The sequence below is a fragment of the Chryseobacterium sp. Bi04 genome (genome assembly GCF_918698085.1).
Lineage (GTDB): Bacteria > Bacteroidota > Bacteroidia > Flavobacteriales > Weeksellaceae > Chryseobacterium.
In genome coordinates this window covers 1-57,671 of record NZ_CAKKLP010000015.1, presented here as the reverse complement: position 1 = coordinate 57,671, position 57,671 = coordinate 1, and the positions used below count along the sequence as shown (strand labels likewise).

Here is a 57,671-nt window from a genome sequence, read left to right as displayed (position 1 = left end):
TCAAATGGCTTATAACTTACTCTTTTATCAAAAATTCCCATATTAAATGTCTTTATAATTAAATAATTCAGATGTATGTGGATAACGTTCAGAAAACATTTAACTTTTTGTTTTTGTGTTGTTTGTGAATTAAACTTATTCACAAACTATGTTTGTGTTTCTGATCAGAATCTAACTACAAAGTTCGAAAAAAAGAACTGATTTTGAAAGGGGTAAATACTAATTGACTGACTTTTAGCTGTAAAAGTTTTCCACATTTACATGAAACCAGCACGGATAATAGGCTAAGCAGCAATATTGAGGATAAATGGATGGAAAACTAAAGTTACGATTAAACAATTTGTTGTAAAGTGCTTTTAATAAAGGTGTATTTTGTTAAACAAAAAAATATTTGAATAAATTTTTATTCTTGTAACAATTTGAAATTATCATCTACTTATTGGATATAAAACATACATCACTTAATGTTAGTAATTCAGGATTTACATAAGTCATACGATACAGGAAAAAGCAAGCTTCATGTCCTTAAAGGGATCAATCTGAATATTTCAGAAGGTGAGTTTGTATCTATTATGGGAAGTTCCGGTTCCGGAAAATCTACACTTCTTAATATTATTGGTATTCTGGATGAAAAGGATTCAGGAATATATGATCTTGATGGAGTACCCATTGAGCATTTATCTGAAATAAAAGCGGCCGAATACAGAAGTAAATTCTTGGGTTTTGTTTTCCAGTCCTTCAATTTGATCAGTTATAAGACTGCTTTGGAGAATGTAGCTCTTCCTTTGTATTATCAGAATGTACCCAGAAAAGAGCGTAATCAGAAAGCAATGGAGTATTTGGAGAAAGTAGGGTTGGCGCAGTGGGCTAATCACCTTCCCAATGAACTTTCAGGAGGACAGAAACAGAGAGTTGCTATTGCCAGAGCCCTTATTACCAATCCCAAAGTAGTATTGGCGGATGAACCTACGGGAGCATTGGATTCAAAGACTACTCATGATATTATGAAGCTTCTTCAGGATATTAACAATGAAGGAAAGACAATCATTGTGGTGACTCATGAACCTGATGTGGCTGCCCAAACGAAACGAAACGTAATACTGAAAGATGGTATTATTGAAAGTGATGAATTTATTAAGCAGCTTGTACTGTAGATAAGTTAATTTGAGAATTTGAAAATGAGATAATTTGAAAATTTAACAATCGTAAATTTTCAATCTTTTAATACTAATAAAAAATGTTTGATCTAGATCGTTGGCAGGAAATATTCAGTTCTATCCGCAGTAACGTACTTCGGACGGTACTTTCCGGATTTACTGTGGCCTTGGGGTTATTTATTTTCATTGTATTGTTTGGAATCGGGAAAGGACTTCAAAACGCTTTCTCTGAAGGGTTTGCAGGAGATGCCAAAAACCTGATTACGATTTATACAGGAAAAACCACTTTAGCCTATAAGGGATTACAGTCGGACAGGAATGTTACCATGAATAATGACGACTATGATTTTCTAATCAATACAGATAAGGAAAAAGTAGGTGCTTCCACAGCCAGATATGCAGCCAATTTAATGGTAAAATATGGGAAGGAAAGCGGACTTTATCAGATACATGGGGCAGAACCCGGAGAACAGATTATTGAAAACAGAAAGATTATCGATGGTCGCTATATTAATTCCTTTGACCTTCAAAGAAAACAGAATGTAGCAGTCATTGGAAGAATGGTTCAAAGAGATTTAATTAAAAATGGAAGCTCAGTAGGAAAAGAGCTGGATATTAATGGAACCATGTTTAAAGTAGTGGGTGTTTTTTCCGATGATGGAGGAGACCGGGATGAAAGACACATCACTGTGCCAATAACAACCCTGCAACAAATGAAAAAAGGTTCTGATACTGTAAATACAGCCTTTATTACCTATAGTGATAAGCTCACTCCCGAGCAGGCTATTAAATATGGAGATGAACTGAAAGATAAATTAAAATCGAGAAAAAATGTCTCTCCTGATGATGAAAACGGAGTCCGTATCTGGAATAATGCCAAGAATATGAATGATACATTCACATTTATGGCGGTTCTTACGGCTATTGTAGGATTTATCGGGATGGGAACCTTACTGGCGGGAATTATCGGGATCAGTAATATCATGGTGTACATCGTAAAAGAGAGAACTAAAGAAATAGGCGTGCGGAAAGCCATTGGTGCCAAGCCTGGAGGTATTGTCGGGTTGATTGTACAGGAAAGCGTTGTTATTACAGTGGTTTCAGGTTTTGTAGGAGTGGCAGTAGGGGTTTTGACGTTAAACCTGCTTGGAGACAGCCTTGAAGAGTTCTTTATCAAAAGTCCGAGTGTAGGATGGGGAACGATAGTAATGGCATTTGTAGCATTGGTCTTTTCCGGATTGATTGCCGGATTTGTTCCTGCATACAGAGCTTCAAGGATTAAACCGATAGAAGCATTAAGAACAGAATAACAGCAATTTGAAATAGGGTAATGATGAACGGTTGTACCTTTTACCCTTTTACAAATAGTAATAATTTATAACTAAGAAGAAGTGAATATCATATTTAAAAAAGACACTTGGCAGGAGATCTATTATTCATTGAGGAATAATAAGCTTCGGACATTTCTTACCATGATTGGAGTAGGATGGGGGATGTTTTTGTATGTAAGTCTTCTTGGAGCAGCCAAAGGAATGGAGAATGGTTTTGATAAATTATTTTCAGGGTTTGCTACCAACTCTATTTTCCTGTGGGCGCAGAAAACGTCTATTCCTTATGAGGGATTTCCTAAGGGAAGAGAGGTGCATCTCAATTTATCCGATATGGATATGCTGAAAAGAAAACTCACAGAGATTGATTATATATCACCTCAGAATTCCAGAGGGAGCTTTACCGGAACACCCGGGGAGTCGATGTCGAGAAATGGTAAAAGCAGTACCTATTCTCTTACCGGAGATTATTCTGTAGGGAATAAAATTTCAGAGAAGAAACTTATTTTCGGAAGATATATCAATGATGCAGACGTTTCAGGAAATAAAAATGTAGTGGTTATCGGAGAAGAAATCTATAAAAATTTTTTTGAGGCTAAGAAGAAAGAAAACCCGATTGGAAAATCCATTAATATAAAAGGAATATTCTTTAATGTAATAGGTGTTTTCAGAGTGAAAAAAGGAGGAGGTTTTGAAAATGATCAAACGGCTTTTATTCCACTTTCTACTTATACCAAAATGTATAATGCCGGAGAACAGATTGATATGTTCGCTATTGTCAGTAAGCCCAATGCAAACGTAAATGACGTGGAGGAGCATGCAAAGCAGGTTTTAAAATCTAAGAATAAAGTTTCTCCTGAAGATACCAATGCTTTTGGAAGTTTCAACTTAGGAAAGGAATTTAAAAAACTGACAGGTTTTCTTACGGGAATGCAGCTTTTAACAATTATCGTGGGAACATTGACGATTCTTGCCGGGGTAATTGCTATTTCAAATATCCTGCTGATCACGGTAAAAGAAAGAACAAAAGAAATAGGGATCAGAAGAGCATTAGGAGCAAAGCCGGCTGAAGTAAGGAATCAGATTTTGTTGGAAAGTGTTGTAATTACACTCTCGTCCGGGCTTCTGGGTTTTATGTTTGGGATCTTTGTGCTGATGATTTTAAATGCGGTTACACAAGGACAGGATTCTTTTCCTTTCTATAACCCAACGGTAAATTACGGAAATGTATTTGCAGCCATGGCAGTCATGGTGATTTTAGGATTGATTATCGGAATGATACCGGCACAGAGAGCGGTAAAGATCAGACCAATTGAAGCATTACGATCAGAATAATAAAATAATTAGAAAAATAGATAATTTGAAGATTTGAAATTGCAGTAATCTGGCCATAAGCATACAGGATTCATTTTTTAATTTCTAAATCATTCAATTTTAAAGTAAAAAATAAACTATACATATGAAAAAGAAATTCACTTGGAAAAAAGCCATTTATATTGTGTTAGGGCTTTTATTTGCAGTGGCATTGTTCTCCGGGATTGGCTATCTTGTAAAATCAAACTCTAAAGAGAGTGAGGCCTTTCTGACCCGTAAACCTTCTGTCCAGAATATGGATGATAAAGTGATGGCTACCGGAAAAATTACTCCAAAAGAAGAAATTGAAATTAAACCCAATATTGCCGGGATTATCGATAAAATTTTAGTGAAAGAAGGAGATAAAGTGGAAGCAGGACAGTTAATTGCTACCGTGAGAATTGTTCCTAGTATTTCTGAAGTAAATGCAGCACAGCAGGAAGTTCAGAATGCACAGCTTCAGATCGGTAACTCTCAGCTGAATGTAAGTAATATGCAGAAGCAATTTGATATGCAGGAGAAACTGTATAAACAAGGAGTTGCTTCCAAGCAGGAATATCTTAATTCCCAGCAGCAATTGTTTTCTCAGCAGCAGTCTCTTAAAAATGCTCAACAACAGCTTAATACCGCTCAAAAAAGACTGCAGATTGCCAAAACGGGTGCTACCCCTGAACTTCAGGGACAAGGATTGGCTACGACGCAGATCCGTTCCAAAACTTCAGGAACTGTTCTTGAGGTTCCTGTAAAAGTAGGAAGCCAGGTAATTGAAGCCAATAACTTTAATGCAGGAACAACTATCTGTTCTGTAGCAGATTTGAACTCTCTGATCTTTAAAGGGGAAATTGACGAAGCTCAGGCAGGAAAACTAAAAGAAGGAATGGATATGAATATCGTAATCGGTGCATTACAGAATAAAACATTTCCAGGAAAGCTGACCATGATTGCTCCCAAAGGAAAAGATAATGCGGGAACGATTAAATTTCCGGTAGAAGGAGATGTAACAAATCCTAATAATGAATACATCAGAGCCGGTTTCTCTGCTAACGGAGAAATTGTATTGAGTTCTCAGAAAAATGCTTTGCTATTGGACGAATCTTTAGTTCAGTATGAAAAGAAACAAGGGAAAGATGTTCCTTTTGTAGAAGTAAAGCAAAAAGACGGAAAGTTTAAAAAGACCTACTTAAAACTTGGAGCAAGTGATGGAATTAACGTTCAGGTTCTTCCTGGATCCAATATTACAAAAGATTCCGAAGTAAAAGTTTGGAATCCATCAGACAAGGATAAAGAAGAATTAAAATCAAAACAGAAATAATAAACTAACACTATACATTTAGCTGTTAAATCCCGGAGACTTCTTCGGGATTTTTTTATTCCTTCTGGTATAAGCAGTTGATGTAATAAAATGGATCAGGTTATAAACTTGGGGAGTAAGCAAATTGGGTTAAATCTAAAACCTCTTGTTTGGATGACATTCAAAAATCTATGCATAACATAAAATATGTGTTTTTATATTTGACTTGAAAATAGGATGGAAATAACCTTTTATTTCACACAAAGGAATAATCATTCGGATGCTCTATTTTAAGAAAGCAAAGAAAGACGGCTTTGTCGCTGAATAAGCGATATAAAAAGTTAGCTTCATCAAAATCGATTTCTAATCGATTCATTCTTGGCTCACTTAAAATCAAGCATAATAAAAATAGAACTTTGCGTCAAAGAGAAGCTGCATTGATGTACGTTTATGCTCCCCCCCCAACTTTTGCACCTGATCCAATAAAAGCAATATTTAGATTGGAGGAGTAAAGAAACAGTATTAATATATTTGAATTTAATGTAAAAAAAATATTAACGCAACATTATTGCATTAATGTTTTTTTGTTTTAACTTTGCATAAGCAATAAGCAATAAGCAATAAGCAATAAGCAATAAGCAATAAGCAATAAGCATATGGAAAGTAAAAAATTTGATGTCATCATCATAGGAGGAAGCTATGCCGGATTATCAGCAGGAATGGCCTTGGGCAGATCGTTAAGAAATGTTTTAATCATGGATAATGAAAAACCTTGTAACAGGCAGACCCCACATTCACATAACTTTATTACACACGACGGAAAAACTCCTAAAGAAATTTCAGATGCCGCAAGAGAGCAGGTGAAAGCATATCATACTGTAGAATTCTATAATGGGACTGTTGTGAAAATAACCAGGGAAGTTGATGGTTTTAAAGTAGAAACATCTTATAATGGGGTTTTCCGGGCTAAAAAACTTATTCTGGCTTCCGGAGTGAACGACCTAATGCCTGATATTTCAGGATTTGCTGAATGTTGGGGAATCTCCGTAATACACTGTCCATATTGTCATGGTTATGAAGTAAAAGATGAGGTGACAGGAATTCTTGCAGATGGGGAGATGGCTTTTGAATTTTCAAAACTGGTTTTTAACCTGACTAAAAAGCTAACCTTATTTACCAATGGGAAAACTAAGCTCACCCCGGAGCAGGTTGCCAAATTGAACCGGAATGGAATCATCATCAATGAAGATGAAGTTCAAAGTATAGAACATGAAAACGGATATATTCAGAACATAATTTTTAAAAACGGAAAAATGGTTCCGCTAAAAGCTTTATATGCTAAAATACCTTTTGAACAAAATCTGAATGTCTCGGCTGATTTGGGGGTTGAATTAACGGAGCAGGGATTTATAAAGGCAGATTTTATGCAGAAAACAAATGTTCCCGGAGTTTTTGCCTGTGGAGATAATGTTACCATGATGCGGTCTGTAGCCAATGCTGTTGCGCAGGGGAATTTTGCAGGAGCTGTTGCCAATAAAGAGCTTTCGGAAGAAGAATTTTAATAAGTTCCATACAGCATGTGGATCTTATCCAGGGTGAAGATTAAAAATAATTCTGGCTGCTGCTTTATGGATGAAAAATCGTTGAATAGTTGAATGCCTGTTTCTCAAATACAATTACAACAGAGGGTGTAGTTTGGAAAAGCTCGTAATCAGATTAAAAATTATGGTCATCAGTTTATGGCAGAAAGGTTATAATTATACATTACCGGTAAGGTTTTACAACACTTAGGGGCTAAAAATCATATAATTTGATGCTGAAACCTCAAGGGAAATTCCGTACATTTGGGGTGAAAAATTTCAAAAACTAAAAGTAAAATGGATATTATTTTTGACCTGATTGAAAAGGAAAGACAAAGACAAGCCCATGGATTAGAGCTTATCGCATCAGAAAATTTTGTTTCTGAAAACGTGATGAAAGCAATGGGAAGTGTACTGACAAATAAATATGCTGAAGGATATCCCGGAAAAAGATATTACGGGGGATGTGAAGTGGTAGATGAGGTTGAAACATTAGCCATCAACAGAGCAAAAGAACTTTTCGGAGTAGATTATGTGAATGTTCAGCCACATTCCGGTTCTCAGGCCAATGCAGCCATTTATCTTGCTGTTTTGAAAGCTGGAGATAAAATTATGGGAATGGACCTTTCAATGGGAGGACACCTTACTCATGGTTCTGCAGTGAATTTTTCAGGAATTCAATATGAAGTGGTTTCTTACGGTGTAGAAAAAGAAACAGGGCTTATTGATTACAACCAAATGAGGGAAGTAGCTTTAAGAGAAAGACCAAAAATGATGATTGCAGGTTTCTCAGCATATTCAAGAGATCTTGATTATGTTAAATTCAGAGAGATTGCAGATGAAATTGGAGCAACACTTTGGGCAGATATAGCACATCCTGCTGGTTTAGTAGCTAAAGGATTATTAAACTCGCCATTTGAGCATTGCCACGTAGTAACTACTACTACACACAAAACATTAAGAGGTCCAAGAGGAGGTATGATCATGATGGGGAAAGATTTTGAAAATACTTATGGTCACAAAACTCCAAAAGGAGAAACTAAAATGATGAGCCAGGTATTGGATGGAGCTGTATTCCCGGGAATACAGGGAGGGCCGCTGGAACATGTGATTGCCGGTAAAGCAGTCGCTTTCGGAGAAGCTATAGATGGACAGTTTGAGACATATGCAAAGCAAGTTAAAGCTAATGCCCAGGCATTATCCAAAGCAATGATCGACAGAGGGTTTGATATTGTAAGCGGAGGCACAGATAATCACCTGATGCTTGTAGATCTTAGAAACAAGGGAGTAAATGGTAAAGAAACTGAAAAAGCATTAGTACTTGCTGATATTACTTGTAACAAAAATATGGTTCCTTTTGATGACAAATCACCATTTACAACATCTGGTATCAGACTAGGAACAGCAGCAATTACAACAAGAGGACTTAAGGAAAACGATATGGATACCATTGCCGGATTTATTTCTGATGTGGTAGACAATATTAAAAATGAAGAGGTTCTTACATCTGTAAGAAAGAAGGTTAATGAATTAATGGAAGGAAAAGCTCTATTCAATTATTAATATAACAGAAAAAATATAATACAAAGAATGAGCGGGCGCTCATTCTTTTTTTTGCAGATATGGAAAAGAAATCTTTTACTTTTGATGAAATTAAGATGAAATTGGTGAACTATTGTGTTTATCAGGACCGATGTCATGCCGAAGTAGAGCAGAAAATGAGAGAATTTCTGCTTATTGAGGAAGCAAAGGAGGAAATTTTATTGTATCTTATGAAAGAAAATTATCTGAACGAAGAAAGGTTTACACGTAGTTATATCCGCGGTAAGTTTTATATCAAGCACTGGGGGAAAAATAAAATCAAAATGCATCTTAAACAGAAACAGATCTCTGAAAAACTGATCAATATGTGTTTTGACGAAATTTATGAAGATGATTACATGAAAACCATCACAAGAATCTATGAAGATTATTTCTCTAAACAGACGGGACTTAAGGAATATCAGAGAAAATCAAAAACTATAAAATATTTAATGAGCAGAGGTTTTGAATATGAGAAAATAAATGATATTTTTGAATAAACATAAATTAAACAACAAACACACAAATTGAAAAAGAATAAGATCTTGCTTTCACCTCCACACTTAGGAGGCAGCGAGTTACAGTATATACAGACTGCATTAGATACAAACGGAGTTTCTCAGTACGGTTCAAACATAGATGGGTTTGAAAAAAGACTTGAAAACTATCTTGGAAAAGACTCCTTTGTGACCGCTTTGTCCTCAGGGACAGCAGCAATACACCTAGCATTGAGACTTTTGAATGTAGAAGAAGGGGATTTTGTGATCTGCCAGTCTTTTACTTTTGTGGCTTCTGCTAATCCCATTCTTTATCAAAGAGCAATTCCTGTTTTTGTAGACAGTGAGGCTTCTACCTGGAATATGTGTCCCAATGCTTTGGAAGATGCTGTTAAATATTGTCTGCAGCAAGGTAAGAAACCGAAAGCAATCATTGCCGTATCTTCATATGGAATGCCGTTTATGGTAGATGAAGTCCTTGAAGTTTCCAGGAAATATGAAATTCCTGTTATTGAAGACAGTGCCGGAGCTTTGGGCAGTACATACAAAAATAGACCTTGTGGAACATTTGGAGATTTATCTGTGATTAGTTTTAACGGGAATAAGATTATTACGACTTCAGGTGGGGGAATTTTAATATCTAGAAGCAAAGCAAATAAAGAAAGAGCTTTTTCCTTTTCTACCCAAGCCAACGAAAATAAAGACTATTACAGTTATTCAGACATAGGATATAACTACAGGATGAGTAACATCTCTGCAGGAATAGGAATAGGGCAACTGGATGTTTTAGAAGACAGGATATTAAAAAGAAGAGAAAACCATGAGTTTTATCAGGGTATCTTTGAAAATGATGAAACCATCAATCTTTTGGAAGAGCCAGGTGAAGATTTTTTTTCTAACTATTGGCTGAACACAGTCACCATTGAAGGAAATAAGTCTGGAATGACAAAAGAAAAATTAAAAAAAATATTTTCTGAGAATAATATAGAAACCAGGTATTTATGGAAACCTATGCATTTGCAAACCCTATATAAAGGGTATAATTTTTTTGGGGATAATATTTGTGGTATGCTTTTTGAAGCGGGTTTATGCTTGCCGTCAGGGTCCAATCTTTCTGTGGAAGATAAAAATAGAATTGCAGATGTCCTGAAAAATCTAAGAAAGTAAAATTATTTTTTAGATTTAGGATATTGATGATATTTTATTTTAATTTTGCACGAATGATTCAATGTGAGTTGAATTAAGCGGCTAGAAATTGTATCACATTTAATAACATATGAACACCAATCAAGACAATGTATAACTCTCTTAGAAAAAAAATATTTGGAGGAGATAATGTTGTCAATCTCTCAGATGTAAGATATCTTCCCAGATGGATAATACTTGTAATAGATATTATTATTTTGGTAATATCCTTATTTCTCTCTACGTATATCATTGAAAAAATTACCCAAAAAGAGTTTATTTATCACGAAGAAAAAAGTATTGTTTTTGCTTTTATCATTCTGGTAAATACAGCATTTATGTATTTTTTTAAAACATATGCAGGGATTATCAGACATTCCACATTTATAGATTTATTTAAACTTCTTATTTCCTGCTTCTCTACATTATTTGTCGTTGCGACAATTAATCTGATGTATTTCTGGGTTACCGGAGGAAAATTCATTTTAACACCCTATCTTGTTTTATACTTCGTTATATCCTTTATGGGATTATTTCTTTTTAGACTCTATGTCAAAGAATTTTTTCACATTGTCAGAGAGTACAGGAGAAGTACTTTGAAAAAAAGAATCCTTGTATTGGGGATTGATGAGCAGTCTATTGCTATTGCAAGGGCTATTTTAGATAATCCCAACCTTCCTTACCAGGTGGTAGGATTCCTGACTCAAAGAACGGATTCAAAAAGAGCTTCACTTTTAGGGAAACCTATTTACGCAAAAGAAAAAATAGAAGAGAATACTAAAGATGATCTTCTTGTTGACGGGGTTATTATAGTAAAAGAAATGATGGCTAAGGATGAAATGAATTCCTGGGTGAATTTATTTCTGGAAAAAGATCTGAATGTTTTTAAAGCCCCTTCAGTGCAAAAACTGAGAGATAGTGATCTGGGAGGATCAATCAGAAATCTTCAAATTGAAGATTTGCTTAACAGGAAGCCTATAAAAATTGAAAACGAAGAAGTCAAAAGCAGACATTACGGTAAAAATGTACTGGTTACTGGTGGTGCTGGTTCTATTGGTAGCGAAATTGTAAGACAGGTTGCTCAGTTTACACCTTCTTTAATTGTTGTATTAGATCAGGCTGAAACGCCGTTATATGATATCGAGCTTGAAATGAAAGACAAGTTTCCTCATATCAGGTTTAAATTTGTTCTTGCAGATGTTTCAAATATACATAGAGTAGAGCCGCTATTTGAGATGTATAATTTCTCAATGGTCTATCATGCTGCAGCTTATAAGCACGTGCCTCTTGTTGAAGATAATCCTAATGAAGCGATTCGGGTGAATGTTTTGGGTTCAAAAAATATTGCTGTTTTATCCAGTCGTTATAAAGTAAACCGATTTGTGATGATTTCTACGGATAAAGCGGTAAACCCTACTAATGTAATGGGAGCTTCTAAAAGAGCTGCAGAGCTATTTGTTCAGTCTTTACAACATGCTGAAGGAAATTCAACAAAATTTATTACCACAAGATTTGGAAATGTTCTGGGATCAAACGGTTCCGTTATTCCACATTTTAAAAAGCAGATTGAAGCTGGAGGACCTGTAACAATCACACATCCTGATATTGTAAGATATTTTATGACCATTCCTGAGGCTTGTGAACTGGTTCTTCAGGCTGGAACAATGGGGCAGGGAGGTGAAATTTTTGTTTTCGATATGGGTGAGCCGGTGAAGATTCTGGATTTAGCCAGAAGAATGATCAAACTATCAGGATTTGAACCCAACATTGATATTAAGATTATTTACACAGGACTTAGACCGGGAGAAAAGCTATATGAAGAGCTGTTAAGTGATAATGCAAAAACTCTTCCTACCCATAATGAAAAGATCATGATTTCTAAAGATCCTACCATGTCATTTTCAGAAATAGAGAGTCTTGTCCAGTTGATCGGAGAGGCTTCTGTCAATAAAGAAAAAGTAGAAGTTGTTAAGATTTTAAAGCTAATAGTACCTGAATTTATAAGCAATAATTCAATCTACGAGGTTTTAGATAAATAGAAAAAAATATAAGTGTATATTTGCACAATTTTAAAATATGAAAAGTAAAATATTAGGGATATTTTTTGTATTCTTATTAATATCATGTAAGGTAAAGGAAAATGCCCAGAATGATTTAAATTATATGCAGAATATAGAGAATGTTGCAGTAGAATCCTCTGCTAAAAATTCTAATTCTACTATACAGACTGGTGATCAATTAGTAGTTTTGATCACTGCAAAAGATATGGATGTAGTAAAACCATTCAATCAAAATTATTCTTCTTCTGAAATGATCCAGACAAATAGTCTAGCAGGAGGAAATACTCCTAACCAGGGGATGACAACCATTTCTGGACCCACATATATTGTAGACAGTGAAGGGAATATAGATTTTCCTGTTCTTGGTAAGATTGATACAAAAGGTAAATCACTTGTAGAATTTAAAAATGAAATTAAAGATAAAGTAAGTCAATATGTTATTAATCCGACAATAAGTGTCAGACTTGCAAATTTTAAAATAACAGTTTTAGGTGAGGTTAATAAACAAGGAGACTATACCATATCTAACGGGCAGGCTACTATCCTCAATGCCCTGGGGCTTGCAGGAGATTTAACGATGTATGGTAAAAGGACGGATATCTTAGTAATAAGAACTGAAAACGGAACGGTTACGCATGGTAAAATCAATTTACAGGATGCTAATCTTATTAATTCTCCATATTTTAACCTGAAGCAAGGAGATGCTATTATTGTTCCATCAAATAAAGCAAGAGATTTAGCCTCTAAGCAAAACCCTAATACAGCAATTTATCTGACTGCAGCTTCTGTTGTAGTTACTGCTCTTGCTGTAGTAGTTGGTTTATTTAAAAAGTAAGAGTATATATTTAAAATGCAATTTTATTTAGATTGTATTATAAATGTAAGGTAGGCTCTTCTAATAAAATCACAAAGAAATGAAATCATATAAAATAGCTGTTATTGGACAAGGATATGTAGGATTACCTTTGTCTTTAGAGTTTGCAGGTCATTATCCGGTGTTGGGTTTTGACATTAATGCAGACAGAATTAACCAGCTTAATAATGGCTACGATATAACCCTGGAAGCAGATATCCATAAGCTTAATGAAGGCTTACACTCTTATAAAGAATCTGGCGGAAGCATAGGTTATAATGGTACAAGTGAACTGAATGAAATTTTAGACTGTAACATTTTTATAGTAACTGTACCCACTCCGATTGACAAATATAATGCTCCCGACTTAAATCCATTGCTGACAGCATCAAAAATGTTAGGAGGGATTATTAAAAAAGGAGATATTGTAATATTTGAATCTACCGTTTTTCCCGGTTGTACAGAGGAAGAATGTGTTCCGATACTAGAACTGTATTCTCAGTTAAAACTCAATGAAGATTTTTTTGTAGGCTATTCTCCGGAAAGAATTAATCCAGGAGATAAAATAAACACGTTAACAAGTGTAAAGAAAGTAACCTCCGGGTCTACTGTTGAAATTGCAGACGAAATAGATCATTTATATAAAAAAATCATTACAGCAGGTACCCATAAAGCACCTAGCATAAAGGTTGCTGAAGCATCTAAAGCCATTGAAAATGCCCAAAGGGATGTGAATATTTCTTTTGTTAATGAGTTAGCCCTCATCTTTGACAGAATGGGAATTGATACACATGATGTTCTTGAAGCTGCTGGTACAAAATATAATTTCTTACCATATAAACCGGGATTAGTAGGCGGACACTGTATTTCTGTAGATCCATATTATTTAGCTCATAAAGCAGAGCAATTGGGGTATCATCCTGATGTTATTTTATCCGGTCGAAGAGTAAACGATTCAATTGCAAAATTTATAGCGTCGAAAGTGGTAAAACTATTAATAGCAAAAAGTAAGATTATAAAAGGTTCACAAGCTTTAATTTTAGGGGTAACCTTTAAAGAAAATTGCCCCGATGTTAGAAATACCAAAGTAATTGATATTTATAATGAATTAATAGACTACGGAATTGGAGTTGACATTTTTGATCCATGGGTAAACAAATCAGAAGTGGAACATGAATATGGAATAAGTATTCTGGATCAACTTCCGGAAGATAAAAAATATGACTCTATTATCATTGCTGTATCCCATAAAGAATTTCTTACCTTAGATTTTGAAAAACTAAAGAAAAAAGATAGTGTTATCTTTGATACTAAAGCTTGTATTGATAGAAGTCTAGTAGATGCTAGACTATAATTAAAATAATAAAACTAATAAATATCTGTTGTTAATTGACAGAATAATTTGTAAAATTTAAAATTAAATAATGGATAATCCAGTTATTGAAGAATCAGAAAAAATTAATATTCAGGAAATAATCAAACCCTATTTAAGAAACTGGTTATGGTTTGTAATTATCCCTATAGTGTCTTTAATTATCAGTTATTTTTATTTAAAACTGACTACCCCGGTATTTAGTATTCAATCATCGGTACTTATTAAAGATGCTAAAAAAGCTCCTTCTGGTGGCGGAGATTTTGGCGTATTGCAGGACCTGTCAGTATTGGGGGGGATGGGAACCAACAGTATAGAGAATGAAATAGAAGTTTTTAAGTCTAAAAAGTTAATGCAGGAAGTTGTAAAACAATTAAGGTTACAAACTTCTGTTTACACAGAATATGGCTTAAAAGAAAAAGAACTTTACAAAAGTACATCTCCTATTATCATTGAAGTAGTTAATGAGAAACCTTTTACAAAAGGACCCAAAAAACCTATTTCAATAAAAATTTCCGGAAATAATATAACTTTAGATAGCGATGAATTACCTGAAGTTAAAACTCAGTTCAATAAAATTATAAATCTTCCTTATGCTAATATAATCATATTGAAAAATTCCCAGTTTAATAAATTAGAAGCTGGTGAAATGGGAGATATTTATATGACTTATTCAACGGTTGATGGTGCTGTCGATAATTTACAGAAAATATTAAATGTGAAATTAGTAAATAAAGATGCTACAGTAATTGGATTATCTCTGAATTATGCGAATGTATCTAAAGCTAAAGATATAGTAAACAAATTAGTAGAAGCTTATAATAATGAAGCTATTTCAGATAAAAATTCAGAATCTAAAAAGACAAAAGATTTTATAGATGACAGAATCAATATCATTTCAAATGAATTAGGACAGGTTGAAAATGAAAAGGAAAAATTCAAATCGAATAATCAGATTACTGATCTAGTTACAGAAGCTAAAATTAATCTTGAAGTTTCTGCAGAAGCAAGAGCAAAACAAATTGATCTTGAATCTCAGCTTGAACTGACCAATGCGTTGATTGATTTTATGGGTAGACAAAATAACAGTCAGGTTCTACCTACCAATATTGGTTTAAATAATACCACTGCTACCACTAATATTTCTGCATACAATCAGTTGGTATTGGAGAGAAACCGTTTATTAGAAAATGCAACTCCTCAAAACCCATTAATTATAGATCTTAACAAACAGATTTCGTCTTTAAAGGGCTCTGTAATGGAAAGTCTTATTAAAAACAGAACAGGGATTCAGTTAGCTAAAAATCAATATGAAGGAGAGCAGAACAAGATAAGCTCAAAAATTACGAAAATTCCTGCTCAGGAGAAGATGTTTAGGAGCATTGAGAGACAGCAGCAGATAAAGGAAAACTTGTATTTACTTCTATTACAGAAAAGAGAAGAGACTGCTATTTCTTTAGCTGTAACAGCCAGTAAAGCAAGAATAGTAGATTATGCTTATGCTTCACCTAAACCGGTTGCACCAAAAAAAATACTTATACTGCTAGGAGCATTGGTTTGTGGTTTTGCTATCCCTTTCCTTATTGTATATCTAAAAGAACTTCTTAATAATAAAGTGAAATCAAGAAGTGATCTAGAGAAACTTTCTAATGGTAAATCTGTAATAGGTGAAATCCCTGGTTTATTAAGAGGTCAGGATGAATTGGTAAAACTTAATGATCTTTCACCTTTGGCAGAGGCATTTAGAATTCTTATTACCAATATGAATTTTATGATTCCTAAAAAGAAAGATGCTAAAGTGATCTTCGTTACCTCAACGGTAAAGGGAGAAGGGAAAACTTTTGTTTCCGTTAATTTAGCACTTACTTTAGCTACTCCGAATAAAAAAGTTATTATTATTGGGTCTGATATTAGAAACCCACAGCTTCAGAGATATAATCCTGCTAGAAAAGGTTTGTTAGGTCTTACAGAATATTTGTACAGTGATAAAGTAAATATTAAGGAAGTTGTACACGTATCTACGTTCAATCCTTATTTGGATGTTATTTATTCTGGAAGTATTCCTCCAAATCCCACAGAACTTCTTACAAATGGACGTTATGAACATTTAATTGAAGAATTGAAAGACCAATATGATTATATTATTCTGGATACGGCTCCTTTAATGCTTGTTACAGATACATTCCTGATCGCTGATATGGCTGATGTTACTTTATATGTAACAAGATCAAGATATACAGAAAATGCATTAATTGATTTTGCAAATAAGAGTATCAGCAGCCAGAAAATTAAGAATGTAGGCTTTATATTAAATGATGTTGATAAAGATTACTTTGGATATGGTAATAAATATGGGTATGGATATCATGCTGAAGAGCAAAATTGGTTTACAAAACTAAAAAACAAATTTTAATTATGGATAAACCCGTTCTCATTACACTTCCTAAAATTGTTGATCCGAGGGGCAATTTGTCTTTTTTTGAACACCCCAATCAATTACCCTTTGAGATTTTAAGAACCTATTGGGTCTATGATGTGCCAGGAGGAGAAATAAGAGGAAGCCATGCGTTCAAAGAACAGCAGGAATTTATTATTGCACTTTCAGGAAGTTTTGATGTAATACTCCATAATGGTATAAAAGAAGAAAGATTTTCTTTAAACAGATCTTACTATGGTTTGTACATTCCCAAAATGTATTGGCGAAGATTAGAGAATTTTTCTACTAATTCATTAGCCCTTATTGTATCAGACAAGCTATATAATAATGAAGATTATATTAGAGATTTTGAAGAGTTTAAAATATTAGTCAATGGAAAGTAAGGCTTCAGTATTTGATTGCAGTGTAATTGATTTGGGAAAAATCAATTTTGCAGAAGGGAATCTAACAGTTGTTGAGAACGACTCATCATTTCCCTTTAATATAAAGAGAGTATTTTATCTTTATGATATTGCTGGTGGTGAAAGCCGTGGAGCACATGCCCATAAAGAATGCCACCAATTCCTCATTGCGGCAAGTGGAAGTTTTGAAGTTTCCTTAGATGATGGAAAATTCAAAAGACAGGTCTTTCTTAATCGTCCTGATATAGGATTACATATTCCTCCGGGAGTATGGGCTTCAGAAGTTAACTTTTCTTCGGGTGCAATTTGTTTAGTATTAGCCTCTCATTCGTTTAATGAAAAGGACTATATTAGAAATTATCAAGATTTTTTAAACTATATCAATGAATAGAATTCATTCTTTATCTGATGTTCAGACAACTAATATTGGGATAGACACATTCGTTTGGCAGTTTAGTATTATTCTAAAAAACGCAGTCATTGGAAATAATTGCAATATCAATTGTCATGTTTTCATTGAAAATGATGTAATTATAGGTGATAATGTAACCATAAAACCTGGAGTACAGATTTGGGATGGATTGCGAATAGAAGATAACGTATTTATTGGACCTAATGTAACATTTACCAATGATAGGTATCCACGATCTAAGAAATATCCTGAAGAATTTCAGCAGACAATTGTTAAGAAGGGAGCAAGTATTGGCGCAAATGCTACCATTTTGGGAGGAATTACCATTGGAACAAATGCTTTAATTGGAGCAGGGAGTGTGGTGACTAAAGATGTGCCAGCTAATGAATTATGGGTAGGTAATCCCGCTAAAAAGATTAAAAACATAGAATAATGATTAAATTTCTTGATTTACAAAAGATCAATCTTCAGTATCAAAACGAAATAGAAGCAAAGCTTCTGGAAGTTTTCAGATCAGGTTGGTACCTTATGGGTGGTGAACTTTCTAATTTTGAAAAAAATCTTTCCCAATATATAGGCTCAAAACATGCAATTGGTGTTGCTAATGGTTTAGATGCCTTACGCCTTATTCTTCGTGGCTATATTGAATTGGGTATAATGAAGAAAGGAGATGAAATCTTAGTTCCTTCTAATACTTATATTGCCTCTATCCTTGCCATCTCAGATAATGGCCTGGTTCCTATTTTAGTGGAACCGGAGATCAATACTTATAATATTGATATTTCTAAAATTGAAGAAAAAATTACCCCTAAAACGAAAGGAATCCTTATTGTACACCTTCAGGGAAGAGTTGTATTTTCTGAAGAGCTTAAGAAAATAGGGGAAAAGCATAATCTTAAAATTATTGAAGATAACGCTCAAGCTATCGGCGCGGAATGGAAGGGTATAAAAGCTGGAAACCTTGGGGATTCTGCAGGTTTTAGTTTTTATCCGGGTAAAAATCTTGGAGCTTTGGGAGATGCTGGGGCTGTGACAACCAATGATGATGATTTGGCAAAAGCGATCAGAGCTTTAGCAAATTATGGTTCAAATCAGAAATATGTTAATATATACCAAGGATTAAATTCGAGACTTGATGAAATTCAAGCTGCCGTATTGGATGTAAAACTAAAGTATATAGATAATGAAAATGAGGTAAGAAGACATATTGCCAAAAGATTGATAGGCGAAATTAAAAATTCCAGTATTATACTTCCTGAATATCCTGCAGATGAGAATGAGCATGTATGGCATGTTTTTGTAATCAGAACAGGGAAAAGAGATGAGCTACAGACTTATCTTACAGAAAATGGAATACAAACTATCATTCATTATCCTATTCCACCTCATAAACAAGAAGCTTACAAGGAATGGAATGATTTGTCATTTCCAATTACGGAAAGAATACATAATGAAGTTTTGAGCTTGCCTATTTCGCCAGTGATGAGTGAGAAAGAAGTTTCTGATGTAATCTCTATTATTAACCGGTTTTAATGATTTCGAAAATAAAGAAAGTACTAACAAGTGATCTTGTAAAAGTTTTCTCATTTACAGGGCTTTCTACATTAATCAAATTGATTACCAGTTACATTACTGTAAAAGTTGTAGCTAGTGTAATAGGTCCTGCTGGTGTTGCATTAGTAGGGCAGTTGCAAAATTTTACAGCAATATTTACGACAATAGGAGCTGGTGGAATCAATAATGGTATTGTAAAATATGTTTCAGAATATAAAGAGAATGAATCAGAACTAAAAAAATATCTTAAAAATGGTTTTAAATTAACCACTTTTTTTTCATTAATATCTGGACTGTTTTTAATCATTTTTTCCATATATCTTAGCAAATGGATTTTGTTTGAGACAAAATACTATTACCTCTTTATCCTTTTCGGGGTGAGTTTGGTTTTATTATCTTTTAACAATTTTTTCTTATCAGTGCTTAATGGTTTCAAAGAGTTTAAGATCTTTGTTACAATTAATATCTTTACAAATATTGTTAGCTTACTATTTACAATTATATTAGCTTGGTTTTATGATTTGCAAGGAACTTTAGTAGCTTTAGTCACCTACCAAGGCATTATTTTTTTTATCACTCTCTTTTATTTAAAAGAAAAAAAATGGTTTTCGAAAGAATTATGGGGTAGTTGGGATAAGACTATCATTAAGAAATACCTTTCTTTCAGTTTGATGGCGCTTGTAACTGCAATGACGGGTCCTGTGTCACAATTGTTGATAAGAGGCTATATTATTAAAGAATTTTCGATAACAGAAGCAGGTTTTTGGGAAGGAATCAACAGGATTTCTGCAATGTATCTTATGTTTGTTACGACATCTTTTAGTGTTTATTATTTGCCAAAATTATCTGAGATAAAAGATAATAAACTGTTGAAACAAGAAATCCTTAAAACCTATAAAATCATAACTCCACTAATATTTGTAACTTTATTGTTCATTTATTTCTTAAAAGATATGGTAATAAATATACTTTTTACAAAGGAATTTTATCCAATGAAAGAACTATTTTTATGGCAATTGATTGGAGATTTTTTCAAAATTATGAGCTGGTTGTTAGCTTTTGTAATGGTGGCAAAATCCATGACAAAAACCTATATCACAACCGAAATAGTGTTTTCTGTCTTGTTGGTTGTTTTGTCTTATTATTTCATTAATCAAAACGGAGTTGTTGGAGCAACTCAATCATATTGTATCAATTATATTATATATTTTGTATCAATGATTTTTATATTTAAAAATAAGCTATTTAAAATTACATGAAGATAATTATTCCTATATATGCGTATGGTAAAGCGGGTGGTTTTAGAGTGCTTTCTCAATTGGCTAACCACTTTATAAAGGATGGGCACAAAGTCGTGTTTTTATCTCATAAAAGCAGTGATATTCCCTACTATCCAACCAAGGCTGAAGTTTTATATTATGACAATAATGGCAGCTTGTCTTCTACAAATCAGATGGAGTATAACACTCCTGTTTTAGGCATCTTTTCATTAAGAAGGATTTTGAAAAATGTGTTGGATAACATTACTTGTGATATAATTCTAGCCAATCATTCATTGACTGCACAACCTGTTGCAAAATGTATTAATAGTGCCAAAAAATTTTATTATATTCAGGCATATGAACCAGACTTTTTTAATCCACTTACATTAAAGAATAGAGTGCTTCAGTATGTTAGTAAACGGTCTTATGGATTGGGTCTCAATATGATTGTAAATTCTAAAATGTATTTTGATTTTAAGGAAATTAAGGCTGAAAAATATGTTCCACCTGGTCTGGATTTAAATATCTTTCGAGAAATAAAAAATAAAAAGAGCGAAAAGCTTGTTATAGGTACTATTGGTAGAAAAGAAAAACACAAAGGAACTGGCTATATTATAGAGGCTTTCAAAAACCTAAAAAATAAATATAATCTGGATATTGAATTGAATGTTGCTTTTGGTACAAAAGATTTAGAAAATATTGAAGGTATAATAACTAGCCAGCCTGATGGAGATGAAAATTTAGCCAATTTTTATAATTCTTTGGACGTATATATTTGTGCGCAGACAATACAGTTGGATGCTATCCATTACCCAATCCTAGAATCCATGGCATGTAAAGTTCCGGTTATAACCACAGGATATTATCCTTCATCAAACTCTAATGCATTTCTAATCCCTATAGAAGATGTGAATGCTATAGAAGAAATGATACTTAGTTTTTTAGAATATAGTAAAGAAGATATCATAAAGAAAACGGAAATTGCCTATCAAGATATTAAACAGTTTGATTGGACAAACGTATCGAGACAAATGCTAAGCTATTTTGAAAATTAAACTAATCTGCAGTGGACACATATTACCTGATACTTTTTGTTGCATTTTTATTATGTTTTTTTGATTTCGTTTCTTATCGAGGTCCGAAACTTTTTGTTTATTGTATATTCTGTTTGATAGTAATCTTTTTGATAAGTTTTAGAAAAATAGGAAATGACAATGATAGCCAAATGTATGAAAGTATGTTTTATATTTATTCGAAATCTACTATAAACGAATTGATAGAGGGAGGATATGGGTACGTCGAAAAGGGTTATACTTTCTTAAACAAATTTATTGGAGAATTAGGAGGTACTTTTAGAAATGTATTAATGGTTATGGCAATTGCTACTGCTGCGGTCAATTATAGTTTTTTTGTTAAGAAGACGAATTTCATTTTTATTTCATTATTGGCATACTTATCATTTTTTCTCATATACAGAGATTTTACACAGATAAGATATGGTCTTTGTGCAGCATTTTGTTTTTGGTGTATTGATAATTTTATTGAAAAAAAATATGTGAGAAGCTTAGTGTTCTTTTTACTAGCATTTTCATTTCATAATTCAGCACTGATCCTATTGCCTGCATTACCCTTTTTAAAGTATTTCAAAAATAAAAAGGTTTTGATTCTGCTCCCTATTCCCTGCTTTATCTTAGGTAGTTTAGTCAATTTTTTTCCTTTGCTTCTTATTTATGGTTACAGTAACGCCCATATGGATGAATATTTGAAGGAAGAGGGAGGAGGAGGATACGCAATATCTATTTTCGGTTATTTTTTAATTTTAATTTATTATATTTTTGATAGATATTCAAAAAAAATAGTATTTACTGAGAATCAAAACTTTTATTTTAGAATTTTGGCTTTTAGTGTCTCTCTCAATTTACTTTTTGTTCAATCTGCTATTTTTCAAAGATTTACTTTTATTTTATTTCAGTGTTCTATTATAGTAATATCAATTTTATTATTTATGGCAAGAAAACATATTAAGAGAAAAGAAAATTTCTTCATTTTATATTTTTGTTTAAGTGTTTTTTACCTAATTTATGGGATAAGGATTATAAATCCTGAACTTATACGACCATATGAAATATCTTTTTCCGAATGATTGATATCCTTTTAGCCACATATAATGGTGAGAAATTTTTAAAAGAACAAATTGATTCACTTAAGAATCAATCTTATTCTGATTGGAGACTGTTAGTACATGATGATGGTTCGATCGACAAAACGATAGATATCATTAAAGAGTATCAAAGAAATGATCCGAGAATAATTCTAATTGAAGATGGCATAAAATTCGGAAATGCGGGCAAAAATTTTATGCATTTGTTGTCTTTTTCAACATCTGATTTTGTTATGTTTTGTGATCAGGATGACATTTGGATGCATGATAAAATAGAACTTCACTATAATGGAATAAAAGATAAAAAGACGCCCGCCATGATTTATTCAAATGGCTACATCTATAAAAATAATGTAAATATTCAGATTGAATTCATAACTTTCCATAGAAATAATATTCAAGATAGTATTTTCTTGAACGGTGGAATTCATGGTTGCTGTGTTATGATAAACAAATTGATGTTAGAAAAAATTAACCATATTTTTCCTGATTATGTATATATGCACGATCATTTTATTACCATCCTTTCTGTAACTTTTGGGGAAACGATTTATATAGACAAACCGCTTATGCTATATCGTCAACATGATAATAATGTGACGGGAAATATTGAAACTTCTTTTTTCCTAAGACTTAAAACTTTTTTAAATTACAATAATCCTATTATTGAAAAAAGGCACTATAATGCAAATAAAAGTTTTTATGAAACATACAAACTAATAATGGATGAAAAGAAGAGAAAACTTTTTAAAGATTATTTGAGATTTACGGAAGTTAATATTATTCAGCGTCTTAGAATAGTAGTCAGAAATTCTTTTAAAGTGATAAGTGTTAAAAATTTAGTATTGAAAACATTATTAAGAAAACCAATCTAATAACAATTTTGTATGAAAAAAGGTATTTTGATTCTTGCATTGTCTTTTTGTGGAATTTTGGGTTTCGCATCGGTTAAAGTCTTTCACGTAAGAGATTTTGGTGCAGTGTATAATGATAATAAAGATGATACTGAGGCTATTCAAAAATGTATAAATGAAGCAGTTAAATATTCAGATTCTAAGATAATTTTTGGATCTGGAGTGTACAATGTTAATAAGCAGTTGGCTATAGATTATACAAATAAATCTTTAGAAATCAGTAGTGAAATGATTAATGGTAAAATTGCCGAGATTCACTCTACTTCTCAGGAACATATCATTCATGCTAGAGGTTTTTTCACAAATCCATCAACAGGTACATTTAAATTAAATCAGATTAAAATTATCGGTAATAATATACCATACAGTTCCAAACATCCAAACATAAACAAGAAAGAATGGAAGGCGGCTCTGATAATTACTGATATGAGCAATGTATACATAGACAATGTGCAGATTGAAAACTTTTATGGGCAAGGAATCCATATCACAACAACGGACCCACTCAATTTGCCTTTGAATTCTAGATTTAAATTTGTGGAAATTACAAATTGTAAACTAATAGATGTTTGGGGTAGTAACCCTAAATTTGATGATTATGGTGATGCCATATATCTCGCAAATGTTGCAAACGGAATAGTGAAAAATAATTATATAGAAAACAAACTTCTACGTACAAATCAATTAGGCAGATGCGGAATAGTATTAGAATTTTTTTCCGAAAATATTCAAGTTTTAAATAATCAAATAGTAGAAGGTTATGATCGCCCTTTGCACATTGAGAATACATATGGTGGGCATTCTGTTAAAAATAATATTTTCAAAGGTTCAGATTTAGGCATTGTTATAGTAGAAAATTTTGAAAAACCTTATAAACCAACAATATTTTCTAAAAACAATATTTCAAATGTAAACCTTCTTAAGAATGTTAAATTTACTAAATCCTATGGAGAAGGAAGTTATGGAGACAGATCGTTTGTGTTTATTATAACAACAGGAAAGAGTAAAGAAAATTTGATTATTTTTCAGGATAATGAATTCATAGTGGACGATAATTATATTTATAATTCCAATTCTGTATTTAATATAAGGTCAAAAAATGTAGAATTACTTGGAAATACTTTCAAGAGCACCAGCATAAATAAAAATTATTCAATATTTAATTATGGTAAGAGTAAGCTAAGTAATAACAAGCTCCAAAATAATTTTGATATACGATGAGAATTCTTCAAGTGATTGACTGTTTGAGCATAGGAGGTGCTGAAAAAAATTTGGTAGAAATAGTTCCTTTACTAGTCGAGCGTGGTTTTGTAGTAGATGTTTTATTGCTGAACGGTAATAAAACTCCATTCTATTATCAGCTCGAAAAGTTAGGCATAACAAAAATATTTAGTTTGGGAGATTCTTATTACAATCCCAAATATATCTTTAAGATGATACCTTATTTGAAAAAATATGATTTGGTTCACGTTCATTTGTTTCCTGCTCAATATTTTGTTGTTTTAGCAAAAATTTTATCTTTTTCTAAGATTAAGTTATTATTTACTGAACATAGTACGGGGAATAAAAGACTAAATAATCCCAAACTCAGATTTGCTGAAAAATTTATAGATAAATATTATTCTAAAATTATATGCATTACCCCACAAGTTAAGAACATTTTAATAGAGAAGCTTCGGATTGATCATTCAAAACTACTTGTTATTGAAAATGGAGTTAATCTTGAAAAAATTAAAAATGCTATTAAATATGATAAATTAAATTTTGGATATAACCAGACAGATGTTCTGTTAATAATGGTTGCGGCTTTCAGAAATGAAAAAGATCAGGATACAGTTATTAAAACTATGCAAAAATTACCTGAAAACTACAAATTAATTTTGGTTGGAGAAGGAGCAAGAAAAGAACAATTAAAAATTTTGATGAATTCACTTCATTTACAAGAGCGAGTTAATTTTTTAGGCATTCGAGAAGATGTTTATTCATTATTAAAGATGTCGGATATAGCAATATTAAGCTCTCACTGGGAAGGATTTGGTTTAGCTGCCGTAGAGGCTATGGCAGCAGGAATACCTATAATAGGATCGAATGTTTCCGGATTAGCTGAGGTAATAGGAACCCCCGACTTGTTATTTGAGAGAGAGGATGAAGTTGATTTGGCAAAAAAAATTGAAAAATTAATTACTGATAAAATTCATTATTTAAAAATGCAAAAATATGCACTTGAACGTTCTAAGAATTATGATGTGCAAATAATGGTCTCCAATCACTATAGTCTTTATAAAAATCTTATAAATGAGTAACAAAAAAGTTCTACATATTATAACTGTTTCTTTTGTTATAAATCATTTTTTTGGAAAACAGTTTTCTTATCTCAAAGAAAAAACATCAAACCAATATTTCTTAGGTTGTAGCCCTTCTGATGAATTTTTTCAGCTCAGTGAATCGCTAAATTATACTCCATTTGCCGTCAATGTAACGCGGCGCATTAGTCCCATTACTGATTTAAAAGCAATATTTAAGATTTATAAATTCATAAAGGACAATAATATTGATACAGTTATAGGTCACACCCCAAAAGGTGGAATGGTTGCAATGATTGCCGCTTTTTTTGCAGGAGTCAATAACAGAGTATATTTTAGACATGGGATTATCTATGAAACAAGTAAAGGTCTCAAGAGGTTTCTGCTCAAAAATATTGACAGACTTTCAGGCACATTGGCGAAAAAAGTTGTTTGCGTAAGCAATTCTGTCAAAAAAATAAGCGAACACGATAAATTAAATAATCCATCTAAGAATATTATCTTAGGTTTAGGTACTTGTAACGGAATAGATACGGAAAATAAATTTAATCCGGAAAAACAAGATGAATACCTGATAAAAGATATTAGGAACCAGACTAAAATTACAGACAAAGATTTTGTAATAGGCTATGTTGGAAGATTGGTAAAAGATAAAGGGATTAATGAACTTATTGAAGCATGGAAAACCCTTAGAGAAGAATACGATCACATAAAGCTTCTTTTAGTGGGGCCAATTGAAGAAAGAGATTCAATTAGCGAAGAATCAAAAAGGATGATTGAAAATGACCTTCGTATTATCAATACAGGATTTGTATTAAATGCAGCTCCATATTTCAAGTTAATGGATGTTTTTGTACTACCTACCTATCGTGAAGGATTTCCCACTGTTTCTTTGGAGGCATCATCTATGAATTTGCCAGTTTTGATAACTAAAGCTACAGGATGTACTGAATCAATTATTGAAAATAAAACAGGTGTTTTTATTAAAAATAATGCGGAAGATATTAGAGGAAAAATTGAATTTTATATTGAAAATCCCGAAATGAAGCAACTTCATGGAGATAACGGTAGAAGTTTTGTGAGAGAAAACTTTGAAGAAACAAAAGTTTGGGATATAATACATACAAAATTAGGCTATTAAAATGAACATACTTATCACAGGGATCTCCGGATTTGTCGGACAAAACTTATCTGAATATTTAGAAAAACAAAATTTTGTTGCTTTAGGTCTTTCCCTTAGAAGCAGTTACGTTTTTAATATTGATGCTGATGCAATAATCCATCTTGCGGGAAAAGCTCATGATACTGCAAATACTTCTGCTGAGGAAGAATATTTTAAGGTAAACAGAGATTTAACAATTCAACTTTTTGATGAATTTTTAGATTCAAATATCAAAGATTTTATTTATTTCAGCAGTGTAAAAGCAACAGCAGATACCGTTGATGGAATTTTGGATGAAGGGCATGTATCCGACCCTAAGACGTCTTATGGAAAATCTAAGCTTTTGGCTGAAGAATATTTATTATCAAAAACCCTTCCCGAAGGAAAGAGGTTTTTTATTATCCGTCCATGCATGATCCATGGTCCTGGAAATAAAGGAAATCTGAATCTCCTGTATAAAGTGGTAGAAAAGGGTGTTCCGTGGCCGTTAGCAGCTTTTGACAATAAACGTTCATTTTTGAGTATTGACAATTTAAACTTTTTAATACACGAAATACTTAAAAATAAAGATATTCCCTCCGGAATTTATAATTTTGCTGACGATGAAAGTATCTCTACAAATGATTTGATAGAAATTATAGGGAAGGCTTCAGGGAGAAAAAGCAAGTTGTGGAGGCTGCCTTCCGGAATGATTTCTTCAGCAGCAAAATTAGGTGATGCTTTAAAATTACCTTTAAATTCTGAAAGATTGAAAAAGCTAACGGAAAGTTATCAGGTTTCAAATGAAAAAATTAAAAATGCTTTACATATAAAAAAACTTCCTGTATCCGCAGAAGAAGGCCTTTTTAAAACAATAAAAAGCTTTAAAAACACATGATGGAATATATAATTATAATAATTGTCTTATTTATTGTAATGCTGTTGTATTTTAAAATAGCTGATAAATATAATATTATTGACAAACCCAACCACAGGAGCGCCCATACACAGATTACCTTAAGAGGCGGAGGAATTATCTTTCCTGTTGCATTTATTATTTTTGGGTCGTTTAACCCCAGCTTGGTAATAGAGGAGTATTGGTCTTTTGGATTGGGTCTGCTTGCCATATGTACAATAAGTTTTATTGATGATGTTAGAACATTATCTAATAAAATAAGGCTGTCTGTTCATCTTATTTCAGTTATTTTGCTGTTATATTTTACCGGAGCCTTTGCCTTAATGCCTTTCTGGGTCTGGCCTATATTATTTGTTGTGATCATAGGGACACTCAATGCCTATAACTTTATGGATGGTATTAATGGAATGACAGGGATCTACAGTTTGGTTACCCTGGGGTCTCTGGCATATATCAACAGAGAGGTTATTCAGTTTACAGACCATGATTTTATTTATTATCCCATATTGGCATGTCTTGTTTTTTTGTTTTTTAATTTCAGAAAAAAAGCAAAATGTTTTGCCGGTGATGTAGGAAGTATGGGGATTGGCTTTTGGGTAATTGGGCTCATTACATTGCTGATTATGAGAACAGGTGAATATAAATACATCTTACTTTTAGCCATCTACGGAATGGAAGTAGTACTTACCATTATTGAAAGAATAGTATTAAAAGAAAATATTTTCGAGGCCCATAGAAGGCATTTATATCAGCTTTTCGCCAATGAGGAAAAAGTCTCTCATTTAGTTATCAGCAGTGTTTACGCTCTAGTACAATTATTCATAAATATATTTTTAATACATTCGCACTTGCCAATTTGGGCTATTGTATTAATTGTTTTTATTCCTGCAGGTGGTGTATATCTGGGATTAAAATTGAGCTTAAAAAAGAAATACAGTTTATAAAAAAATTAAAACCTAAATATGAAAATAAAAGAAACTTCCTTAAAAGATTGCTACGTAATAGAACCTACTATTTTCGAAGATGAGAGAGGTTACTTTTTTGAAAAGTATAACGAGAAAAGATTTGAAGAGTTGACGGGAATGAACGGTCATTTTGTACAGGACAATATTTCGAAGTCTTCTTATGGTGTATTGAGAGGATTGCATCTTCAAAAAGGGGAACATGCACAGGCAAAGTTGGTATCTTGTCTTGAAGGAAGAGTTTTTGATGTTGCTGTGGACCTTCGTAGAGATTCTCCTACTTTTGGCCAGTGGTATGGTGTTGAGCTTACTCCCGAAAATAAATTGCAACTCTATGTACCAAGAGGATTTGGACATGGCTTCTCTGTATTAAGTGAAACGGCTGTTTTTTCATATAAATGCGATAACTTTTATAATAAAGAATCAGAAGGAAGTGTTATCTGGAATGATTCTGAATTGAATATAGACTGGAAGTTACCGTTGGATGTAGTTCAGCTTTCAGATAAAGATAGAATCCTGCCTACGTTTGCTGAAGGAAACTTTTAAATAAGATATTGAAAACCACTTTTCTAAAGTGGTTTTTATTTTTTAATTTTTTACTCTTCAATATTTTGTATCTTTGCACACTCAAAATCAAAAAGATGCGCACAAAATCTGTAGGGAAGAAGAAAATCAATGTAGTTACTCTTGGATGCTCCAAGAATGTATATGATTCTGAAGTTTTAATGAGCCAATTGAAAGCAAATGGCAAAGAGGTGGTTCACGAAGACCGTGGTGATATTGTAGTCATTAACACCTGTGGATTCATAGATAATGCCAAAGAAGAATCTATCAATACAATTCTTGATTATGTAGAAGCTAAAAACAGAGGAGAAGTGGAGAAAGTATTCGTTACAGGGTGTCTTTCTGAAAGGTACAAGCCGGATTTGATAAGAGAAATTCCAGATGTAGACCAATATTTTGGAACAAGAGACCTTCCTATTCTCTTAAAGCATCTTGGAGCAGATTATAAACACGAATTAGTTGGAGAAAGGTTGACAACCACTCCTAAACATTATGCTTACCTTAAAATCTCAGAAGGCTGTGACAGACCTTGTTCATTCTGTGCTATTCCTTTGATGAGAGGTGGACATATTTCAACACCTATCGAAAAATTAGTTACTGAAGCTCAGAAACTGGCTAAAAAAGGAACAAAAGAATTGATTCTTATTGCTCAGGATCTTACCTATTATGGATTAGATCTGTACAAAAGACGTGCACTTGGAGATCTTTTAAAAGAATTGGTAAAAGTAGAGGGAATAGAATGGATTCGTCTTCACTATGCTTTCCCAAGTGGATTTCCTGAAGATGTTCTGGATATCATCCGTGAAGAACCGAAAGTATGTAATTATATCGATATTCCCCTTCAGCATATCAATTCAGATCTTTTGAAATCTATGAAGAGAGGAACTACCCATGAAAAAACAGATGCGCTTTTAGCAAAATTCAGAGAGAAAGTTCCGGATATGGCTATTAGAACGACTTTAATTGTAGGATATCCAGGCGAAACCCAAGAGAGGTTCCAGGAACTTAAAGACTGGGTAAGAGAACAAAAATTTGATAGATTAGGATGCTTTACCTATTCACATGAAGAAAATACAACGGCCCATGTATTGGAAGATGATATTCCACAGGAAGTAAAAGAGGCAAGGGTAGAAGAAATCATGGAATTGCAGTCACAAATTTCATGGGAAAAAAATCAGGAAAAAATAGGTAAAACCTTTACATGTGTCTTTGACCGTAAAGAAGGAAATTACTTTATCGGAAGAACAGAATATGACTCTCCGGATGTAGATAACACAGTTTTGGTTTCAGCTGAAGAAACCTATATCTCTATAGGAGAATTTGCAGAAGTGAAGATTACCTCAGCTGAAGAATTTGACCTATACGGAGAATTGGTGTAATCATTTTTATTTAGTCTTGATTATCAGCAGTATTGAATTTGACTTTCAGACCTGAAATAAAAATATATTAATGAAAATTAACATAAATATTCTGTTTCTGTTAATTTTTATATTGTTGGTTTTCAATTGTTTGCACTTTTGCGATATTAAGATTTTTTAATTTTATTTTATAAAGTATACAAATTAAAAAATTATGTCTTAAATTTGCGCCATAAGCAATATTTTTAAATATATACTCTTAATAAGTTATTTGTTTGAAATATTGTTTAAATTGACTATAATGTACTATCTTTGTCTATATTAACTAGGAAGAATCACAAGTTGGGATTCGTTTCTTTTAAAAATACTGATGAAAATAATGTAATTAAAATCTTTAAAAACTTATGAAAAAATTTTTATTCACAGCAACTATGCTTGTTTGCCTTTCGGCACTTTCCAAGGCTCAGCAAGGGCGCGTGGGGATTAACACAACCACACCTGCCGCAACTTTAGATGTAGTAGCTAATACTACTGACAATGCAAGACCTGATGCTTTATTGGTCCCTCGTTTAACTGAAGATCAGCTGGCAGCTAAAAATAATGCTTATACTGCTGATCAGAACGGTGCGCTTACTTATATTACTGCTGTTGATGGTACAACTACCACTAAAACAGCAAATGTGACTGCCGTTGGATTCTATTATTATGATTCTGTATCTTCTACATGGAAACCTGTAGGAGGAGGAGGAAATTCTACTCCAAACTTCCAAGTTCAGAAGGGTAGACTTCATGCAACACCTACTGCTATTGCATGGGCTGCTGATGATTATTCAATCGTTGCAACTTCAATGGGTGGAAGTAGTCTGTTAAAATTACCGGATGCTACAACACTTCCTTTAAACTCGGTTAGATGTGTATCTGCTAACGGACCCGGAAATATTGGATGGGATGTTACTGCTATAGCTGGACCTACTAGACCTATAGGCGGTTATCCTTCTACAATTACTTCTGCCGGATCTTTCTGTTTTATTACAGTTGACCAGGCTGGTGTAAAGGTATGGGGTATACTTTCAGGTAGATAATAGAATTTAATTGTAACTTTTAACTTTAAGCAAATGAAAAAAATAATATTAGCACTTTTTGTGACAGCAGGTACATATGCAAGTGCACAGGTTTTATCCAACGGGGCTATCACTAACCAATTCCCAAATGAGAACATCTTCTTAGATGGTTCTACAAATAATAACTCAACTGTTAATGATGGAAAAGGATTATTATTCCCATCAACAGATTTAACACAGTTTACTTTTAAAACAGCTAGTTTAGATGGAATCAACTTCCCGTCAGCTTATGATGGTATGGTAGTTTACAATACGGCTACCGGTAATACTGTTACTGGTAACGGAGTAGTAACTGCTGTAACTCCTGGTTTCTACTATTTCTCTAACCCAGGTCAGTCTACAGATGTTGCTCCGGGTAAATGGTTGCCATTAGGAGGATCTAATGCTAATGCAGGTAAAGTGAATATCCTTACAACAGAAACTATAACTAATACTTCAGTAAATAACAAGCAGGTATATGCTGTTAAAGGTGCATTTACTACATTAGGTACTTCTACAGCAGTAAATATTCCTGCTCCTGCAGGGATGACCGCTATGTATGGAATCACGATCTATAAAGCTGGAACAAATACGGTATATGACAGAAGTTTATATTCTTATACGGTAGCTACTTCTGCTGGAAATGCTATTACAGGATCTCCTAGTATGTCTGTAGTTTATCCGGCTGATACATATGAGTATGTATTAGAGTATTTGAAAAACTAAAAATTAATTTAATTACATATAAAACCAATGAGTCTTCTCATTGGTTTTTTTAATTATAGCAGTAGGTAAATGAATTGCGCAGACAGGTTATAAACATCTTAAAAGACTATCTTTAGGATTAAAGCCTGAGACTAGGAAAATTCAGCTGATTAAATACGCATATTTTAAATTGACCAGAGTTTGAGAAGAAAAATATAAAATAACAGGGTATTCTTTCTAACTTTTGATAGTAATATTATTTTTGAATATAAAGAGTTTAAGAAGGAACCTGTTTATACTTTTTTTTTTAACCGCAAATCGAAGATTCAATAGTCAAGAGTCACAAGTTTCTTTAATAAAACTGTGAAAATAATCTCATGTAAGTTTTAAAAAATCAATTTTTTTTTTGATTAAGTGTACTTTTATTTTTAAACAGTTTAAACTTAAAATAAAACTAAAGTGTTTATAAGTTTTCATTCAGCTTTTGCGACTAAATTTTTAATTAGTTTAAACGGGTTTAAGTATTGATATATAAGAATGAATAATGGGTTTAAAATTTTTTGAGGTTTATTTTTGTTGTTAAAATGACTTTGAAAGGAGGAGCCTTATAAGAGGAAACAGCCTTTATTACAAATTTTTTCTTTTCTCTTTAATCTTAAAACTTTTGTTTCCTTACAACAAATTTTAAAAGTAAACTGAATATTGGCTATTTTTCAATGTGTTGATTTTCAATATTTTAACTTTATCCTTTTTTGTGATTACGCATGGATTAGTTAATTATATTAACTTTTAGACTATTTTTTTAACACTTTTTAACAGTGTGTCCTAAAATGCCTATCCATAGGAGCTTACAAGGTTGTTTAACATAGGTTTTTGTTTTCATTAACATATTTTAACATTCCGACTGTGGACTTTAAAAGATTCCTGATACATTTGCCCAGTCAAAACCAATAAAAGTTCAACATGATGAAAAGATTCATTCTCGTAATCATAATGATGATTTCAACCTTAGGTGTTTATTCGTTTACGAGTAATGCCTTAGATGCGAAAAAAACAAGTTATGCATCGTACTACCACGATAAATTTAACGGTAGAAAAACCGCTAGCGGTGAAATCTTTGATAACTCAAAGTTTACTGCAGCAAACAGAACGCTTCCATTTGGAACAAACGTTAAGGTAACGAACCTTAAAAATGGTAAAGAGGTAATAGTGAGAATTAATGACAGAGGGCCTTACCATTCATCAAGATCTTTAGATATGTCTAAAGCTGCGTTCGATGAGATCGGAAATATCAGTCATGGTACCATTCCGGTTGAATATGAAATTGTCGATTAAATTTATGATTTAAATTAAAAAAGCCAGCTGTTTAAGCTGGCTTTTTGTATGATCATACTAGCGCTTATCAGATATCTAATTCCAATAAAGCAGGACAATGATCAGAATGTACCGCCTCTTTTAAAATTACAGCTCTATTAAGCTTGTCTTTTAAACTATATGAAGTAAAGTTATAATCTAATCTCCATCCTTTATTATTTGCCCGGGAATTCTGTCGGTAGCTCCACCAGGTATAATTGTCAGGATCACCGTTGAAAAACCTGAAACTGTCAATCAGTTCACATTCATTGATGAAATTGGTCATCCATTCTCTTTCCATAGGAAGAAACCCTGAAACATTTTTTAAGCGGATCGGATCATGTATATCGATAGCTTCATGGCAAATATTGAAATCACCCGATATAATAAGATTGGGAATTTCTTTTTTAAGATTTTTGATGTATTCTAAAAAGTCGTGACAGAACTGCATCTTAAAATCTAATCTTTCAATATTGGAAGCCGAAGGAACATATACTGAAATAGCTGAAAACCCGTCAAAATCTGCGCGGATGATTCTGCCTTCGTTATCATAGCTTTCAATACCACAACCATACTCTACATGGTTAGGCTTTATTTTTGAAGCTATACCAACCCCACTATAGCCTTTTCTTACTGCTGAATGCCAGTAACTGTGATATCCTGATTTTTCAAGACTCTCGATATCTATCTGATCGTTTCCGGCTTTACTTTCCTGGATACAGATAATATCGGGATCAGCGACCTTCAGCCAGCCTAAAAAATCTTTCGTGAATGCGGCCCTGATTCCATTGACGTTGTATGTAATTAATCTCATTAGTCTTTTATAAAGAATTTAAAGTTTTCATTGTATTTTGAAGGAATAAACTCGATGATCTCATAATCTGCTATCTGATGAATATAAAAAGGATCTTCGCTGATGGTCTTTTCCGCTTCATGTTTAGAGGAGATATCGGCAATAATGATACCTCCGGTTCTTGGCTCCTTTCTTCCTGAAGTGATGAATACTCCGGAGTCATAATACTTTTGAAGAAAGAGATTATGTTCAGGAATATAACGTTCTACATTTTCAAGAGGCATTTTGTAGGTAAGCGAAATAATAAACATGCTGTATTTTTTACGAAGATATAAACTCTTTCAGACTATAAAAAAAGAAGCGGAAAAAATCAATTGATTTTTTCCGCTTTATATTCAAAAATGAAAATACTACTTAGGTTCTAGAACACTGATTGGAATAATACACTCTTCAAGTGAAATTCCTCCATGCTGGTAAGTCTCTTTATAGTAATTTACAAAATGATTGTAATTTTTAGGATAAGCAAGGAATATATTGTTTTTAGCAAAAATATACTTTGAACTTAGGTTTCCTTTCGGTAAGAAAAGCTTTTCAGGATTAGTAATTGCCCATACATCACTGCTGTCATACGTTAAGCTCTTTCCTGTTTTATAACGGATATTGGTGGAGGTTTCCCTGTCGCCAACAACCTTGCTTGGTTTTTTTACATATACCGTTCCGTGATCGGTGGTAATAACCAGTTTATATCCGCTTTCTGCTGCTGCCTTAATGATCTTCAGTAGTGAAGAGTTTTCAAACCAGTTGAAAGTAAGAGAACGGAAAGTCTTATCATCACGGATAAGCTGGTCTACAATATGGTTGTCTGTTTTAGCATGAGAAAGAATATCAATAAAGTTATAAACAATAACTAAAAGGTCATTGTTTTTATGCTGATTGAAGTCATCATAGATTTTTCTTTCAAAATCAGCATTCAATACTTTAAGATATTTCATAGACTTAGAACCAAGGCCGATTCTTTTCATCTGATCTTCAAGGAAATCACGCTCAAACTCATTCTTATTACCTTCCTCATTGTCATTGAACCACTTGTCCGGGAAACGTTTCTCAATTTCTGACGGCATAAGACCTGCAAAAAAAGAATTTCTTGCATACTGTGTAGCAGTAGGTAGAATACTGTAATAATAATCTTCAGAAATTTTATTGTAGTATTTTGTGAATAATGGTTCTACAACTTTCCATTGGTCATAACGAAGATTATCAACCATCAAAAGAAGTACTTTTTCTTTTTCTACTTCCGGTTTTACTTTTTCTTTGAAAAGGGTATGGCTCATCAGAGGTTTATCTGAGTCAACAAGCCAGTCTTCATAATTTTTTTCAATAAATTTTGCAAATTGAATATTAGCCTCTTCTTTCTGCGACTGCAGAAGATCAGCAAATTCATTATCTGCTACTTTATCAAATTTAATCTCCCAGCTAAGAATCTTCTTATAATATTCTGCCCATTCCTGATACGTTCTCAGATAGGAAAGTTCCATAGAAAGGTTTCTGAACTCCTGTTGATACTGCAGAATTGTTTTCTGCTCCACAAGATTGTCCTCCTGAAGGTTTTTCTTTAATGAAAGCAAAATCTGGTTAGGATTCACAGGTTTTAAGATGTAATCGGCAATCTGAGATCCGATAGCTTCTTCCATGATGTGTTCTTCTTCACTTTTAGTTACCATAACTATTTTCAGGGAATTGTCTTTTTCCTTGATCATAGGAATAGCTTCCAGTCCGGAAATACCGGGCATATTTTCATCAATTAATGTTAATGCAAATTTCTCTGAATCCATAAGCTCCAATGCCTCGTTCACATTATTAACGGGGGTTACCTGGTAGCCCTTTTTTTCTAAAAATACGATATGAGGTTTAAGTAAATCTATTTCATCATCTATCCATAATATCTTTTCTGACATAATTTATTTTTTACATGATTATTCTATCAAAATGTTGACCAATTCCGTTTAAAATCTCACAAAATGAGCAGATTAAAAGTTAAATATTAGTTAAATGAAAACGATGGTCAAAATTGTCTGTTTTCATTTCATTTATTCTTTGGTTTCTATATAGCGCAAAGCCCTCTGTAATACCTCATCAATTCCCTTTTTTATGCCCTCTGCGGTGGGTTTTACTATAATATCGGGAATGATGCCGATTCTTTGTGTTTCTCTGCCATCAGGATAATATGCGCCAAGCCCGGTAAAACAGGTGTCGAGGTCAGCAATCTTAAATCTGATAATATCTCCGTTAGCTCCGGAAGTATTGCTCCCTATTACTTTAGCGTTTGGATGCTGCTTAAACATCATGGTAGTTGTTTCTGCCTGGCTTTGAGTATCTTCGTTCACCAAAACAACTACATTGCCTTTATAATAATTCTTATTTTTTCTTCCGATACTGTTTTTTCTACTGTAAAACTTGCCCGGATAATTGGTTTCGGGAAAATTAAATTGATAATAAACAGCCGGTTTTGGAAGTAAAAGGTGGCTTAAGGGTATAATGGTCTGCCTGGGATAATTTCTAAGATCAAAAATAATAGATCCGGCAGATTCCAGGTTTTTGTACATCTCATCCAGATCTTCCCTTTCAATAATTCCCATATTAACGTAACCAATACTTTTTTTATTATCTATGAATGCCCATTTTTGGGGAACTGCAGTTGTTTCATAGACGAGATCTTTTACAAAATATGTTTTTGCTGTAATCGGTAAATTTTGTCCGTCTCTTTCAATCTTTACAGAAATTGAATCTTTATTGCTGAAAAGGAAGAGGTTTTTTACTTTTTTTATTTTTCCCCACGAATTGGAAGCGGGAATAAATTTTCCAAGATCATTGACCATTTGAGGAATGGTTTTACCATTAATATCATAAATCACATCTCCCACATGTAAAGGTGTTTCTTCATGGAATCGGGTAGTATTTACTTTGGTAATCACCAGCTTGCCCTCTGCATATGAATACTCTACAGGTATTTTTCTATTCCCGAACTGATGAAGACTAATTAAAGTTGAAAACAAAAATGCATGTGAGTCATCTGTTTTTGTTACCAGTTCGGCTAAGGCCAGGTGATAATTTTCATCATTATTTACATGAAGGAATGTTGGAATCATTTCAGATAAAACATCACTCCAGCTTTGATCTGTTTCATATTTATAAGGAAAAAAATACTCCACATAATTCCAGTATCTGAAAAGTTCCAATAATCCAATTTCTTTGGAAGTAAATTTTGAACCATAAGAATTTTCATTTCTGAAATATACTTTTCTTCCTCCTTTTCCGAAATAATGGTTGGTACCTGTATTCCGGTTATCTTCTATATTATGAAGTTTTTGGGCTGTTTTTTCATTGAATATATTAGAATTGTCTATCCATTTCAGGTCAAAATTATTCAGAAAATAAATATTGTCACTTTCTTTTAAACATGATTTACATTCATCTATTTTTCCAAGACTTTCAATCCAGTTAGAATATAAAAGGTTGAGTTCTTGTTTATCATGAATCTTTTCAAGTTCATTGATCTTAAGAAAAAGCTGCTGATCCCAATCCAATTTTCCTTTTGCCACATTGGGATGGTAGTATTTTAAAAATCCCCAAACCCGGCATAATGATTCCAGTTTTTGGTTTTCTGATAGAACCTGGGCGGAAAAGTGTAAACTTAAAAAAATAAAAAAGAAAAGTGAGAGTTTTCTCATTAAAGGTTATCGTGTTTTCATTCAAAGATAGATCTTTAATATTACAGTTACAAAAGATTTTTTTAAAATAAATGGGTCTTTGAAAATCTGAGGAACATTAAAAATTCCTGTATGAAGTTAATAGTAAAAGTAGGTGGCATTACTGTGTAAATGAGGTCTTAATAGTAAATTAATGAGTCCTAAAATTTAAAATCCCTAACTTTGTTTACTAATATTGAAGTTTCAATGCAGAATAAGCTTAAAATCATCAACGATCCTGTTCACGGATTTATCAAAATACCACACGAAATTTTATTTGATATCATTGAACATCCTTATTTTCAAAGATTGAGGAGAATTGGGCAAACGGGTCTTTTGAACCTTATTTTCCCGGGAGCAACCCATACAAGGTTTCATCATGCTTTGGGAGCAATGCACCTGATGTTTACAGCATTGGAAACATTAAAACAGAAAGGTATTAAAATTTCTGAAGAAGAAGAAAAGGGAGCAATGCTGGCGATTTTGATGCATGATATTGGTCATGGTCCCTTTTCTCATGCATTGGAAAGTATGCTGATGGACGACTGGCATCATGAAAATCTTTCATTGCTGCTGATGAACGAGCTTAATGACGAATTTGACGGACAGCTTTCAACGGCTATTGAAATGTTTCAGGGGAAGTACCACAGAAAATTTTTTAATCAGCTGATTTCTTCTCAGCTGGATGTTGACCGGCTGGATTACCTGAAAAGAGATAGCTTTTTTACAGGAGTATCAGAGGGAAATATCAATACCCAGAGAATTATTTCTATGATGAATGTTTGTGAAGAAGGAGAATTAGTCATAGATGCCAAAGGAATTTATTCCATTGAAAACTTTCTGACTGCCCGGATGTTTATGTATTGGCAGGTATACTATCATAAAACCTCGGCCTTAGCGGAATTTCTTCTGGTGAAAATTCTGGAACGTGCAAAATATCTGATTTCTCAAGGGAAGGAACTTCCTGCAACGGAAAATCTGAAATACTTTTTATACCGCGAAAAAAGCTCAGCTTCAGATGAAGATATAGAAAGATTTACACAGCTTGATGATAATGACGTCATCCAGGCGATGAAAGAGTGGCAGAATTCTGATGATTTTATATTGTCATATTGGTGTAAATGTGTGATTCAGAGAAACCTTCCGAAGACAATCATTTCAACACAGGCTTTTGATGAAAAAATCATTGAAGAAAAAATAAAAAATACCAATGAATTTTTCGGAATTGATAACGGTATAGAATTGGTGCATGAAATTAAAAGAAAACTTCTTCCTTATCATACAGAAAAACAGCCAATTTATTTGTTGCATAAAAATGGTAAAAAAACAAGGCTTCATGAAGCTGAAGACCAGCTTTTATCAGGGTTAATGGTGAATAAGACAACAAGACATATACTGATGTTTCCCCGGGATATTTCCAGTTTAGATTCTTAAAGAATATTAAAATTTGAGATCTGAAACCAAAAAATGTTTGCAAATTATAGAATTTCTTATCTTTGCAGAATATGGAATTTACAGCTTCGCAAATTGCAAGTTTTATTGACGGAAAAATAATAGGTGACGAAACGGCACTTATTACAGGGGTTTCTCCAATTGAAAATGGAGAATCAGGACATCTTTCTTTTATAGCACAAGATCGGTTTTCTCATTTTTTGGATACCTCCAAATGCTCCGTTATCATTGTTTCTCAGAAACTTATAGTCAAAGATAATTACAATCCAACCTTAATTGTTGTAAAAGATGCCTATCTTTCTTTTCAGGTTCTGATGAATTTATATCAGGAAATGAGAGGAAGAAAAGAAGGTGTTGAGAATGGTTCATCCATTCATGATACAGCTGTAATAGGAGACAAAGCTTATATCGGTGCATTTACTTATGTTTCTGAGAAAGCTAAAATCGGGGAGGGCTCACAAATTTATCCACATGTATATATTGGAAAAGGTGTAAAAATTGGTAAAAACTGTAAGATTGACAGTGGTGCCAGAATTTATGACTATTGCATTATTGGTGATAATTGTGTGATCCATTCTAATACGGTAATAGGAGGTGATGGATTTGGTTTTCAGCCTACCGCTGAAGGATTCAAAAAGATTCCGCAGCTTGGAAATGTTATTATTGAAGATGATGTTGAAATCGGTTCAAACTGTAGTATTGACAGGGCAACAATAGGTTCTACCATTATCGGTAAGGGAACAAAAATTGATAATCTGATTCAGATTGCTCACAATGTGAAAATAGGACAGAATAATGTAATAGCCGCACAAGCCGGTATTGCGGGTTCTACTACAATCGGGGACTGGAATCAAATCGGAGGTCAGGTAGGAATTGTAGGGCATATCAAAATCGGAAACCAAGTGAAAATTCAGGCTCAGAGTGGTGTGAATTCCAGTGTTAACGACAAAGAAACACTGTATGGTTCACCAGCAATCAGCTACAATGACTATCTGAGAAATTATGTTCATTTCAGAAATTTCACTGAAATAGTAAGCAGAATAAATAATCTTGAGAATAACTCAAAAGATCATACTAATGAGTGATATGCAAAAAACACTTCAGCAAGAGGTTACTCTTTCTGGAATTGGTCTTCACACTGGTAAAGAAGTAAAACTTACCATTAAACCTGCCAAAGAGAACACAGGTTTTGTATTTGTAAGAACAGACTTAGAGGGCCATCCTCAGGTAGAAGCAGATGTCAATTATGTTATAGCAACAGAAAGGGGAACAACATTAGAAAAACTGGGAGTAAAAATTACGACCTGCGAACATCTTTTAGCAGCATTAGTAGGTTGTGATATTGATAATGCAATGTTAGAAATGGATGCCTCTGAACCCCCAATTTTGGACGGATCTTCAAAATATTTTGTCGAAGCAATTGAAAGTGTTGGAGTCGTAGAGCAAAACATTGCCAGAGAATATCTGGTAGTAAAAGAAGTTCTTACTTATAGTGACCCGGCTACCGGCTCGGAAATCACAATTATACCTTCAGATACATACGAAGTAACAACAATGGTAGATTTTGGAACTAAAGTTTTAGGGACTCAAAATGCTACGCTAAAAAATATTTCTGAGTTTAAAGACGAAATATCATCAGCAAGAACATTCAGCTTCTTACATGAACTGGAAATGCTGTTAGACCATGGGTTGATCAAAGGAGGAGATATATCTAATGCTATTGTATATGTAGATAAAGATCTTACACCGGAAACTACAGAAAAATTAAAGAAAGCCTTTGGGAAAGATAATGTTTCTATCAGACCAAACGGTATTCTTGATAATTTGAATTTAAACTATCCAAATGAAGCTGCAAGACACAAATTACTGGATGTAATTGGTGATCTGGCTTTAGCTGGAGTAAAAATAAAAGGTAAGGTTATAGCTAACAAACCTGGCCATTTTGTAAATACTCAATTTGCAAAAAAACTAAACCGTCAGTGGAAATTGCAGAAAAAGAAAAACGTTCCGGACTTTGATCTTACAAAAGAGCCGGTATTCGATATCAACGGAATTATGAAGCTTATGCCTCACAGACCTCCGTTCTTATTAATTGATAAAGTTCTTGAACTTTCAGATTCTCATGTAGTAGGATTGAAAAATGTTACTATGAATGAGCCCTTCTTCGTTGGGCATTTTCCTAAAGAGCCTGTAATGCCGGGAGTACTTCAGGTGGAAGCTTTAGCACAGACAGGAGGTATTCTTGTATTGGCAAGCGTTCCGGATCCTGAAAACTATTCTACCTACTTTATTAAAATCGATAAAGTAAAGTTCAAAAGAAAAGTAGTTCCTGGAGATACTATTATTTTCAAAATTGAACTGATAGAACCTATCAGAAGAGGTATTGTTCACATGCAGGGGTATGGATATGTGGGAGATACAGTGGCAGTGGAAGCAGAGCTTATGGCTCAAGTTGCAAAAAATAAAGTTGATTAAATGATCCATCAATTAGCAGCCGTAGATAAACGTGCGAAAATCAGCAAAAATGTAATTGTAGAACCTTTTACTACAATTGCAGGGGACGTAGAAATTGGAGAAGGAACCTGGATTGGTCCTAACGTTACCATCATGGAAGGCGCAAGAATAGGAAAAGATTGTAAAATCTTTCCGGGAACTGTAATTTCTGCAATCCCTCAGGACTTGAAGTTCGATGGGGAAGATACACAAACAATTATTGGAGATAATACAACTTTAAGAGAATGTGTGACTATAAACAGAGGAACTAAAGCTCTTGGATTTACAAAGGTAGGCAGCAATTGTCTTATCATGGCTACTTCCCACGTTGCTCATGACTGTATTATAGGAGATAATGTGATTATTGCCAATGGATGCGGTATTGCAGGACATGTTGAAATTGGAGATTTTACTGTAATGGGAGGTCTTTCAGCAGTTCAACAGTTTGGTAAAATCGGAAAACATACTATGATTTCCGGGGGATCACTGATCAGAAAAGATATTCCTCCGTATGTAAAAGTTGCCAGAGACCCAATTTCTTATGCAGGGATTAATTCTGTTGGTTTAAGAAGAAGAGGGTTTTCTAATGAGAAGATCTTCGAAATTCAAAAAATTTACAGAGCTATTTTCCAGATGAAGATGAATGTTTCCCAGGCACTGGCATATATTGAAAAAGAAATGCTTCCTACTGCTGAAAGAGACGAAATCCTACAGTTTATCCAAAACTCACCAAGAGGTATTGTAAAAGGATACGGAACCAGCAAAGACAGCAATTAACCAAACAGAGCTAAAAGTAAATTTGCAATTTGCCTATTTGCCGCACAGCCCAATAAAAACTAAATAAAAAAGAATAATATAATTAATGGCAACAAGTAACGATATCAGAAAAGGACTTTGCATCGAATTTAGCAATGATATTTTCAAAGTAATTGAATTTTTGCACGTAAAGCCAGGAAAAGGTCCTGCTTTCGTGAGAACAAAACTGAAGTCAGTAACCAATGGAAAAGTACTTGATAATACTTTTTCTGCAGGACACAAAATAGATGAAGTAAAAGTAATCACAAGAAAGTTCCAGTATCTGTATGATGATGAGAACGGGTTCCACTTCATGAATAATGATGACTTCTCTCAATTATATATCAATAAAGAAATGATCGAGAACGCTCAGTTTATGAAAGCTGGTGAAGAAGTAACGATCATTCTGAAAGAGGCTGATGAAACTCCACTTTCTGCTGAGCTTCCACAATCCGTTTATCTGGACGTTATTGAAGCTGATCCGGGGGTGAAAGGAAACACTGCAACAAATGCCCTTAAAAACGCAATCGTTGAAACAGGAGCAAGAGTAATGGTTCCTTTATTTATTGAGCCGGGAGATAGAATTAAAGTAAGTACTGAAGACGGTAGCTACTTAGAAAGAGTAAAATAATAAATACAATTTACATAAATTCGGTTTGCATTAGCATTCCGAATTTTGTTTTATAAGAAAATCTATTGTTATGAGATTCCATTCTCCACAAAAGCTTAAAACAATTGCAGATCTGATAGGAGCAAAATTTGTTGGTCCTGAAGATTTTGAAGTATTGGGTTCCAATGAGATCCATATGGTGAAACCGGGTGAGATCGTTTTTGTGAACCATCCTAAATATTATGACAAAGCATTACAGTCTGCGGCTACCATCATTTTGATCGATAAAGAAGTGGAATGTCCTATAGGAAAAGCTCTTTTAGTTTCTGATGATCCTTTCAGAGATTTTAATGCAATTAATACTCATTTTACAAGAATATACAATTTCACAGAAGAACTTCACGATGCAGAAATTGGTGAGGACACAAGAATTCACCCTTCAGCAGTCATTGGAAATAATGTGAGAATAGGAAAAAATACCCTTATTTTCCCTAATGTTGTCATTGGTGACAGAACAGAAATAGGAGATAATGTAGTCATTCAATCCAATACAGTATTGGGTGGTGATGCATTTTATTACAGAAAGCTAAACGGAAACTTTGACCGCTTAATTTCAGTGGGAAATGTGGTCATAGAAAATAATGTGGAGATAGGAAACGGCTGTACCATTGACAGAGGTGTTACAGATTCTACCATAATTGGAGAAGGCTCAGTGTTGGATAATCAGATCCAGATAGGACATGATACTGTTATCGGAAAAAAGTGTCTGATCGCTTCCCAGGTGGGGATTGCCGGATGTTGTGTTATTGGAGATGAAGTAACATTATGGGGACAGGTGGGCATCGCCTCAGGCAATAAAATAGCAGCTGGAACTGTAATTTTAGGAAAAACCGGAGTAAACAGAGACCTGGAAAAAGGTACTTATATCGGGATGTTTGCCGAAGACTTCAAAACATATCTGAAAAAAGAAGTAAAGCTGAGAAATCTCAAATAAACTATTCTAAAGGTTTTATCTAAAATCAAAGAAATTTAAGTAAATTTGTGATCATTAATAAAATAATTAATAAATTAAAACAACAATAAAATGTCAATTTTAGTAAACAAAGATTCTAAAGTAATTGTACAAGGATTTACAGGGAACGAAGGTACTTTCCATGCTAGCCAGATGATTGAATACGGAACCAACGTAGTAGGTGGGGTTACTCCAGGAAAAGGAGGTAGCGAGCACTTAGGAAAGCCGGTATTCAATACAGTAGCTGACGCTGTTGAAAAAGCAGGAGCAAACGTAAGTATTATTTTCGTACCGCCAGCATTTGCAGCAGATGCTATTATGGAAGCTGCTGAAGCAGGTATTAAAGTAATTGTATGTATTACTGAAGGTATTCCTGTAGCTGACATGGTAAAAGTGAAATCTTATATTGCTGACAGAGACTGCAGATTAATCGGACCAAACTGCCCTGGAATCATTACTTCTGAAGAAGCTAAAATTGGTATTATGCCAGGTTTCGTTTTCAAAAAAGGTAAGGTAGGTATTGTTTCAAAATCAGGTACCCTTACGTATGAAGCTGCTGACCAGGTGGTAAGAGCAGGATACGGAATCTCTACAGCTATCGGTATTGGTGGTGACCCAATCATTGGAACAACTACAAGAGAAGCATTAGAATTATTCATTAATGATCCTGAAACTGAGGCTGTTGTAATGATCGGTGAAATCGGTGGTGGATTAGAAGCTGAAGCTGCCAGATGGTACAAAGCAAGCGGATCTACTAAGCCGGTTGTAGGATTTATTGCTGGACAGACTGCTCCAAAAGGTAGAACAATGGGACATGCTGGTGCTATTGTAGGTGGTGCTGAAGATACAGCTCAGGCAAAAATGGAAATCATGAGAGAAAATGGTATCAACGTTGTTGACTCTCCTGCTGACATCGGTGCAACTGTTGCAAAAATCCTAGGATAATCTTAAACAAAACATATGAAAAAACTTTTATTAGCCTCAGCGCTTACCCTCTCCGCTTTGTCTTTTGCTCAAGTTCAATGGAAAAATACCAGATTTGGAGTTACTGCAGGATTAAATTATTCCAGAGTAGCCAATGCCCATAATCCTTCTGGCCCTAGATACACTTTTCAAGGTGGAGCTTTGGCTTTGATCCCGGTTGGAAAGGCAAACCAATTCTATATACAGCCGGAAGTTCTGTACTATGGTGCAGGAGAAACAGGTAAAGATAAGGATGCAAAAGGAAAAGATGGCTATGATGCTGTATATGGCAACAACTATCTAAGTGTACCTCTTTATTTTAAAGGGTATTTTTCAGAATCTGAATCAGAATTCTTTGGAATGATAGGACCAAGATTTAACTTTTTGCTTAACCAGAATGTTAAAGATGTTCCTGCAGACAGACCTTATTATGATCCGGATGTTATTGATCCGGCAAGACCAACAGTCAACGGAAAAGCAAAAAGCTTCAACTGGGGGTTAGGACTAGGAGTAGGTTATAGCTTCAAGAGACAATTGGAAGTAGCCGTTAAATATGATTTAGGTTTTTCAGATACTTATCCTGGCCTTGCGAAAGAAAAAGGAGGTACCGACAAGAAAAAATCTGAACAGGTTTTAGCGCTTACCTTAAGCTACATATTCAAATAAAAGTTATTCATCATAACATAAAAAAATCCCGGAATTTCCGGGATTTTGTTTTATAAATAAAGATAGTCTCTATCCTCTGATCCATTTCCAGAGCTCTTTTAAAGTAGCTTTATTGCCATACATTAAAATACCTACACGGTAAATTTTTCCTGCCAGGAATATCATGAAAATGGTTGTTCCCAACAATAATACAATAGATAATGCAATCTGCCATGCAGGAACTCCAAATGGTATTCTTGCAATCATTGCCACAGGTGAAGTAAACGGAATAATAGATAACCAGAAGCCCAGTGGACCATCAGGGTTATTCATTAATGAAAAGCTTCCATACATCCCTAGCATCAACGGTAAAACAGCAAATAAAGTAAACTGCTGGGTTTCGGTTTCATTATCAACGGCAGAGCCTATTGCAGCATAAATTGAACTATAGAAAATATAGCCTAAAAGGAAGAAAACAATGAATACAAAAATAATCAATGGGAAGTTCATTTCCAGTAAGCTATGAGAAATCTGAGTAGCCAGCTGGGCAATGTCCAGTTTATTCATTACCTGTTCATTTCCGCCAGGAATATTTTTCTGGAGTGATGAAAAACCGGTATTTAAAACCACAGCACCAATCACAGACATGGTGATCCAGATGATAAACTGAGTTAAGGCAACTAAGGTCACCCCTAAAATTTTCCCCATCATCAGCTCAAAAGGTTTTACAGAAGAAATGATAATTTCTACGACACGGTTGTTTTTTTCCTCCAGAACGCTTCGCATTACTCTTACTCCATAAATGATGATAAACATAAAAGTGACGTACATCAAAATCATGCTAAGTCCTGTTTTCACCCCGAAAGCAAGATCAGAATCTTCTTTATTGTCGTTAGATACATTGATGGTTTTCAGGGTGAAACTTTTATCAAGATCATCTAACTGAACTTCCTGAATCCCTAATTGCTTGATCTTTTCCTTTTTAATAACGTTGGAAATATCAGAAACAATCTTCTGTTTTGTATCAAGACCTATTTTGCTGTTTACTATTAACCGGCTGCTGCTTTCCAGCTCATCATAATTTTGATTTTTAAGCTCCGGTAAAATTAAAATACCATCCAGGGACTCGCTGTCCTTTAAATTATTAACTTTTGCCTTTTCGTCTGCTGCAGAAATAAATTGGTAATCCAGTTTATCATTAGACTTTAGCTGATCTTTAAACAATCCGCTTTTATCCACCACCTCTATGATACTGTGAGATTCATTAGCTTTAAACATAAGCCCGATCACTGCTCCAAAAGCAATAATAAGGATAGGAGCCAATAAGGTCAATATGATAAAAGACTTTTTCTTAACCTGAGTAAGAAACTCTCTCTTTGTAATTAAAAAAATATTATTCATAAAATTAAGAATGGTTACTTACTGCATTAATAAACACCTCATTCATACTAGGAATTCTTTCGTCGAATGATCTTACCTGGCCAACGTTTACAAGGTCAAGGAGAATATTATTCTGCCCGGCCTCGTTCTTCAGGTCGAATGAAATGAGATTATTCTCATGAGAAAGATTAAAAATTTCATACTTGTTTTTGAAGGTTTCAAATTGGTCACTGCCAACTTCGGAAAGCGTAACGCCAAAAATATTTTTCTTAAACTTTTCTCTCACGTCAAAAACCTTTCCGTCAATAATCTTCTTGGAATTGTTGATCAGTGCTACATAATCGCACATTTCTTCCACACTTTCCATTCTATGGGTAGAAAGAACAATGGTGGTTCCATTATTTTTGAGATCAATGATCTGGTCTTTAATTAAGTTCGCATTTACAGGATCAAAACCGGAGAAGGGCTCATCAAGAATCAAAAGGTGAGGTCTGTGTAAAACAGTAACTACAAACTGGATCTTCTGGGCCATCCCTTTGGAGAGTTCAGAAAGCTTTTTTTTCCACCATTGGTCAATATTGAGTTTTTCAAACCATTTTTTAGCTTCCTGTAAGGCGTCATTTTTGCTCATCCCTTTCAGTTCTGCAAAATAAAGAATCTGATCACCCACACTCATATTCTTATATAATCCCCTTTCTTCAGGCATATAACCAATATCTCTGATATGATTCGGATTCAGTTTTTCTCCATTGATGAAGATGTCTCCTGAATCTGCCTGGGTAATTTGGTTGATAATACGGATAAAGGAAGTTTTTCCGGCTCCGTTGGGGCCTAGAAGCCCATAAATGCTGCCTTGTGGAACATGGATGCTAAAATCATCCAGTGCGACCTTTTTTCCTGCATTATAGGTCTTTTTAATATGTTCAGCTTTTAACATTAAATTGTTCTTTTACAATTAGTATAAAAAAGTGCTGAAAGTTACGGAAATATTAAACAGAATTGGTGTAAAAGAAAAAATCCTGATGATTATCAGGATTCTAATTTATTGTTTTACGATTTGAGTAACTTTTTGCGTGTTGTCACTTAAGAGGTAACGGATCAGATATTTTCCGGGTTTCAATTTTTCAATATTGATTTCTCCGGAATTCATATTGACAGTATAGCTGGCAACCTGCATACCCAAAATTGAATAAAAAGTCACACTTTTGATTCTTAAAGAAGAATCCTTTGCCTTTATGATAAGATAATCCTTTGCAGGATTTGGATAGGCAATCATCACTCCATCATCAGCCTTCTGTGAGATGGAACCCGGCTCCTTAAGCTGAGCTTGTAAATTGTTGGAAAATCCAACAAAAGTGCCTACAAATAAAATTAAAAGTAAAAGTTTTTTCATCAAATTTATATTTTCTCGAATATATATAACAAATGTAACAAATTCTACAATCTTGCACAATAGTTTTTTATTGAACTTGTAGTAAATTTGTAGAAACTTATTCAAAAAGTATTCCAAAATGATACATTCAAGAAATAGAAGACTTAGAGTTAATGAATCTATCAGAGGTTTGGTAAGAGAAAATGTGCTTACAACTGATGATTTTGTGATGCCGATCTTCGTAATGGAGGGCGAAAACAAGCAGGAGGCAATCCCGTCGATGCCGGGGATATTCAGGCGGAGTATAGATTTAACCGTAAAAGAATGTAAGGAATTATTTTCTTTAGGAGTAAAAGCTGTCAATTTGTACATGAAAGTGTCAGAAAATCTGAAAGACAATACCGGAAAAGAAGCATGGAACAAAGACGGATTGATGCAGAATACCATCAAGGCGATTAAGGATGCCGTTCCGGGAATGGTGGTTATGCCTGATGTAGCGTTGGATCCTTATTCAATCTATGGTCATGACGGAATCATTGAAAACGGAAAGGTTTTAAATGATGCTACCAATGATGCATTGGCGAGAATGTCTGTGTCTCATGCTGAAGCAGGGGCAGATTTGGTGGCACCAAGCGATATGATGGATGGCAGAGTACTGGTGATCCGTGAAGCACTGGAAGAAAGCGGGTTTACAGATGTAGGAATTGTGAGCTATGCTGCAAAATATGCAAGTTCTTTCTATGGACCTTTCAGAAGTGCTTTAGACAGTGCTCCGAAAGATGATATGGAGATTCCGAAAGACAAAAAAACATACCAGATGGATTTTCACAATTCCCGTGAAGCATTGAATGAAGTCTATAAAGATATTGATGAGGGAGCTGATGTTATCATGATCAAACCGGGACTTCCTTATCTGGATATTGTTTCCAAAGTGCGTGAAGCTATAGACTTGCCGATAGCGGTTTATAATGTAAGTGGAGAATATGCCATGGTAAAGGCAGCGGTTCAGAATGGCTGGCTGGATAATGATAAAACCATCATTGAAAGTCTTACCTGTTTCAAAAGAGCCGGAGCAGATATGATTTTTACTTATTTTGCAAAAGAAGCAGCAATGATTCTGAATAAATAAGAAAAAGATACTATGAAAAACACCTCAACTAGAGGTGTTTTTTTTTATGATCATGTTATAGCCGGTTAAAACCAGCCTTTTTTTCCATATACGTAAGTGTCATCAAACTGCTTGTCACTCATAAAAAGATATAAAATACCTTCTATAAACGGAATAATAGATGCCGCTCCTAGGGTAACGATATTAAGGATGAGCTGAATAACACCTTCTTTGGTATACCCCAGATAAAATTTATTGAGAGCTAGCCACCCTACAAGGATACCCAATATAGCCGCTGGAAGTTTCTTTTCCGAACGATAGGGGATATTGCTCTGCTGATTTTGTGTGTTTCCTGTTTTTGTATAGCCGTAATTTTCCATTTCCTAATGTTTTTAACCGATTGATTTTTTTTAATATAAGTAGTTTGAAATTATAAAAAGTTACAGTGATATGAAAGTAAATAAGTTTATATTGCTATAAAGGGAGTTTATATTTTTGATATATTTGCCCTATGATTTTACGAGGAGAAAACTTAATCAAAGAATACGGTCCTAAAAAAGTTGTAAAAGGCGTTTCTGTACAGGTTCAACAGGGAGAAATTGTTGGTTTGCTGGGTCCGAACGGAGCCGGAAAAACCACTTCGTTTTATATGATTGTAGGGTTGGTTAAGCCTACTTCAGGAAAGATTTTTCTTGATAAACAGGAGATCACCACTGATGCTATGTATCGCAGAGCTCAGAAAGGGATTGGCTACCTGGCACAGGAAGCTTCCGTTTTCAGAAAACTTTCCGTGGAAGAAAACATTATGGGAGTACTGCAATTGACCAAGCTTTCAAAACGTGAGCAGCAAATCAAATGTGATGAGCTGATCGAAGAATTTTCTTTACAGCATGTTCGTAAAAACAGAGGAGACCTTCTTTCCGGAGGAGAAAGACGTAGAACGGAAATTGCCCGTTGTCTTGCCACCAGTCCGAATTTTATCCTTTTGGATGAGCCCTTCGCCGGGGTTGACCCGATTGCGGTAGAAGATATTCAGAAAATTGTAAGAAGCCTTGTTGATAAAAATATCGGAATTTTAATTACCGACCACAACGTACAGCAGACTTTGGCAATTACCAACAAAACTTATATCATGTTTGAAGGGAAAATTCTTAAGGAAGGACTTCCTGAAGATCTTGCCAATGACCCACAGGTAAGAGAAGCATACCTTGGAGAAAACTTCGTTTATCAAAGTATTTTAGACAAACCGAAAAAGAAAAAATATGCCTACAATATCTGGGCAGGGAATTTTGATTCAAAAAATCATTTCCAGGGATTTGTAAACGAAAACTTTAAACAGTTTGATGACCTGAGAATGATGTATGGTTTTGAAGATATCAGCTTTGCTTCACTGGCCAATTCTGAGATTGAGCATATCTTTAATGAAGTGGTAGATAAAAATGCAAATAACTCGTTTGTTTTCCAGAAAAAAGAAATCAATTCCAACTACTCTTTAGAACAGGCGCAGGCAGATTCTAAAGAGGCAAGTAAATCAGAACTTCATTATCTGACTACGTATATGTATGAAGGATAAGATCCGGGAATTTGTTGAAAATAGTAAAACTGGAAGCAAAGTTTTTCTGGATAATGAATCCGGGAAACCTCAGAATAAAAAAGAATTATTTGCTGTAAATCATAATAAAACGTACCTTTTCTCTTGAAACGGTACGTTTTTCAGTTTAAATAATTTCTATGGCAAAACCTTTTAACAGAACAGTTACTTTATTTGGGATTTATAAACAGCTGGTTCCATTTATCAGGCCTTATCGCCCCATGATTTATGGCACATTGTTTCTTACTTTTTTGGGAGCCCTGGCGGCACAGGTTAACCCAATCGTTCTGAAGTATACTGTGGATGAGGTGACCAAACTTACCCATCTTCCACATCCTATGACAGAAGGGATTCATATCCTGATCATTATCTCCATTATTTTGCTGGGAAAGGAATTACTGAATATTTTTATCAATTTCGGACAGAAGTTTTATGGGGAAAAGATCAGAATTAATGTGAGTTCTGTTCTCGCACAGTCAGCTATAGATAAGATTTTGACCTATAAAGTTGCTTATTTTAATGACGAAAACCATGATTCCGGAAAATTACAGATCAGAATTGACCGCGGTATTGAAAGTTTAACAAAGCTGGTCCAGAATTTTTTCATAGATATTTTGCCGCTTTTTTCCAATGCTATTATCGCTTTGATTATTATGTACATGCAGAATGTATATGTAGGAATGGTTTCTACGATCATTGTTCCCATTTATTTTTATATAAGCTCACTACAGGCTAAAAAGCTGGGTGGAGTGCGCCGCCAGCTCAGAAATCAGAGAGAAAAGAAAACTTCGGGACTTTTGAATCTGATTAATTCCATTATGGTGATCAAAAGTTTTGTCCGTGAAAAATTTGAAGGTAAAAAGCAGTATGATCTGCAGATGCAGCTCATGGAAAGCCAGATGTTCACCAGAAAGATCAACTTTATTTATGATGGGATGAAAACTTTTATTGAGCAGTTTGGAGTTGTTCTGATTATTCTTTTAACGGTTTATCTTGTGCTGGATCAGCAGATGACTATTGGGGCTATTATGCTTCATATTATGCTTTTTAATAATGTTTCAGCACCTATCCGTCAGTTACACAGGATTTATGATGATATGAATGATGCCATGATCTATGCCGAAGGATATTTTGATATTCTTAATGCCGATCATGAAGCCGAGCCCAACGGAAATTTTGTAGAAAAAAAGATTAAGGGAGTTTTTGAATTAAAAAATGTTGATTTTACCTATCCCAACGGGACAAAAGCTTTGCATAACGTATCCATGAAAATTGAGAATGGAAAAACAACCGCTTTGGTTGGGTTAAGCGGAGCCGGAAAATCTACAGTGATTAATCTTCTGTGTAAATTTTACCTCCCGGATTCCGGGGAAATCCTGCTGGATACTATAAACCTTAATGAATTTGATAATACTTTTCTGAGAAGTGATCTCGGATTGGTCCTTCAGAAAAATCATATCTTCCAGGGAAGTATTGAAGACAACATCCGCTATGGAGATATGAATGCTGATCTTAAAGAAATTCAGGAAGCTGCCAAAAAGGCTTACCTGCATGAGCAGATTATGGATCTTCCGGATCAGTATAATCATGATGCCACCCAGCTTTCAGGAGGACAGCAACAGAGAATTGCTATTGCCAGATTGTTTCTTAAAAATCCACCCATTATCTTTCTGGATGAGCCTACGGCAAGTTTGGATGCAATAGCCACAGAACAGATTAAGAATTCCTTAGATGCCATAAAAGAAGGAAGAACAGTGATTATTATTTCGCATTCTTTATCCCAGATTTTAGATTCGGATACTATTTATGTGATGAAAAAGGGAAGGGTGGTTGAAAACGGAACCCATGATGAACTTTATAGTAAAGATGGCACCTATCGGGAGATTTTTGATGCTTCAGCAAGGAGTTTAAACCTGGACAAACTGGTGAATACTTATAAAGAAAATTAAATAGAAAACTCAGCCGGACAGCTAAGTTTTCTATTCAATACCCATTTTTTAATGAGCTTTTTCAGGAACCTGATAAGTGCCCACCTCTGCACCAAAGGCAATATTGATTCTGTTGTAACTGTTGATGGCAATGACAGCCATTGTTAAATCCACCATTTCCGTTTCAGAAAAATAATGACTTACTTGTGAAAATACCTCATCAGGAACTTCTTTACCCTGTAAAGCTGTTAAAGACTCGGCCCAAAGTAGCCCGGCTTTTTCTTTTTCTGTATAAAATGAACATTCTCTCCAGGCATTTACCAGAAATATTCTCTGTTCGGTTTCACCCTTTGCTCTTAATTCTTTGGAATGCATATCCAGGCAGAAAGCACATCCGTTCATTTGAGAAACCCTGAAGTAAAGGAGTTCTAAAAATGTGTTGTCCAATGATGAGTTTTGTACCTGAAATCCCATGTTGTGAAGTGCATTTATCGCTTTGTTCCCCATTGCAAATGCGTTGATTCTTTGTGACATACTATTTGTTTTTTGATTAATGATGTGACAAATGTAGAACTGAATTTCCCGGATTTTTTTTACAAATGATAAATAATGTAAGGAAAGAAAACAATTGATTTCCAAATGTTGTTATCTATTTTTGGGCTCTGATCCTGCTTAGAGAAACCTGGGTAATCCCAATATAATCTGCCATATCTCCAAGGCTGATACGCTGAATAAGGTCAGGTTTCTGTTTCAGAAAATTATGATAACGCTTTTTGCCGTCGTCTTCCAGCATTTCACTGATCCTTCCCATCATATTCACCGGAGCTTTGGAATACAATTTACTGAACAATGTTTCTGCACTGTGGTATTTTTTGCATAATTTCTCAATGATATCTTTATGTATACGAAAGATTTCAGTATCTTCTAAAGCTACAACCATGTATTTTGAAGGCTGCCTGGTAAGAAAGCCGCTTAATTCTGCAAAAAAAGCATGTTCTGCAAAAAAAGTCATGATAAAATCTTTGTCACCATTGTCAAAAAATAATTTGACAAGGCCTTTTTCTATAAAATAAAAATACCTGCAGGTTTCATCTGCTTTTAACAGAAAATCTCCTTTTCTGTACATTTTGTATTCCAAACCGGAAACAAGTTCATTTATGACTTCCTCTTCGGGTTTTAAAATCTTCTCAATGGTCTGGATGAACTGGGTATAGGGCATAAGAAATAGTCTGTTTGAAAAAAATAAAATTAGTAAAAAAGCACTTATAATTTATGGGATACCTCAAAAAAGAATTTTAGCTTTGTTGAAGCAATATGAACGACCATTATCTTAAAAAACTAGACCGGGTAACCGCTATTCTCACCCAGCTTCAGTCTAAACCTATTGTAAGGGCGCAGGACCTGGCAGCAAAATTTGATGTCAGCATCAGAACAATTTACCGTGATGTAAAGACACTGGAAAATGCCGGAATTCCTATTATAGGAGAAGCCGGAAACGGATATTCCCTGATGGACGGTTATAAACTTCCGCCTGTGATGTTTACCAAAGAAGAAGTTTTAAGTTTTATTACTGCTGAAAAACTGATGCAGAAATTTTCTCATCAGAGCTTGGGAAACCATTACCAGAAAGCAATGGAGAAGCTACGTTCTGTATTGAGAAATTCAGATAAGAATTTGATTCAGAATATTGAAAAGCAGATTGATGTATTTAATTTTCATGCCCATCCGGAAGATTCTCTGAAAAATGTTATTCCGATCATTCTAGAAAGCATTGCAGAGAAAACTCAGCTCATTATAGAGTATAAAACGGTAGATGCAAAAGTGAGCCACAGAACCATTGAAACAGTAGGAGTCTTCTTTGAATTCAATTTCTGGTATATCATGGCATTCTGTACCTTGAGAAAAGATTTCAGGCAGTTTCGGGTAGATAGGATTTTGCAGATTACCAAGACAGAAACTCCTTTTTTGCAGGAGTATGGGCAGGTGAATGATTACCGTAAAAAATCAAATGTAAATAAATCTATTGCTAAACTATTAGTAGATAAAAAAATAATGTCCCATCTGGTCAATTCAAAAAAATATTACGGGCTGATTGAAGAGGTGGAAACTGACAGAGGTGTCGAGCTGACTTTTGAAACAGAATGGATCAATGACGGCTTTCCCCGATGGCTAATTACTTTTGCCGATTATGCTACCATTTTAGAACCCGAAAGTCTTCGGATAAGACTCAATGAGTTGCTGGTGAAAATGACTGAAAGACATCAATAAACCTCAACATGACTGCTGAGGTTTAATATAGGCAAAAAGATGAAATGGTTATAAAATGAAACTAAGATTTTTATTAAAGAACTCGTTTAAACTTTTTATTTTAGCACAAATCAAAGATTCGACGTAGTCAAAGTCACAAAGTTTCTTGAACACTTAAGTTTAATAAATTTGAGAGAATAAGCTCACATAAGTTTTTAAAAAATCAAAGATTTCTTGCTTACGTGTGCTTTTATTTTCAATCAGTTTTAAACTTAAAATAACTAAAGTGTTTATAGCGTTTCACTCAGCTTTGGTGACTCAATTTTTAATTAGTTTAAACAGTCTTAAAAATAAAATAGTATCCTGGCATATTAAAATCTTTCCCAGAAGAAAGGAGGTTCTATTCCTAAAGCTCTCAGATAAACATATCCCTGGCCACGGTGGTGAATTTCATTGTCTACAAAATAAAGGATGTTTTCATATACCGGGAATTCATATTGTCCGAATAAGTTGAAAGTCTCCTGGAAACGTTCTTCTGAAATCTGGCCGAAATAATGATTGATTACTTCTGTCTCTTCATCCCATTTCTTTAAGATGTCTTCTTTAGTTGTTGGAACAAAGCCCTCTTCGTTATAAGCTTCCATATTTTTTTCAACAATTCCTTTTAAAGCAACTCCGCCAATACTGATCAGCTCTACGGCCAGTTTTGCGAAGGGTCTCATACCACCTACTGAAAATTCAAATAATTCTTTCTCAGGGAAAGCTTCAATAACTCTTCTTGTAAGATTTCTGTGGCCCTGCCAGTGCTTTAATAATTGCTCAGTTGACATGAATTGTTTTGTTGCTGTTGCTGTAGTTGTCATAATTGTATGGTTTTTGTTTGTTATTATTGATACAAAGGTAAGACCGGGTTATGACAACAGTTTGTCAGCAGGATTTTTGATCCCGAAAAAAAAATTATTCCTTTGTTGAAATATCTTTACCTACTTTCCGTTAAAGGAAAAGTATAGTAATAAAAAAAGAAATTGATCATTAGAATTATGAAGAAGTATATTTTGCCAGTTATTACTGTTCTTTCATTAGTTTCATGTAATAAAATTGAAGAAAAAATAGACCAGACCGTTCAAAAAACAACGGAAACGGTACAGCAGAAAGCCCAGCAGGCAGTAGAAGAAACTGTCAAAAAAACAGTCAGCGAATCTATCAACTCATTCACAAACTCTCAGGATGTGAAGTTCAGTGAAGTTTTTCCGAATGCGGGAGCGGGTATCGTTTCCGCGGAAAAAGGGAAAAGATTCAAATTTCCCAACGGTACTGAAGGTTATATTTTTAAATATAAGGCAGACATTGCCGCCTTATTACCTCTTTTGGAAGGGCAGACTACATCGGATGAAAGTAAGTCAGATAAAGCAGCCCGCAAAATTGATGGGCAAAGCCTTATTGATAAAATAAGTTTCATTTCAAAGTTCCTTCCTGAAAATACCTTTGATACAGGTTTTTTAGAAGATATTAAGAATGACAAAAGTATAGAATATTATAAGTTAAAAAGATTCCCAAACAGTAGTACTATTATCTACAACCCAAAAAATCAGACCATAATACAATATGTAGAGGTAAATAAATAATTTGGAGATGGCCGGCTTTTGCCGGCCATTTTTATGGTCATTGCGAGCCATAGCTGATGCAATTTTAAACTATTTAAATTGATTATTAAAAAGAATAAAATTACGCTTATG

54 protein-coding genes and 1 pseudogene (1 of these 55 running past the window's edge) are annotated in these 57,671 nt (G+C 34.0%); 43 read left to right on the top strand and 12 right to left on the bottom strand.

What is annotated here, in order from left to right:
- Window positions 1-41, bottom strand: partial view of a ribonucleotide-diphosphate reductase subunit beta gene (locus LQV47_RS19155; RefSeq protein ID WP_230040454.1) — the beginning only. It extends 934 nt beyond the left edge of the window; 41 of the gene's 975 nt are visible here — the first part of the coding sequence; it begins with the start codon at window positions 39-41; the stop codon falls past the left edge of the window.
- A 423-nt stretch (window positions 42-464) separates the two neighbouring features.
- Between LQV47_RS19155 and LQV47_RS19150 the strand changes: the two genes are divergently transcribed.
- The 30 genes from LQV47_RS19150 to LQV47_RS19005 all read left to right on the top strand — a co-directional run bounded on the left by LQV47_RS19150 (window position 465) and on the right by LQV47_RS19005 (window position 33,782).
- Window positions 465-1,154 carry an ABC transporter ATP-binding protein gene (locus tag LQV47_RS19150; RefSeq protein ID WP_230040452.1) on the top strand — a complete coding sequence of 230 codons (690 nt, stop codon included), beginning with the start codon at window positions 465-467 and terminating at the stop codon, window positions 1,152-1,154.
- 83 nt (window positions 1,155-1,237) lie between these two features.
- A complete protein-coding gene (locus LQV47_RS19145) occupies window positions 1,238-2,467 on the top strand; it encodes an ABC transporter permease (protein WP_230040450.1) in 1,230 nt (409 codons plus the stop codon).
- Window positions 2,468-2,548: 81 nt separating this feature from the next.
- Window positions 2,549-3,820 (top strand): ABC transporter permease, encoded by a 1,272-nt coding sequence (locus tag LQV47_RS19140; RefSeq protein WP_230040448.1) that lies wholly within the window; start codon window positions 2,549-2,551, stop codon window positions 3,818-3,820.
- A gap of 124 nt (window positions 3,821-3,944) precedes the next feature.
- A complete protein-coding gene (locus LQV47_RS19135; RefSeq protein WP_047488322.1) occupies window positions 3,945-5,150 on the top strand; it encodes an efflux RND transporter periplasmic adaptor subunit in 1,206 nt (401 codons plus the stop codon).
- A gap of 635 nt (window positions 5,151-5,785) precedes the next feature.
- Window positions 5,786-6,691, top strand: coding sequence for an NAD(P)/FAD-dependent oxidoreductase (locus LQV47_RS19130; protein WP_230040446.1), 906 nt, complete (start codon window positions 5,786-5,788; stop codon window positions 6,689-6,691).
- Window positions 6,692-7,006: 315 nt separating this feature from the next.
- On the top strand, window positions 7,007-8,272 hold the full coding sequence (gene glyA, locus LQV47_RS19125; RefSeq protein ID WP_230040444.1) for a serine hydroxymethyltransferase: 1,266 nt from the start codon (window positions 7,007-7,009) through the stop codon (window positions 8,270-8,272).
- A 59-nt stretch (window positions 8,273-8,331) separates the two neighbouring features.
- Window positions 8,332-8,790 carry a regulatory protein RecX gene (locus LQV47_RS19120; protein ID WP_230040442.1) on the top strand — a complete coding sequence of 153 codons (459 nt, stop codon included), beginning with the start codon at window positions 8,332-8,334 and terminating at the stop codon, window positions 8,788-8,790.
- 27 nt (window positions 8,791-8,817) lie between these two features.
- Complete coding sequence (locus LQV47_RS19115) at window positions 8,818-9,954, top strand: DegT/DnrJ/EryC1/StrS family aminotransferase (RefSeq protein WP_230040440.1); 1,137 nt, start codon at window positions 8,818-8,820, stop codon at window positions 9,952-9,954.
- Window positions 9,955-10,082: 128 nt separating this feature from the next.
- Entirely contained in the window at window positions 10,083-12,011 is a 1,929-nt protein-coding gene (locus LQV47_RS19110; RefSeq protein WP_230040438.1) for a nucleoside-diphosphate sugar epimerase/dehydratase, read from the top strand.
- 37 nt (window positions 12,012-12,048) lie between these two features.
- The gene (locus LQV47_RS19105) at window positions 12,049-12,867 is read left to right on the top strand and encodes a polysaccharide biosynthesis/export family protein (RefSeq protein ID WP_230040436.1); all 819 of its coding nucleotides are present in this window, start codon (window positions 12,049-12,051) and stop codon (window positions 12,865-12,867) included.
- Window positions 12,868-12,946: 79 nt separating this feature from the next.
- Window positions 12,947-14,239 (top strand): nucleotide sugar dehydrogenase, encoded by a 1,293-nt coding sequence (locus LQV47_RS19100; protein ID WP_230040434.1) that lies wholly within the window; start codon window positions 12,947-12,949, stop codon window positions 14,237-14,239.
- A 70-nt stretch (window positions 14,240-14,309) separates the two neighbouring features.
- Window positions 14,310-16,670 carry a tyrosine-protein kinase gene (locus LQV47_RS19095; protein ID WP_230040426.1) on the top strand — a complete coding sequence of 787 codons (2,361 nt, stop codon included), beginning with the start codon at window positions 14,310-14,312 and terminating at the stop codon, window positions 16,668-16,670.
- Between the two features lie 2 nt (window positions 16,671-16,672).
- Window positions 16,673-17,077: an FdtA/QdtA family cupin domain-containing protein gene (locus LQV47_RS19090; protein WP_230040419.1), complete on the top strand. Its 405-nt coding sequence runs from the start codon at window positions 16,673-16,675 to the stop codon at window positions 17,075-17,077.
- Window positions 17,067-17,486, top strand: coding sequence for an FdtA/QdtA family cupin domain-containing protein (locus tag LQV47_RS19085; protein WP_230040417.1), 420 nt, complete (start codon window positions 17,067-17,069; stop codon window positions 17,484-17,486). The genes LQV47_RS19090 and LQV47_RS19085 overlap by 11 nt, the downstream gene beginning before the upstream one ends.
- Window positions 17,479-17,940: an acyltransferase gene (locus LQV47_RS19080; protein WP_230040415.1), complete on the top strand. Its 462-nt coding sequence runs from the start codon at window positions 17,479-17,481 to the stop codon at window positions 17,938-17,940. The genes LQV47_RS19085 and LQV47_RS19080 overlap by 8 nt, the downstream gene beginning before the upstream one ends.
- Window positions 17,940-19,040, top strand: a complete 1,101-nt coding sequence (locus tag LQV47_RS19075; protein WP_230040413.1) for a DegT/DnrJ/EryC1/StrS family aminotransferase — start codon at window positions 17,940-17,942, stop codon at window positions 19,038-19,040. Before LQV47_RS19080 ends, LQV47_RS19075 begins: the two co-directional genes overlap by 1 nt.
- Window positions 19,040-20,320, top strand: a complete 1,281-nt coding sequence (locus tag LQV47_RS19070; RefSeq protein ID WP_230040411.1) for an O-antigen translocase — start codon at window positions 19,040-19,042, stop codon at window positions 20,318-20,320. Before LQV47_RS19075 ends, LQV47_RS19070 begins: the two co-directional genes overlap by 1 nt.
- On the top strand, window positions 20,317-21,378 hold the full coding sequence (locus LQV47_RS19065) for a glycosyltransferase family 4 protein (protein ID WP_230040409.1): 1,062 nt from the start codon (window positions 20,317-20,319) through the stop codon (window positions 21,376-21,378). Before LQV47_RS19070 ends, LQV47_RS19065 begins: the two co-directional genes overlap by 4 nt.
- A gap of 11 nt (window positions 21,379-21,389) precedes the next feature.
- Window positions 21,390-22,466 (top strand): EpsG family protein, encoded by a 1,077-nt coding sequence (locus LQV47_RS19060; protein ID WP_230040407.1) that lies wholly within the window; start codon window positions 21,390-21,392, stop codon window positions 22,464-22,466.
- Entirely contained in the window at window positions 22,463-23,359 is an 897-nt protein-coding gene (locus LQV47_RS19055) for a glycosyltransferase family 2 protein (RefSeq protein ID WP_230040405.1), read from the top strand. The genes LQV47_RS19060 and LQV47_RS19055 overlap by 4 nt, the downstream gene beginning before the upstream one ends.
- A gap of 12 nt (window positions 23,360-23,371) precedes the next feature.
- On the top strand, window positions 23,372-24,619 hold the full coding sequence (locus LQV47_RS19050) for a right-handed parallel beta-helix repeat-containing protein (RefSeq protein WP_230040404.1): 1,248 nt from the start codon (window positions 23,372-23,374) through the stop codon (window positions 24,617-24,619).
- Entirely contained in the window at window positions 24,616-25,701 is a 1,086-nt protein-coding gene (locus LQV47_RS19045; RefSeq protein WP_230040402.1) for a glycosyltransferase, read from the top strand. The genes LQV47_RS19050 and LQV47_RS19045 overlap by 4 nt, the downstream gene beginning before the upstream one ends.
- On the top strand, window positions 25,694-26,842 hold the full coding sequence (locus LQV47_RS19040) for a glycosyltransferase family 4 protein (RefSeq protein WP_230040400.1): 1,149 nt from the start codon (window positions 25,694-25,696) through the stop codon (window positions 26,840-26,842). The genes LQV47_RS19045 and LQV47_RS19040 overlap by 8 nt, the downstream gene beginning before the upstream one ends.
- Before the next feature lies 1 nt (window position 26,843).
- On the top strand, window positions 26,844-27,740 hold the full coding sequence (locus LQV47_RS19035; protein WP_230040399.1) for an NAD-dependent epimerase/dehydratase family protein: 897 nt from the start codon (window positions 26,844-26,846) through the stop codon (window positions 27,738-27,740).
- Window positions 27,737-28,702 carry a glycosyltransferase family 4 protein gene (locus LQV47_RS19030; RefSeq protein ID WP_230040397.1) on the top strand — a complete coding sequence of 322 codons (966 nt, stop codon included), beginning with the start codon at window positions 27,737-27,739 and terminating at the stop codon, window positions 28,700-28,702. The genes LQV47_RS19035 and LQV47_RS19030 overlap by 4 nt, the downstream gene beginning before the upstream one ends.
- Window positions 28,703-28,720: 18 nt before the next feature.
- Window positions 28,721-29,266, top strand: a complete 546-nt coding sequence (rfbC, locus tag LQV47_RS19025) for a dTDP-4-dehydrorhamnose 3,5-epimerase (RefSeq protein ID WP_230040394.1) — start codon at window positions 28,721-28,723, stop codon at window positions 29,264-29,266.
- A gap of 95 nt (window positions 29,267-29,361) precedes the next feature.
- Window positions 29,362-30,663 carry a 30S ribosomal protein S12 methylthiotransferase RimO gene (gene rimO / locus LQV47_RS19020; RefSeq protein ID WP_230040392.1) on the top strand — a complete coding sequence of 434 codons (1,302 nt, stop codon included), beginning with the start codon at window positions 29,362-29,364 and terminating at the stop codon, window positions 30,661-30,663.
- Between the two features lie 383 nt (window positions 30,664-31,046).
- A complete protein-coding gene (locus LQV47_RS19015; RefSeq protein ID WP_230040384.1) occupies window positions 31,047-31,724 on the top strand; it encodes a hypothetical protein in 678 nt (225 codons plus the stop codon).
- Between the two features lie 33 nt (window positions 31,725-31,757).
- Entirely contained in the window at window positions 31,758-32,468 is a 711-nt protein-coding gene (locus LQV47_RS19010; RefSeq protein ID WP_230040383.1) for a hypothetical protein, read from the top strand.
- A gap of 942 nt (window positions 32,469-33,410) precedes the next feature.
- Complete coding sequence (locus LQV47_RS19005; protein ID WP_230040381.1) at window positions 33,411-33,782, top strand: septal ring lytic transglycosylase RlpA family protein; 372 nt, start codon at window positions 33,411-33,413, stop codon at window positions 33,780-33,782.
- A gap of 67 nt (window positions 33,783-33,849) precedes the next feature.
- On the opposite strand, the gene LQV47_RS19000 is transcribed toward LQV47_RS19005, so the two are convergent.
- The 4 genes from LQV47_RS19000 to LQV47_RS18985 all read right to left on the bottom strand — a co-directional run bounded on the left by LQV47_RS19000 (window position 33,850) and on the right by LQV47_RS18985 (window position 38,321).
- Window positions 33,850-34,614: an exodeoxyribonuclease III gene (locus LQV47_RS19000; RefSeq protein WP_230040379.1), complete on the bottom strand. Its 765-nt coding sequence runs from the start codon at window positions 34,612-34,614 to the stop codon at window positions 33,850-33,852.
- Window positions 34,614-34,904, bottom strand: a complete 291-nt coding sequence (locus LQV47_RS18995; protein WP_230040377.1) for a YciI family protein — start codon at window positions 34,902-34,904, stop codon at window positions 34,614-34,616. Before LQV47_RS18995 ends, LQV47_RS19000 begins: the two co-directional genes overlap by 1 nt.
- Before the next feature lie 99 nt (window positions 34,905-35,003).
- On the bottom strand, window positions 35,004-36,548 hold the full coding sequence (locus LQV47_RS18990) for a bifunctional response regulator/alkaline phosphatase family protein (RefSeq protein ID WP_230040375.1): 1,545 nt from the start codon (window positions 36,546-36,548) through the stop codon (window positions 35,004-35,006).
- A 132-nt stretch (window positions 36,549-36,680) separates the two neighbouring features.
- On the bottom strand, window positions 36,681-38,321 hold the full coding sequence (locus tag LQV47_RS18985) for a S41 family peptidase (RefSeq protein WP_230040373.1): 1,641 nt from the start codon (window positions 38,319-38,321) through the stop codon (window positions 36,681-36,683).
- A gap of 225 nt (window positions 38,322-38,546) precedes the next feature.
- Here LQV47_RS18985 and LQV47_RS18980 point away from each other — a divergent pair, with 225 nt between their 5' ends.
- The 8 genes from LQV47_RS18980 (at window position 38,547) to LQV47_RS18945 (ending at window position 46,330) form a co-directional block, all read left to right on the top strand.
- Entirely contained in the window at window positions 38,547-39,773 is a 1,227-nt protein-coding gene (locus LQV47_RS18980) for an HD domain-containing protein (protein ID WP_230040604.1), read from the top strand.
- A 71-nt stretch (window positions 39,774-39,844) separates the two neighbouring features.
- On the top strand, window positions 39,845-40,876 hold the full coding sequence (lpxD, locus tag LQV47_RS18975; RefSeq protein ID WP_230040371.1) for a UDP-3-O-(3-hydroxymyristoyl)glucosamine N-acyltransferase: 1,032 nt from the start codon (window positions 39,845-39,847) through the stop codon (window positions 40,874-40,876).
- The gene (locus LQV47_RS18970) at window positions 40,869-42,266 is read left to right on the top strand and encodes a bifunctional UDP-3-O-[3-hydroxymyristoyl] N-acetylglucosamine deacetylase/3-hydroxyacyl-ACP dehydratase (protein WP_047488416.1); all 1,398 of its coding nucleotides are present in this window, start codon (window positions 40,869-40,871) and stop codon (window positions 42,264-42,266) included. The genes lpxD and LQV47_RS18970 overlap by 8 nt, the downstream gene beginning before the upstream one ends.
- Window positions 42,267-43,061: an acyl-ACP--UDP-N-acetylglucosamine O-acyltransferase gene (lpxA, locus tag LQV47_RS18965; protein WP_230040369.1), complete on the top strand. Its 795-nt coding sequence runs from the start codon at window positions 42,267-42,269 to the stop codon at window positions 43,059-43,061.
- Window positions 43,062-43,146: 85 nt separating this feature from the next.
- Entirely contained in the window at window positions 43,147-43,710 is a 564-nt protein-coding gene (efp, locus tag LQV47_RS18960) for an elongation factor P (RefSeq protein ID WP_103293839.1), read from the top strand.
- Window positions 43,711-43,780: 70 nt separating this feature from the next.
- Window positions 43,781-44,683, top strand: coding sequence for a UDP-3-O-(3-hydroxymyristoyl)glucosamine N-acyltransferase (locus tag LQV47_RS18955; RefSeq protein ID WP_230040367.1), 903 nt, complete (start codon window positions 43,781-43,783; stop codon window positions 44,681-44,683).
- Window positions 44,684-44,773: 90 nt separating this feature from the next.
- Window positions 44,774-45,646, top strand: a complete 873-nt coding sequence (gene sucD, locus LQV47_RS18950) for a succinate--CoA ligase subunit alpha (protein WP_047488432.1) — start codon at window positions 44,774-44,776, stop codon at window positions 45,644-45,646.
- Between the two features lie 15 nt (window positions 45,647-45,661).
- Window positions 45,662-46,330 carry a porin family protein gene (locus LQV47_RS18945; RefSeq protein WP_230040365.1) on the top strand — a complete coding sequence of 223 codons (669 nt, stop codon included), beginning with the start codon at window positions 45,662-45,664 and terminating at the stop codon, window positions 46,328-46,330.
- A gap of 69 nt (window positions 46,331-46,399) precedes the next feature.
- On the opposite strand, the gene LQV47_RS18940 is transcribed toward LQV47_RS18945, so the two are convergent.
- The 3 genes from LQV47_RS18940 to LQV47_RS18930 form a co-directional block, all read right to left on the bottom strand.
- Window positions 46,400-47,710 (bottom strand): ABC transporter permease, encoded by a 1,311-nt coding sequence (locus tag LQV47_RS18940; RefSeq protein WP_230040363.1) that lies wholly within the window; start codon window positions 47,708-47,710, stop codon window positions 46,400-46,402.
- 4 nt (window positions 47,711-47,714) lie between these two features.
- Window positions 47,715-48,626 (bottom strand): ATP-binding cassette domain-containing protein, encoded by a 912-nt coding sequence (locus tag LQV47_RS18935; RefSeq protein WP_230040361.1) that lies wholly within the window; start codon window positions 48,624-48,626, stop codon window positions 47,715-47,717.
- 105 nt (window positions 48,627-48,731) lie between these two features.
- Window positions 48,732-49,082 (bottom strand): T9SS type A sorting domain-containing protein, encoded by a 351-nt coding sequence (locus tag LQV47_RS18930; protein ID WP_230040353.1) that lies wholly within the window; start codon window positions 49,080-49,082, stop codon window positions 48,732-48,734.
- Window positions 49,083-49,200: 118 nt separating this feature from the next.
- Between LQV47_RS18930 and hemB the strand changes: the two genes are divergently transcribed.
- Window positions 49,201-50,190, top strand: coding sequence for a porphobilinogen synthase (gene hemB / locus LQV47_RS18925; protein ID WP_230040351.1), 990 nt, complete (start codon window positions 49,201-49,203; stop codon window positions 50,188-50,190).
- Window positions 50,191-50,255: 65 nt separating this feature from the next.
- Here the strand turns inward: hemB and LQV47_RS18920 are convergent, their stop codons facing one another.
- Entirely contained in the window at window positions 50,256-50,549 is a 294-nt protein-coding gene (locus LQV47_RS18920) for a TM2 domain-containing protein (protein ID WP_230040349.1), read from the bottom strand.
- Window positions 50,550-50,680: 131 nt separating this feature from the next.
- On the opposite strand from LQV47_RS18920, the pseudogene lptB reads away from it, so the two are divergent.
- A pseudogene (gene lptB / locus LQV47_RS18915) lies at window positions 50,681-51,406 on the top strand (LPS export ABC transporter ATP-binding protein); the annotation flags it as partial.
- 494 nt (window positions 51,407-51,900) lie between these two features.
- Window positions 51,901-53,709 carry an ABC transporter ATP-binding protein gene (locus tag LQV47_RS18910; RefSeq protein WP_354961249.1) on the top strand — a complete coding sequence of 603 codons (1,809 nt, stop codon included), beginning with the start codon at window positions 51,901-51,903 and terminating at the stop codon, window positions 53,707-53,709.
- Between the two features lie 48 nt (window positions 53,710-53,757).
- Here LQV47_RS18910 and LQV47_RS18905 read toward each other — a convergent pair whose 3' ends face one another.
- Entirely contained in the window at window positions 53,758-54,222 is a 465-nt protein-coding gene (locus LQV47_RS18905; protein WP_230040345.1) for a carboxymuconolactone decarboxylase family protein, read from the bottom strand.
- A gap of 115 nt (window positions 54,223-54,337) precedes the next feature.
- Complete coding sequence (locus LQV47_RS18900) at window positions 54,338-54,907, bottom strand: Crp/Fnr family transcriptional regulator (RefSeq protein WP_230040343.1); 570 nt, start codon at window positions 54,905-54,907, stop codon at window positions 54,338-54,340.
- Between the two features lie 95 nt (window positions 54,908-55,002).
- Between LQV47_RS18900 and LQV47_RS18895 the strand changes: the two genes are divergently transcribed.
- The gene (locus LQV47_RS18895; protein ID WP_230040341.1) at window positions 55,003-55,956 is read left to right on the top strand and encodes a YafY family protein; all 954 of its coding nucleotides are present in this window, start codon (window positions 55,003-55,005) and stop codon (window positions 55,954-55,956) included.
- A gap of 350 nt (window positions 55,957-56,306) precedes the next feature.
- Here the strand turns inward: LQV47_RS18895 and LQV47_RS18890 are convergent, their stop codons facing one another.
- Window positions 56,307-56,798, bottom strand: coding sequence for a DinB family protein (locus LQV47_RS18890; RefSeq protein ID WP_230040339.1), 492 nt, complete (start codon window positions 56,796-56,798; stop codon window positions 56,307-56,309).
- Between the two features lie 177 nt (window positions 56,799-56,975).
- On the opposite strand from LQV47_RS18890, the gene LQV47_RS18885 reads away from it, so the two are divergent.
- Window positions 56,976-57,560: an alkaline phosphatase family protein gene (locus LQV47_RS18885; protein WP_230040337.1), complete on the top strand. Its 585-nt coding sequence runs from the start codon at window positions 56,976-56,978 to the stop codon at window positions 57,558-57,560.
- The last annotated feature ends 111 nt before the right edge of the window (window positions 57,561-57,671 follow it).

Excerpts from the sequence above, each read along its gene's own strand:
- LQV47_RS18885 (WP_230040337.1), top strand. The coding sequence starts at position 56,976 with ATGAAGAAGTATATTTTGCCAGTTATTACTGTTCTTTCATTAGTTTCA.
- LQV47_RS18900 (WP_230040343.1), bottom strand. The coding sequence starts at position 54,907 with ATGCCCTATACCCAGTTCATCCAGACCATTGAGAAGATTTTAAAACCC.
- LQV47_RS19080 (WP_230040415.1), top strand. The coding sequence starts at position 17,479 with ATGAATAGAATTCATTCTTTATCTGATGTTCAGACAACTAATATTGGG.
- lpxA (WP_230040369.1), top strand. The coding sequence starts at position 42,267 with ATGATCCATCAATTAGCAGCCGTAGATAAACGTGCGAAAATCAGCAAA.
- rimO (WP_230040392.1), top strand. The coding sequence starts at position 29,362 with ATGCGCACAAAATCTGTAGGGAAGAAGAAAATCAATGTAGTTACTCTT.
- LQV47_RS18955 (WP_230040367.1), top strand. The coding sequence starts at position 43,781 with ATGAGATTCCATTCTCCACAAAAGCTTAAAACAATTGCAGATCTGATA.
- LQV47_RS19045 (WP_230040402.1), top strand. The coding sequence starts at position 24,616 with ATGAGAATTCTTCAAGTGATTGACTGTTTGAGCATAGGAGGTGCTGAA.
- LQV47_RS19135 (WP_047488322.1), top strand. The coding sequence starts at position 3,945 with ATGAAAAAGAAATTCACTTGGAAAAAAGCCATTTATATTGTGTTAGGG.
- LQV47_RS18910 (WP_354961249.1), top strand. The coding sequence starts at position 51,901 with ATGGCAAAACCTTTTAACAGAACAGTTACTTTATTTGGGATTTATAAA.
- LQV47_RS19030 (WP_230040397.1), top strand. The coding sequence starts at position 27,737 with ATGATGGAATATATAATTATAATAATTGTCTTATTTATTGTAATGCTG.
- LQV47_RS19145 (WP_230040450.1), top strand. The coding sequence starts at position 1,238 with ATGTTTGATCTAGATCGTTGGCAGGAAATATTCAGTTCTATCCGCAGT.
- LQV47_RS19040 (WP_230040400.1), top strand. The coding sequence starts at position 25,694 with ATGAGTAACAAAAAAGTTCTACATATTATAACTGTTTCTTTTGTTATA.
- LQV47_RS19005 (WP_230040381.1), top strand. The coding sequence starts at position 33,411 with ATGATGAAAAGATTCATTCTCGTAATCATAATGATGATTTCAACCTTA.
- LQV47_RS19120 (WP_230040442.1), top strand. The coding sequence starts at position 8,332 with ATGGAAAAGAAATCTTTTACTTTTGATGAAATTAAGATGAAATTGGTG.
- LQV47_RS19015 (WP_230040384.1), top strand. The coding sequence starts at position 31,047 with ATGAAAAAATTTTTATTCACAGCAACTATGCTTGTTTGCCTTTCGGCA.
- LQV47_RS18985 (WP_230040373.1), bottom strand. The coding sequence starts at position 38,321 with ATGAGAAAACTCTCACTTTTCTTTTTTATTTTTTTAAGTTTACACTTT.
- LQV47_RS18990 (WP_230040375.1), bottom strand. The coding sequence starts at position 36,548 with ATGTCAGAAAAGATATTATGGATAGATGATGAAATAGATTTACTTAAA.
- LQV47_RS18945 (WP_230040365.1), top strand. The coding sequence starts at position 45,662 with ATGAAAAAACTTTTATTAGCCTCAGCGCTTACCCTCTCCGCTTTGTCT.
- LQV47_RS18905 (WP_230040345.1), bottom strand. The coding sequence starts at position 54,222 with ATGTCACAAAGAATCAACGCATTTGCAATGGGGAACAAAGCGATAAAT.
- LQV47_RS19130 (WP_230040446.1), top strand. The coding sequence starts at position 5,786 with ATGGAAAGTAAAAAATTTGATGTCATCATCATAGGAGGAAGCTATGCC.
- hemB (WP_230040351.1), top strand. The coding sequence starts at position 49,201 with ATGATACATTCAAGAAATAGAAGACTTAGAGTTAATGAATCTATCAGA.
- LQV47_RS19010 (WP_230040383.1), top strand. The coding sequence starts at position 31,758 with ATGAAAAAAATAATATTAGCACTTTTTGTGACAGCAGGTACATATGCA.
- LQV47_RS19050 (WP_230040404.1), top strand. The coding sequence starts at position 23,372 with ATGAAAAAAGGTATTTTGATTCTTGCATTGTCTTTTTGTGGAATTTTG.
- LQV47_RS19095 (WP_230040426.1), top strand. The coding sequence starts at position 14,310 with ATGGATAATCCAGTTATTGAAGAATCAGAAAAAATTAATATTCAGGAA.
- LQV47_RS18980 (WP_230040604.1), top strand. The coding sequence starts at position 38,547 with ATGCAGAATAAGCTTAAAATCATCAACGATCCTGTTCACGGATTTATC.
- glyA (WP_230040444.1), top strand. The coding sequence starts at position 7,007 with ATGGATATTATTTTTGACCTGATTGAAAAGGAAAGACAAAGACAAGCC.
- LQV47_RS18930 (WP_230040353.1), bottom strand. The coding sequence starts at position 49,082 with ATGAAAAAACTTTTACTTTTAATTTTATTTGTAGGCACTTTTGTTGGA.
- LQV47_RS19100 (WP_230040434.1), top strand. The coding sequence starts at position 12,947 with ATGAAATCATATAAAATAGCTGTTATTGGACAAGGATATGTAGGATTA.
- LQV47_RS18920 (WP_230040349.1), bottom strand. The coding sequence starts at position 50,549 with ATGGAAAATTACGGCTATACAAAAACAGGAAACACACAAAATCAGCAG.
- LQV47_RS19150 (WP_230040452.1), top strand. The coding sequence starts at position 465 with ATGTTAGTAATTCAGGATTTACATAAGTCATACGATACAGGAAAAAGC.
- LQV47_RS18935 (WP_230040361.1), bottom strand. The coding sequence starts at position 48,626 with ATGTTAAAAGCTGAACATATTAAAAAGACCTATAATGCAGGAAAAAAG.
- LQV47_RS19085 (WP_230040417.1), top strand. The coding sequence starts at position 17,067 with ATGGAAAGTAAGGCTTCAGTATTTGATTGCAGTGTAATTGATTTGGGA.
- LQV47_RS18970 (WP_047488416.1), top strand. The coding sequence starts at position 40,869 with ATGAGTGATATGCAAAAAACACTTCAGCAAGAGGTTACTCTTTCTGGA.
- LQV47_RS19075 (WP_230040413.1), top strand. The coding sequence starts at position 17,940 with ATGATTAAATTTCTTGATTTACAAAAGATCAATCTTCAGTATCAAAAC.
- LQV47_RS19035 (WP_230040399.1), top strand. The coding sequence starts at position 26,844 with ATGAACATACTTATCACAGGGATCTCCGGATTTGTCGGACAAAACTTA.
- LQV47_RS19090 (WP_230040419.1), top strand. The coding sequence starts at position 16,673 with ATGGATAAACCCGTTCTCATTACACTTCCTAAAATTGTTGATCCGAGG.
- LQV47_RS19105 (WP_230040436.1), top strand. The coding sequence starts at position 12,049 with ATGAAAAGTAAAATATTAGGGATATTTTTTGTATTCTTATTAATATCA.
- sucD (WP_047488432.1), top strand. The coding sequence starts at position 44,774 with ATGTCAATTTTAGTAAACAAAGATTCTAAAGTAATTGTACAAGGATTT.
- LQV47_RS19065 (WP_230040409.1), top strand. The coding sequence starts at position 20,317 with ATGAAGATAATTATTCCTATATATGCGTATGGTAAAGCGGGTGGTTTT.
- rfbC (WP_230040394.1), top strand. The coding sequence starts at position 28,721 with ATGAAAATAAAAGAAACTTCCTTAAAAGATTGCTACGTAATAGAACCT.
- LQV47_RS18940 (WP_230040363.1), bottom strand. The coding sequence starts at position 47,710 with ATGAATAATATTTTTTTAATTACAAAGAGAGAGTTTCTTACTCAGGTT.
- LQV47_RS18895 (WP_230040341.1), top strand. The coding sequence starts at position 55,003 with ATGAACGACCATTATCTTAAAAAACTAGACCGGGTAACCGCTATTCTC.
- LQV47_RS19110 (WP_230040438.1), top strand. The coding sequence starts at position 10,083 with ATGTATAACTCTCTTAGAAAAAAAATATTTGGAGGAGATAATGTTGTC.
- LQV47_RS19070 (WP_230040411.1), top strand. The coding sequence starts at position 19,040 with ATGATTTCGAAAATAAAGAAAGTACTAACAAGTGATCTTGTAAAAGTT.
- LQV47_RS19000 (WP_230040379.1), bottom strand. The coding sequence starts at position 34,614 with ATGAGATTAATTACATACAACGTCAATGGAATCAGGGCCGCATTCACG.
- efp (WP_103293839.1), top strand. The coding sequence starts at position 43,147 with ATGGCAACAAGTAACGATATCAGAAAAGGACTTTGCATCGAATTTAGC.
- LQV47_RS18995 (WP_230040377.1), bottom strand. The coding sequence starts at position 34,904 with ATGTTTATTATTTCGCTTACCTACAAAATGCCTCTTGAAAATGTAGAA.
- lpxD (WP_230040371.1), top strand. The coding sequence starts at position 39,845 with ATGGAATTTACAGCTTCGCAAATTGCAAGTTTTATTGACGGAAAAATA.
- LQV47_RS19055 (WP_230040405.1), top strand. The coding sequence starts at position 22,463 with ATGATTGATATCCTTTTAGCCACATATAATGGTGAGAAATTTTTAAAA.
- LQV47_RS18890 (WP_230040339.1), bottom strand. The coding sequence starts at position 56,798 with ATGACAACTACAGCAACAGCAACAAAACAATTCATGTCAACTGAGCAA.